Origin of the sequence: Roseovarius gaetbuli, from assembly GCF_900172365.1 — a bacterium.
Taxonomy (GTDB): Bacteria; Pseudomonadota; Alphaproteobacteria; order Rhodobacterales; family Rhodobacteraceae; genus Roseovarius; species Roseovarius gaetbuli.
This window is the reverse complement of sequence record NZ_FWFJ01000034.1, coordinates 1-41641: the sequence shown is the minus strand read 5'-3', so window position 1 is coordinate 41641 and position 41641 is coordinate 1. Positions and strand designations below refer to the sequence as shown.

Sequence of the window (41641 nt, the reverse complement as noted above, 5' to 3'; positions counted from 1 at the left end):
CCCGGTGACAACCTGAAGTTCACCGTCGAACTGATCGCCCCGATCGCCATGGAAGACGGCCTCCGCTTCGCCATCCGCGAAGGCGGCCGTACCGTCGGCGCCGGCGTCGTCTCCAAAATCATCGAGTGATCTCGCAGAGCGTGGGTTTCACCCACCCTACGCAGTCAGAGAGGGCGCCGGTGATGGCGCCCTTTTTCATTGTAAATCTGCCAGGAAATCCTCGCTGGCATCGTCGAGCGGGACCATGAATTCGATTTCAAGCCCATCGAGGCGCACGTCCTGAAGCGTGGCGAGCTGACCCACGAAGGGCGTCATTCGCAACATCGGGCCGGCCGACGGGCCGATTTCGAGGGCCGTGAACACCGGCGCCTGATGCTGCCCGGTGATCAGAGCGGGGATGTGGTCGAATATCCCCTCCTGCCGCGCCCTGGCAAACGCAGCAGCAATCGCCGGGTCACGCCCGGCCGCGCTTTGCAGGCGGAAATAGAGGCCAAGGCTTGCCTCCTGCCAATTGTGAATGCGCGCCCGGAACGCCGGGGACAGGATCACGGTCAACAGGCTTGGCGCGGCATTCGAGACATCAAAGCCGAAACTGGCGAACAGGCGTGCCGCACGCGGGTTCATCCGAAGAACCGTCCAGTCGCGATCAAGCGCAAAGGCGGGAAAGGGCCAGTTTTGCAGGATTCGCCGCTCGATCATGTCGAGCGCCTCGGTGATCTCGGTCGAAGAGAGCGAGCGTTGCGAATAGGGATTGCGCAGCCCGGACGCCTCGAACAAGGCACTGCGCTGCGCCGCGCTCAGGTTCAGTTCTGAACACAGGCGGCGCAAAAACCCGACCGTGGGCTTTGAGCGGCCGGTTTCCAGAAACGAAAGGTGGCGCTGTGTGCTTGAGAGTTGCGCGGCAAGCGCAAGTTGGCTGATCCCGAGGGTGCGGCGCAGGGTCTTGAGGGCGCTGCCGAAAGAAAGGCCGGATTGCATGGCGAATATTCCTTGCAAGGGAATTGAGAGTATTCCCTTTGGCTTTTACCTCAGGAGACGTCACAGCAAAAGGAATGGAAGATGGTTTTCTGGATACTGGCAGGCCTTGGCGCCTATCTCTTTACGGTCTATTTGCCCGCAATGATCTTGTTCGCGCAGATCGGCATGCGCGCCTACACCGGCCCGCGCGACAGCCTGCCGGAACCCGGTGTGTGGCGCGCGCGGGCCCTCAGGGCGGCCGGTAATTTTCAAGAGCATATGCCGGCGTTTCTTGGCCTTGGTTTTTTGGCGATACTCGTGCCGGGCGCTGATGTGGCGCAGGCGTCTCTTGGAGCCGAGATATTCGTGCTCTCGCGGCTCGTCTATGTGGCGATCTACGTGAGCGGGCTGCCGATGGTGCGCTCGGTTGTGTTTGCGATCGGATTTGTCGGTCTTGTGATGATGGCGCTCTCCTTGATCTAGGCTGACCCATGCTCACGGAACGCCGGTTGGGGCTGCCGGGACGGCGGCCCCATTTTCGTTGAAGGTGCCGCTGTGCGACCCGGCTGACCGCATAATGGGGCAATCTGCCGCGCCTTTCCGTTTCGTGGAAACCCGTTTTCATTCGCAGCACATCGCGACGCCAAGGCCCGTCAAGGCAGCGGGTTTCCCGTGAGAAATCAAGGCCGGGGCGGGGTTTCTGCATTTGCACAGTAGGCATTGCATACATCGGTATTCATCTAAGGTATTGAAATATGGACTTTTTTCTCGCTTCCGGCAGGCTTGTTTGATCACGCAGGGAGGCGAGACATGGACAAGCTTAATGTAGCAGGCTGGGAAGGCCGCACCGAAACGCAGCAAGGCTGTATTTCCCGCGAGCAGGCGGCGCAGATCCATGCCACCCTTGGAGAGCCCCACAGGGCGCCGCCCGAAACGGGCGCGGTCTTGCCGCCGCTCTGGCACTGGTGCGCCTTTGCACCGACTGTGCCGCTGACCGAACTGGCGCGCGATGGTCATCCGATGTTGGGGGATTTCCTGCCTCCGGTGCAGCTTCGGCGCCGCATGTGGGCCAGTGGCAGCCTGCGCTTTGCCACGCCGTTGCGGGTGGGCGAGGTGATCAAGCGTCGCTCGTCTATCCGCCGCGTCACCGAAAAGACAGGCGGCACCGGGCCAATGGTTGTGGTCTCGGTCGGGCATCAGATTTTCGGCGAGCGCGGGCTTGCGGTGGAAGAGGTGCAGGATATCGTTTACCTCGACATCCCCGATACCTTTTGCCCGCCGCGTGCCAAGCCGATGCCGGGCGCGCCGACCCTCGGGGAGCAGAAAACTGCCTCTGAGGCATTGTTGTTTCGCTATTCGGCGCTGACCTTCAACGCGCATCGCATTCACTATGATCTGCCTTATGCGCAGGACGTCGAGCAGTATCCCGGCCTTGTGGTGCATGGCCCGCTTCAGGCCACATGGTTGATGCAGGCGGCGTGCCGGGCGCGCGGCCAGAGACCGAGTTATTTCGATTTTCGCGGCGTGCATCCGATGCTTTTGACCCCTGGCGAAAGCCCCGTGGTCGACATCATGGCAACCGAGGACGAGTGTGGCGCGCTGTCGCTTGTGACCGGGCAGGGCGGGCATCAATGCATGCAGGCCACTGCCCAATGGGAGGGCACGCTATGAGCGGTATTCTCAAGGGGATGCGCGTCGTCGAGGGTTCGGCCTTTGTGGCGGTGCCGTTGGCGGGGATGACATTGGCGCAGATGGGCGCCGAGGTGATCCGCTTTGACCGGATCGGCAAATCGGGCAATGCGCTTTATGGCGCCTATGGGCAGGATTTCACCTGTGCCTGCGGCACGCGCGTGATGGTCATCGGTCTGACGCGGCGGCAGCGGAAGGGGTTGCTCAAGGTCACTGGCACCGGCGCGCAGATGCAGGCGCTGGCCAAGGCAAAGGGGCGCGATTTGAACGATGAGGGCGTGCGGTGGGAGCTGCGCCACGAGATCACCGATATCCTGCGGCCGTGGTTTGCGGCGCGCAGGGTGGCGGATTTCGCGGCGGAATTCGACCGGGGCGGTCTGACGTGGTCGGTGTTTCGCACGGTGCGCGAGGCGCTTGCGCAGGACGCGGACCTGAGCGAGGACAACCCGATGTTTCGCACGCTGACACAACCCGGCCTTGGCCGCTTTGAGTTGCCGGGCCACCCGGCCCGTTTTTCGGCGCATGCCCGGCAAGACCCGCAGGCCGCCCCGGCCCTTGGGGCGCAGACCGAAGAGGTGCTTGGCGATGTTGTCGGGCTGAGTGATACCGAAATCAGCCAGCTTTTCGACCGTGGCGTGGTGCAAAGCCCGCGCTTTTCCGTGCGCCCGGCGGCCTGAGCGGCAACCCGCGTTGCAGGGGCGTGGAAAAATTTCTGATTTAGCGCGGGGAAATAGGCCAACAGCGCTTGATTCCCGTTCAAAGGTGGCTTAACCCGGCGCAGTGATAGGGGTATAGCTCAGTTGGTAGAGCGACGGTCTCCAAAACCGTAGGTCCCGGGTTCGAGTCCCTGTGCCCCTGCCATTTCCACCAGACAACCAAGACCGATCCACCCGCCATGCGGGGGTGGTTCCCCTGTATTTCAGGGGCTTGCCGGGCAAGCGAGCGCCGGGCACAAAGTGGTTGTTGCCTTTGCGTCAAGCTTTTAGGGTCGCGCGGGCAGAATATTAAGGGTTTGAGCGGATGAAGAAATTGTTGAAACGGGCCATTCCCGCATCTCTCAGGCGTCGGGTTCACGAAGGTAAACGAAGCCACATGCGCGCGGCGATGCGCCGGGTGTCGGCGCGTGGCCTTTCGATTGGCACGGTGATTGACGTGGGCGCGTCCGACGGGCGCTGGTCCAAGCAGACAATGGATTACTTTCCGGGGGCCGATTATCTTTTGGTTGAGGCCAACCCGTATCATAAGCCCGCGCTTGAGGTCTTTTGCGCGGCGCATCCCAAGACCCGCTTTGTTTTGGCTGCGGCCAGTGACAAGAGTGGCAGGGTGCGTTTCAACGCCGATGATCCGTTTGGCGGCAAGGCCGACCCCGGCGAGGGGGCGACCGCGATCGAGGTGGACGCGATGCGCCTTGACGATGCAATCGGGCCGGATGCGCGCGGGCCATACCTTTTGAAGCTTGATACCCACGGGTATGAGTTGCCGATTCTCGAAGGCGCGAGCGAGGTGCTTGCCAATGCAGCGTTGGTGAGTATCGAAGTTTACAACTTCAAGATCGCGCCGGAGGCTTTGCTGTTTGACCAGATGGTCGCCTTTATGCGCGACAAGGGCTTTGGCGTTGTCGATATGTCTGATCCGCTCTGGCGGCCCGGTGATCGCTGTTTCTGGCAGATGGATCTGTATTTTCAGCCGCTGACGTGCCCGGAGCTTGGCGATACATCCTATAGCTAACGTCAGAACGGGTCGGTGCCGCGAGGGGCCGCGCCGATCCGGAAAATTTTAACAAAAAAGTGATAAAAATTGTTCTACCCCGGTTCTGCCGCAGCCCTGCCATTTTTTTGCCCCATTCGTGCCGCATCTTCACCTTTAATCGACTCGTGGTCTTTCTGGGGAAAGTACGGTCGGTCCGCGTGGGGGCGTGGGAGAGTGAGAGAGTAGTTGCTATGACAGCGCAATCGCCGCGCGGCGTTAACCCGCAATCGTATTTACCGCATGTTGAATCCGAACTTGAAGGCCATGCGCCTGCTGATGCTTCGTCTACGGATGAGGCGGTCGAAAATGCCATGGCGACGATCCGCGACATCCTGACTGAAGAACGCCGCACCACAAGCCGCCGGAGCCTGCCTGATCTGGCACCTGGGGCCTTGGCCTCGCATCTTGTGGCGCGCCCGAAACGTGGCCCCCAAAAAGCCAAAAAGGCGGCGGGGAAATTAACCAAGACTTTCAAGCTTGGTGGGATGTTCAAGTCCGGCGATCCGATGGCCCGACTCAAGGCGACACGGATCAAGCCGCGCCATGCCCTCTGGGTCTTGCCCTTTGGCGTGGTGATGGTTTGGCCGACGTTTGTGCTGGCAACACTCTTTGTCGGGTTTTGGCTGGTGGTGCTTGGCGCCGCAGTCTTTGGGATCGAGGGGATGAAAGACCTGCGTGCCAAGGCGCTTGCGGTGCTTCCTGATTCCTGGGCGATGCCGCGTGACTGGCCGCCGCTGACCCTGCGCCGCGAGGTCGAGCCGGACCCGTTCGAGCACCGCCCTGACCCGTTCGAGCGGATCAGCCTCGAACCGCAGTAGGCCCTCATCTTGCAGACCTGTGCAAAGGGCAGGGGGGCAATGGCCCTTCTGCCCTTGAATTCATGCGCCAGCCCGCGTATGTCGCGCCTAACAGGTATATCAGAGAAGACAGCGCAGATGGCACGCACGAATCCGCTTCAGTTTATTCAGCAGGTCCGCTCGGAAGTGACCAAGGTGGTTTGGCCCACCCGCCGAGAGGTCGTGTTGACCACGGTCATGGTGTTTATCATGGCAACGCTCACGGCGATCTTTTTTGCGCTGGTTGATCTGACCATCCGTGGTGGTCTGCAGGCCGTGCTGAACATGTTTGGCTAGGTCGGCATAAAATCGCGGACGGACCCTTGAAATTACGGACAATCAAAGGTAGTTGACGGCACACTTCTGGAGATGGCGCGCGGCGATTCGGGTTGCGCGCCGATTTTTGTTCCGGAAAGTGCAGGTCAAGCGCCTGAAAGAATACGGACTTCCGGCGAAATGCCGGTCAGAATAAAAGGCATAGGTCGAAGATGGCAAAGCGGTGGTACTCGGTCAGTGTTCTTTCGAATTTCGAAAAGAAGATCGCCGAGCAGATCAGACTATCTGTCATCGAGAATGGTCTTGAGGATGAGATCGAAGAAGTTCTTGTGCCCACCGAAGAGGTGATCGAGATCCGCCGTGGCAAGAAAGTGACCGCCGAGCGTCGCTTTATGCCGGGTTACGTTCTTGTGCGCATGGAAATGTCTGACCGCGGCTATCACCTGATCAACTCGATCAACCGCGTGACCGGTTTCCTTGGCCCGCAGGGGCGCCCGATGCCGATGCGCGATGCCGAGGTGAACGCGATCCTCAACCGCGTGCAAGAGGGCGAAGACAGCCCGCGCACCCTGATCCACTTTGAGATCGGCGAGAAGGTCAAGGTCAACGACGGCCCGTTCGAGGACTTCGACGGCATGGTCGAGGAAGTCGATGAAGACAACCAGCGCCTCAAGGTGTCGGTGTCGATCTTTGGCCGGGAAACCCCGGTCGAACTGGAATTCACACAGGTCACGAAACAGTCCTGATCTTGTGAGACGTGGGAGGCGAGGGTGCCGCGGCATCCGGACCAGACCACACAACGAAGAACCCGAGGGGCGCGCCCTGACGGTGTTGGAAACAAAGGAGAGGCCAGATGGCCAAGAAACTCGTTGGTAAGATGAAGCTGCAGGTGAAAGCCGGGCAAGCTAACCCCAGCCCGCCCGTGGGCCCCGCGCTCGGTCAGCGCGGCATCAACATCATGGAATTCTGCAAGGCGTTCAACGCCAAGACCGCAGACCTTGAGCCCGGTGCCCCCTGTCCGACAGTGATTTCCTACTATCAGGACAAATCGTTCGAGATGGACATCAAGACGCCGCCCGCGTCCTACTATCTGAAAAAAGCTGCCAAGCTGCCTTCGGGGTCCAAAACCCCCGGCCGCACCACAGCTGGTTATGTCTCGACCAAGCAGGTCAAGGAAATCGCTGAAGCGAAGTGGAAAGACCTGAACGCAAACGACGTCGAAGCGGCGATGAAAATCATCCTCGGCTCTGCACGTTCCATGGGCATCGAGGTGAAGTAAGATGGCAAAACTTGGAAAACGTACCCGCGCCGTTCGTGAAGCTTTCGCTGGCCAGGAAAACCTGAGCGTTGAAGACGCCATCGCTCTTGTCAAAGGCAATGCCACTGCGAAATTCGACGAAACTGTTGAGATTTCGATGAACCTTGGTGTTGATCCGCGTCACGCTGACCAGATGGTTCGCGGTGTTGTCGGTCTACCCAATGGCACCGGCAAAGACGTTCGCGTCGCCGTGTTCGCCCGTGGCCCCAAGGCCGAAGAGGCGCAGGCCGCCGGTGCCGACATCGTTGGCGCAGAAGACCTGATGGAAATCGTGCAAAGCGGCAAGATCGACTTTGACCGCTGCATCGCCACCCCCGACATGATGCCCGTCGTCGGTCGTCTTGGTAAGGTGCTTGGTCCGCGCAACCTGATGCCGAACCCCAAAGTGGGCACGGTCACCATGGATGTGGCGCAGGCCGTCAAGAACGCCAAAGGCGGCGAAGTGCAGTTCAAGGCCGAAAAAGCCGGTGTTGTGCATGCCGGTATTGGCAAGGCCTCGTTTGACGCAGGCAAGCTTGCCGAGAACGTCCGCGCGTTTGTTGTCGCCGTGCAAAAGGCCCGTCCGGCCGGCGCCAAAGGCACCTATGTGAAGAAGATCTCGATTTCTTCGACCATGGGCGCCGGTGTGTCGATCGACGTTACCAGCGCGGTTGTCGAATAAGAATTTGCACCCGGGTCACTGATCCGGGGGCGAATGGCAGGGCCTTACCTTGGCCCTGTCCTGTCCGAGACGGAGGGTTGCCGCAGCCGCGGTTCATAATTCCTTCCTGAGATGGGGAACGAGATAAGATTTCAAACGAGGGCAGCCGCCTTCGGGTGATTTTGGCCTCGGGACCCTGAAATTGGACCCGAACGCTGCCCCTCGGGGTGGCAAAAATGAGCCGGGGGGAGACCCCCAAATTTGGAGTGAAACTGTGGATAGAGCCCAGAAAGAGAAAGTGGTCGAGGAACTCGGCCAGATCTTTGAAAGCTCTGGCGTTGTAGTGGTTGCCCACTACACGGGTCTTACAGTTGCCGAAATGCAGGATCTGCGTGCCCGCGCCCGTGCGGCAGAGGCATCAGTTCGTGTAGCCAAGAACAGGCTCGCCAAAATCGCCCTTGAGGGCAAGCCGTGCGAAAGCATTGCTGATTACCTCTCGGGTATGACCGTTCTTACCTATTCCGAGGACCCCGTGGCAGCAGCCAAGGTGGCCGAGGACTTCGCCAAAGATAACAAAAAGTTTGAGATCCTTGGCGGGGCAATGGGCGAGACCGCTCTGGACCGTGCTGGTGTTGAAGCCACGTCGAAACTGCCGTCGCGCGATGAACTTATCGCGACAATCGTTGGCATGATCGGCGCACCTGCTTCGAACATCGCGGGGGCCATTGGCGCACCTGCTTCGAATATCGCGGGCATTCTTTCGACCATCGAAGAGAAGGCCGAAGCCGCGTAAGGTAACTGTATTATCCGCGTAGGGGGTTGATTACCCAACGTTGGAACACATCTAGAAAAACGGAAAGAGTCACAAATGGCTGATCTGAAAAAACTTGCAGAAGAGATCGTTGGTCTGACGCTTCTCGAAGCACAAGAACTGAAAACCATCCTCAAAGACGAGTATGGCATCGAGCCCGCCGCCGGTGGCGCGGTCATGATGGCTGGCCCGGCTGGCGACGCTGGTGCTGCTGCTGAAGAGCAAACCGAATTTGACGTGATCCTGAAATCGGCCGGTGCGTCGAAGATCAACGTCATCAAAGAGGTTCGCGCGATCACTGGTCTTGGTCTGAAAGAAGCCAAAGATCTGGTGGAAGCAGGCGGCAAAGCCGTGAAAGAGCAAGTCTCGAAAGACGAAGCAGAAGAGATCAAGGGCAAGCTGGAAGCAGCTGGCGCCGAAGTCGAACTGAAGTAATCTTCGCCGGGGCAACCCGGAGCGTTATAAAGGCTGGGTCCGGGTTTCCGGGCCCGGCCAAACCTGTCTCAGAGAGGCCCTGCGATGCTCGGGGCTTTTCTAAGGCACGGTTTATATGATCGGGAGGCCGTATTTGGGACGATGGCCGTGAATGGATCAAACCAGGCCCTCTCGTATGGCCGCGGCGCTGGAGCCCGACAGCGCGCGCGACCGGTGAGAAATGAAAGGTGACTTCGACCATGGCTCAGACCTACCTCGGCCAGAAACGTTTGCGCAAATATTACGGCAAGATCCGTGAAGTGCTTGAAATGCCGAACCTCATTGAGGTTCAGAAATCCTCGTATGATCTGTTTTTGAAATCAGGCGATGAGCCCCAGCCGATGGACGGCGAGGGGATTAAAGGCGTTTTCCAATCGGTATTCCCGATCAAGGACTTCAACGAAACCAGCGTGCTGGAATTCGTAAGCTACGATCTTGAAAAGCCGAAATATGACGTTGAGGAATGCATGCAGCGTGACATGACCTACAGCGCCCCGCTGAAGGTCAAGCTGCGGCTGATCGTGTTTGATGTCGACGAAGATACCGGCGCGAAATCCGTCAAGGATATCAAGGAACAAGACGTATTCATGGGCGATATGCCCCTGATGACGCCGAACGGCACCTTTGTCGTGAACGGCACCGAGCGCGTGATCGTCTCCCAGATGCACCGCAGCCCGGGCGTGTTCTTTGACCATGACAAGGGCAAGACCCATTCGTCGGGCAAATTGCTCTTCACCTGCCGGATCATCCCCTATCGCGGCTCCTGGCTCGACTTTGAATTCGACGCCAAGGATATCGTCTTTTCGCGCATCGACCGTCGCCGCAAACTGCCGGTGACGACGCTTCTTTACGCGCTTGGTCTCGACCAAGAGGCGATCATGGATGCGTATTACGATACGGTTAATTTCAAGCTGAAGAAGAAAACGGGCTGGGTCACCAAGTTCTTCCCCGAGCGCGTGCGCGGCACCCGTCCGACCTATGATCTTGTCGATGCCAAGACCGGTGAAGTGATCGCCGAGGCGAACAAGAAAATCACCCCGCGCGCGGTCAAGAAACTGATCGACGAAGGCAATGTGACCGATCTTTTGGTGCCGTTTGACCATATCGTCGGCAAGTTCGTGGCGCGTGACATCATCAACGAAGAAACCGGCGCGATCTATGTCGAGGCGGGCGACGAGCTGACGCTTGAGTTCGACAAAGAAGGCAACGTGACCGGCGGCAGCCTGCAAGAGCTGCTGGATGCGGGCGTGACCGATATCCCGGTGCTGGATATCGACAACATCAACGTTGGCCCCTACATCCGCAACACCATGGCGGCGGACAAGAACATGAACCGCGGCAGCGCGCTCATGGATATCTATCGCGTGATGCGTCCGGGCGAGCCGCCCACCGAAGAGGCATCGGCGGCGCTTTTCGAGACGCTGTTCTTTGACTCCGAGCGCTATGACCTTTCGGCCGTTGGTCGCGTCAAGATGAACATGCGTCTTGCCCTCGACAAGCCCGACACACAGCGCACGCTGGACCGCGACGATATCGTGGCCTGCATCAAGGCGCTGGTCGAACTGCGCGACGGGCGCGGCGACATCGACGACATCGACCACCTTGGCAACCGCCGGGTGCGCTCGGTTGGCGAATTGATGGAGAACCAGTATCGCGTCGGCCTTCTGCGGATGGAACGCGCGATCAAGGAGCGGATGTCGTCGGTCGAGATCGACACGGTGATGCCGCAGGATCTTATCAACGCCAAGCCGGCCGCGGCCGCAGTGCGTGAATTCTTCGGCTCTTCGCAGCTGTCGCAGTTCATGGACCAGACCAACCCGCTTTCGGAAGTCACCCACAAACGCCGTCTTTCGGCGCTTGGGCCGGGTGGTCTTACACGCGAACGCGCGGGCTTTGAGGTGCGCGACGTGCACCCGACCCACTATGGCCGGATGTGTCCGATTGAAACGCCGGAAGGCCCGAACATCGGTCTGATCAACAGCCTCGCCACCTTTGCGCGGGTCAACAAATACGGCTTTATCGAAACGCCTTATCGCAAGGTGGTTGACGGTCAGGTGACGGATGACGTGCAATACATGTCCGCCACCGAGGAAATGCGTCACACCGTGGCGCAGGCCAACGCAAACCTCGACGCCGACGGCAAGTTCGTCAACGATCTGGTCAGCACGCGTCAATCGGGCGAATACATGCTCGCGCCGCGCGAAAGCGTTGATCTTATCGACGTTAGCCCGAAACAGCTGGTCTCGGTTGCCGCCTCGCTTATTCCGTTCCTGGAAAACGACGACGCCAACCGCGCCTTGATGGGCTCGAACATGCAACGTCAGGCGGTTCCGACCCTGCGTGCCGAGGCCCCGCTTGTGGGCACCGGTATCGAAGGTGTCGTGGCGCGCGATTCAGGCGCGGCCATCATGGCGCGTCGCGGCGGTGTCATCGACCAGGTCGATGCACAGCGGATCGTGATCCGGGCGACCTCTGATCTTGAGATCGGGGATCCGGGCGTTGATATCTACCGGATGCGCAAATTCCAGCGCTCGAACCAGAACTCCTGTATCAACCAGCAACCGCTGGTGAAGGTGGGCGATCTGGTGACCAAGGGCGAAGTGATCGCCGATGGTCCCTGCACCGATATGGGCGAGCTGGCGCTTGGCAAGAACGTGATCACGGCCTTCATGCCGTGGAACGGTTACAACTACGAAGACTCGATCCTGATCTCGGAACGCATCGTGCGCGATGACGTGTTCACCTCGATCCATATCGAAGAATTCGAAGTGGCCGCACGTGACACCAAGCTTGGGCCGGAAGAAATCACCCGCGACATTCCCAATGTCGGTGAAGAAGCGCTGCGCAACCTCGACGAGGCCGGCATCGTTTACATCGGCGCCGATGTGGAGCCGGGCGATATCCTTGTGGGCAAGATCACCCCCAAGGGCGAAAGCCCGATGACACCGGAAGAAAAGCTGCTGCGGGCGATCTTTGGCGAAAAGGCCTCGGACGTGCGCGACACAAGCCTTCGGGTCAAACCGGGCGATTTCGGCACGGTCGTCGAAGTGCGCGTCTTTAACCGCCATGGTGTGGAAAAAGACGAACGCGCGCTTCAGATCGAGCGTGAAGAAGTCGAACGTCTGGCGCGTGACCGCGATGACGAGCTGGCGATCCTGGATCGCAACATCTATGCCCGTCTCAAGACGCTTGTGCTTGGCAAGGTTGCCGTCAAAGGCCCCAAGGGCGTCAAGGCGAACTCGGAGATCACCGAGGATCTTCTGGCGACGCTGACCAAAGGTCAGTGGTGGCAGCTGGCGCTGAAAGACGAGGGCGATGCCCAGATCGTCGAGGCGCTGCACGAACAGTACGAGGCGCAAAAGCGCACGCTGGACGCGCGGTTCGAGGACAAGGTCGAGAAAGTGCGCCGGGGCGACGATCTTCCGCCGGGTGTGATGAAAATGGTCAAAGTCTTCATCGCCGTGAAGCGCAAGCTTCAGCCGGGCGACAAGATGGCCGGTCGGCACGGCAACAAGGGTGTTGTGTCCAAGGTGATCCCGATCGAGGACATGCCCTTCCTTGCCGATGGGACCACGGTTGATATCTGTCTTAACCCGCTCGGCGTTCCCAGCCGGATGAACGTTGGTCAGATCCTCGAGTGTCACATGGGCTGGGCGGCACGTTCGCTTGGTATCAAGATCGATGAATCGCTTCAGGAATATCGCCGTTCCGGCGACATGACTCCGGTGCGCGAAGCGATGCGTATTGCCTATGGCGACGATGTCTATGAAGAAGGCATCGCCGACATGGACGAAAAGACCCTGGTCGATGCGGCCGGTACCGTGACACGCGGTGTGCCGATTGCAACGCCGGTGTTTGACGGCGCCAAAGAGCATGACGTGAACGATGCGCTGAAACGCGCGGGCTTTGACGAAAGTGGTCAGTCAGTGTTGTTTGACGGCCGATCGGGCGAGCAGTTCGCGCGTCCGGTGACCGTGGGCATCAAGTATCTGCTCAAGCTGCATCACTTGGTCGATGACAAGATCCACGCGCGTTCGACCGGGCCCTACAGCCTTGTCACCCAACAGCCGTTGGGCGGTAAAGCGCAGTTCGGTGGCCAGCGTTTCGGGGAAATGGAGGTCTGGGCTCTGGAAGCTTATGGCGCTGCTTATACCCTGCAGGAAATGCTGACTGTGAAGTCAGACGACGTGGCAGGCCGTACCAAGGTCTATGAGAGCATCGTCAAGGGCGAGGACAATTTCGAGGCCGGTATTCCGGAATCGTTCAACGTTCTCGTCAAAGAGGTCCGGGGCCTTGGCCTCAACATGGAACTCCTGGATGCGGAGGACGAAGAGTAAGGGCAAAATTTTCTGAGAAAATTTTGAAGCCAAGATTTTTCGGCGAAAAATCTTGGCGCCCCCTCACGGCCTCTGCCCGAATTCAAGGATTTGAAAATGAACCAGGAACTGACAAACAACCCGTTCAACCCGGTGGCCCCCACCAAGGTGTTCGATGAAATCAAGGTCAGCCTTGCCAGCCCCGAGCGTATTCTGAGCTGGTCATACGGCGAGATCAAAAAGCCGGAAACCATCAACTATCGGACGTTCAAGCCCGAGCGCGATGGTCTGTTTTGTGCGCGTATCTTTGGCCCGATCAAGGATTACGAATGCCTCTGCGGCAAATACAAGCGGATGAAGTATCGCGGCGTTGTTTGCGAGAAATGCGGCGTTGAAGTCACCCTTCAAAAGGTCCGCCGCGAGCGTATGGGCCACATCGAGCTGGCCGCGCCCTGCGCCCACATCTGGTTTCTGAAGTCGCTGCCGTCACGCATCGGTCTCATGCTGGACATGACCCTGCGCGATCTTGAGCGTGTGCTTTACTTTGAAAACTATGTCGTCATCGAGCCTGGCCTGACCGACCTCACCTATGGTCAGATGCTGAGCGAAGAAGAGTTCATGGATGCTCAGGATGCCTATGGCATGGATGCTTTCACCGCCAATATCGGCGCTGAGGCGATCCGCGAAATGCTTCAGAACATCGATCTTGAGGCCGAGGCTGAGCGTCTGCGCGCGGACCTCAAGGAGGCCACTGGCGAGCTCAAGCCGAAGAAGATCATCAAGCGTCTGAAAGTCGTGGAATCCTTCCTTGATTCCGGCAACCGTCCGGAATGGATGGTGATGACGGTCATTCCGGTCATCCCGCCAGAGCTTCGCCCGTTGGTGCCGCTGGATGGGGGCCGTTTTGCCACCTCTGACCTTAACGACCTTTATCGTCGCGTGATCAACCGCAACAACCGCCTCAAGCGGCTTATCGAGCTGCGTGCGCCCGATATCATCGTGCGCAACGAAAAGCGGATGTTGCAGGAATCGGTCGATGCGCTGTTTGATAACGGTCGTCGTGGCCGCGTGATCACCGGCGCCAACAAGCGCCCGCTGAAATCGCTGTCGGACATGCTCAAGGGCAAGCAGGGCCGTTTCCGCCAGAACCTTTTGGGCAAGCGTGTCGACTTTTCCGGTCGTTCGGTCATTGTGACCGGTCCCGAGCTCAAGCTGCATCAATGCGGCCTGCCCAAGAAGATGGCGCTCGAACTGTTCAAGCCGTTCATCTATTCGCGTCTTGAGGCCAAGGGCCTCAGCTCGACCGTGAAGCAGGCGAAAAAGCTGGTTGAAAAGGAACGTCCCGAGGTTTGGGATATTCTGGATGAGGTGATCCGCGAACATCCCGTGATGCTGAACCGGGCGCCGACCCTGCACCGTCTTGGCATTCAGGCGTTCGAGCCGGTCTTGATCGAGGGCAAGGCGATCCAGCTTCACCCGCTGGTCTGTGCCGCCTTCAACGCCGACTTTGACGGTGACCAGATGGCTGTTCACGTGCCGCTCTCGCTGGAAGCCCAGCTTGAAGCGCGCGTCTTGATGATGTCGACCAACAACGTTCTGTCGCCCGCAAACGGCGCGCCGATCATCGTTCCGTCGCAGGACATGATCCTTGGCCTCTATTATGTCACGCTGATGCGCGAAGGCATGAAGGGCGAGGGCATGGTGTTCTCGTCGATCGAAGAGGTTCAGCATGCGCTGGATTCCGGCGAGGTGCATCTGCACTCGCGCGTTACCGCACGGGTGCCGCAGATTGATGCCGAGGGCAACGAGGTGATCATCCGCGTGGAAACCACGCCGGGCCGGGTCCGTCTTGGGGCGCTTTTGCCGCAAAACGCCAAGGCACCGTTCAGCCTTGTGAACCGTCTGTTGCGCAAGAAAGAAGTGCAGCAGGTCATCGACACCGTCTATCGCTATTGCGGTCAGAAAGAGAGCGTCATCTTCTGTGACCAGATCATGACACTCGGCTTCCGCGAGGCCTTCAAGGCAGGGATTTCCTTCGGCAAGGACGACATGGTGATCCCCGATACCAAATGGACCATCGTCGAGGAAACCCGTGGTCAGGTGAAGGGTTTCGAGCAACAGTACATGGACGGTCTGATCACTCAGGGCGAAAAGTACAACAAGGTCGTGGATGCCTGGTCGAAGTGTAACGATCAGGTCACCGATGCGATGATGGGCACCATCTCGGCCGAGCGTAAAGACGAAAACGGCGCCGTGATGGAGCCGAACTCGGTCTACATGATGGCCCACTCCGGCGCGCGTGGCTCGGTCACCCAGATGAAACAGCTGGGCGGGATGCGCGGCCTGATGGCCAAGCCGAACGGCGACATCATCGAGACACCGATCATCTCGAACTTTAAGGAAGGTCTGACCGTTCTTGAATACTTCAACTCGACCCACGGCGCCCGGAAAGGTCTGTCTGATACGGCTCTGAAAACGGCCAACTCGGGCTACCTGACACGTCGTCTTGTGGACGTCGCGCAAGACTGTATCGTGCGTCAGCATGATTGCGGAACCGAGCGTGCGGTGACGGTTGAAGCGGCTGTCAATGACGGTGAGATCGTGGCCTCGCTGGCCGAACGTGTTCTGGGCCGTGTCGTGGCCGAGGATATCGTTAATCCGGTCAGCGATGCGGTTCTGATCGCCACCGGTCAGCTTATCGACGAACGTATGGCCGATATGCTTGAAGAGGCCGCGGTGCAAACCGTGCGTCTGCGCTCGCCGCTGACCTGTGAGGCCGAGGATGGCGTTTGCGCCATGTGCTATGGTCGTGACCTTGCGCGCGGTACGATGGTCAACATCGGCGAGGCCGTGGGCATCATCGCGGCACAGTCGATCGGCGAACCGGGCACACAGCTTACGATGCGGACGTTCCACATCGGCGGCGTTGCACAGGGTGGCCAACAGTCGTTCCTTGAAGCGAGCCAAGAGGGCACGATCACCTATGATCAGCCTCAGACGCTGGTCAATTCCAACGGTGAAACCCTCGTGATGGGCCGGAACATGAAGTTGCGGATCATCGGCGACAAGGGCGTTGAACTTGCCAGCCACAAGGTCGGCTACGGCACGCGTCTGTTCGTTGAAGAGGGCGGCAAGGTTGTGCGCGGTCAGAAACTGTTCGAATGGGATCCCTATACCCTGCCGATCCTGGCCGAGAAATCCGGTACTGCGAAATTCGTCGACCTCGTCAGCGGCGTTGCCGTGCGTGACGTGACCGATGATGCCACCGGCATGACCCAGAAGATCGTGACCGACTGGCGCGCGGCCCCCAAGGGCAACGAGCTTAAGCCCGAGGTGTTCATCGTGGGCGCCGATGGCGAGCCGATGCGCAACGATGCGGGCAACCCGGTGACCTATCCGATGTCGGTCGATGCCATTCTCGCGGTCGAAGAAGGCCAGGAGGTGCATGCCGGTGACGTGATCGCGCGGATCCCGCGCGAAGGTGGCAAGACCAAGGACATTACCGGTGGTCTGCCGCGTGTGGCCGAACTCTTTGAGGCACGTCGCCCCAAGGATCACGCCATCATCGCGGAAATCGACGGCTATGTTCGCTATGGTCGCGACTACAAGAACAAGCGTCGCATCACCATCGAGCCGGCCGACGAGACGCTGGAGCCCGTTGAATACATGGTGCCCAAGGGCAAGCACATTCCGGTTCAGGAAGGTGATTTTGTCCAGAAGGGTGATTACATCATGGACGGCAACCCCGCGCCGCATGACATCCTCGGGATCATGGGTGTCGAGGCGCTGGCGAACTATATGATTGACGAGGTGCAAGAGGTCTATCGTCTGCAAGGCGTGAAGATCAACGACAAGCACATCGAAGTCATCGTGCGCCAGATGTTGCAGAAGTGGGAAATCCAGGACAGCGGCGATACCACGCTTCTCAAGGGCGAGCATGTCGACAAGGCCGAGTTTGACGAAGCCAACGACAAGGCGATCTCGAAGGGCGGGCGCCCGGCACAGGGCGAGCCGATCCTTCTCGGGATCACCAAGGCCAGCCTGCAAACCCGCAGCTTTATCTCGGCGGCGTCGTTCCAGGAAACCACCCGCGTGCTGACCGAGGCATCGGTTCAGGGCAAGCGCGACAAGCTGGTCGGTCTCAAGGAGAACGTCATCGTGGGTCGCCTTATCCCGGCGGGCACCGGTGGCGCCACCCAAGAGATGCGCCGCATCGCAACCGCGCGTGACAGCGTCGTGATCGAGGCCCGTCAGGAAGAGGCCGCCGCTGCGGCCGCTCTTGCCGCGCCTGTGGTCGAGGATGATGTTGTGGGCGGGGACGAGTTCGACAATCTGGTGGACACACCGGAGAGCCGCGACGAGTAAGCGCGACGCATGGAAACAGAAAAGGGGCCCTGCCAGGTGATGGCGGGGCCCTTTTTTATTGTGGCGTGTGTAGGCAAAGTTGGAGTTTGAGTATTTTTGCCAAGAAGAAGCCCATGGCCCGTGTCATACAGGATCGGGTTTGCTCAGGTCTTGAAGGGGAATGTGACAGCGGATGGCGTGGCCGTCCGTTGCCTCTTGCCAAGGCGGCGTATCGGTGTCGCAGAGGCGCCCGATCTTGACCGGGCACCGGTGCTTAAACGGGCAGCCGCAGGCCGGTGGCGAGAGTTCCGTGGCGTCCTCGGTCAGCAAGTGCGGGACGTGATCGGGATCGGGTTCAAGCACCGCATTGAGCAGCACCTTGGTATAGGGGTGCGACGGTGCGCCATAGACTGCCGCCGCCGGGCCGATTTCGCACAGGCGCCCCTGATAGAGAACGGCGACGCGATCCGACAGGGCGCGCACCACGGTCAGGTCATGGCTAACGAAGACAAATGTCGACTGGTGGCGCGCCTTGAGGTCATTGAGCAGCTCAAGCACCGCCGCCTGAACCGAAACATCAAGCGCCGAGGTGATTTCGTCGCAAAGCACGATCTCGGGGGTGGCGGCAAAGGCGCGGGCAATGGCGACGCGTTGCTTCTCGCCGCCCGAGAGTTGCCCGGGGCGGCGATCAAGGTAATGCGCGCCAAGGCGCACAGTTTCGAGCAGTTCGGCGGCGCGCGCGCGCAATTCGCGGCCCTTTAGCCCAAAGTAGAGCCGCAGCGGCTGGCCAAGGATATTGGCAACGGATTGACGCGGGTTGAGGCTTTCGTCGGGGTTTTGAAACACCATCTGAATGCGGCGCAACTGATCCGGGCGGCGCTGTTCCACGCGCGGCGTGAGGGCGGTTCCGTCGCCAAGGGTGAGTGTGCCCTCGGCCGGGGGTAAGAGGCCCGCGATGGTCTTGAGGATGGTGGATTTTCCGCTGCCGGATTCCCCGACCAGGCCAAGCGTTTCGCCCAGGGTCAGGCTCAGGGTGATGTCGTCGACCGTGGCCGGAGGGCGGGAGCGGGCAGGCATGAAACGGGCAAGGGCGCCGGGGCGGTCATAACGGATCGCCACCCCGTTGAGAGAGAGCGCAAGGGGGCTGTTTTCGGCGCAGCAACTCAGCGGCGCGCCGCTGCCTGTCATGTCGATCTCAGAGGTTTGCTCGGGGTAGAAACAGCGGGTCGCTTGCCCGGCCTCGCCCGTGATAATCGGGGGGTGCAAGGTCTGGCAATGATCCGTCGCAAGCGCACAGCGCGGCGCAAAGACACAGCCGGTCCTGTCGGCGCCGGGGGCGGGCGGGCGCCCGTCGAGAGCGCGCGGCAGGCTGCGGTCGCCAAGTCGCGGGATCGAGGCCAGAAGGCCGCGTGCATAAGGATGATCTGGGCTTTTCAGGACCGCGCGCACCGGCCCCTCCAGCACGGTTTCGCCTGCATAAAGCACCTGCACGCGGTCACAGACCCGCGCGATAACGCCCAAATCGTGGCTCACGTAAACCATCGCCATATTGCGTGCGCGTGCCAATTCGCGAAGCAAATCAAGGATATGCGCCTGTGTGGTGACATCAAGACCGGTGGTCGGCTCGTCGAGCAACAAAGCGTCAGGTTCGCCCGCAAGCGCCATGGCGATGGCCACGCGTTGCTGTTGCCCGCCCGACAACTCGTGCGGATATCGGCGCAGGATTGCCGCCGGATCAGGCAGGCGCACCTGGGTCAAAAGGTCGATGGCGCGGTCCGAATGTGCGCCCTCGGGCAAAGAGCAATGCAGGCGCAATGCCTCGTCAAGCTGGCGGCCAATGCGCATCGTCGGGGTCAGCGCCTGACCGGAATTTTGCGGGATAAGGCCAAGTTGCCCGCCGCGTATTTTGGCAAGCTCGCTGGGGCTGCGCGCGAACATATCGGCGCCGTCATAGATCACCTCGCCCGAGATTTTTTGCAGGCCATGCTTGAGATATCCCATCGCCGCAAGCGCCAGCGTGCTTTTGCCCGACCCGCTTTCGCCGACAATGCCGATGCTTTCGCCGCGACAGACCTGAAGGTCGATGCCATGCAGAACGGGCAGCATCGCGCCAGAGCGACCGCGAAACCCGACGCAGAGGCCGCGTATGTCGATCAAGGGCGGGTTTGCCATCTCAGACCACCGCCTTTCGACCCTGATCAAGCCCGAGGGTCTTGGCCAGGGCATCGGCGCTCAGGTTGATCCCGATGATCAGGGAAGAAAGCGCAATCATCGGCCCCAGAACCCCCCAGGGCGCCAGCGACATGTAAACCCGCGCATCCGAAATCATCAGCCCCCAGTCGGCCATCGGTGGGGCCACGCCAAACCCAAGAAACGACAGGGCGGAAAAGCCAAGCAGCATCCAGGACCACCGCATTGCGCCCTCGACCAGAAGGGTGTCGGTGACATTGGGCAAAATCTCGTGGCGCACGATGGAAAGCGGGCTGTGGCCGCGCGCGCGCGCCGCCGAGATGAAATCGCGGGCGACGACCTCGTGTGCGGCGGCGCGGGCGACGCGGATCACCGGGATGCCGAAAAAGAAGGCAAGCGTGGGGGTGAGAACCTCGTTGCCACTTCCGAAAACGGTGATCAGCACCAAGAGTGGCAGGATACCGGGCAGCGCCAGAAAGGCATCGACCAGGCGCATCATCGCCTCGTCGATCCAGCCGCCGCGCAGGCCCAGCAGAACCCCGAGCATCCCGCCCCAGAGCATGGCAATCGGCGTGGCGATTCCGGTGACGAGAAACGCCTCGCGCCCGCCCAACAGGACACGGGTAAAGACATCGCGGCCAAGGTGATCGGTGCCAAGCAAATGCTCGGCCGAGGGGCCGCCAAGGATCAGGGCCGAGTTCATTTCCTTGTAATCAAACGGTGCGATCCAGGGGCTCATGAGGGCCATCACCAGATGCAGCGTCACAAGCGTAAGGCCAATCGCCCCCGAAGGCCGCGCCGCCATATCGCGCAGCGTGTTAAGCGCGCGCGAGCGTCGGGGCGTTGTGGTGGCGGCGCTCATCCGCGCCTCATGTGATGGCTGCGCAGGCGCGGGTTTAGGACAAGGCCAAGGATATCGGCCACAAGATTGACGCCGACATAGGTGGCGGCGACGATCATCGTGATCGCCTGCACCACCGGCAAATCACGATCCGAAATCGCATCAATCAACAGCCGCCCGAGGCCGGGATAGTTGAACACCACCTCAACCACGACCACGCCGCCCAAAAGCCAGGCCACCGTCAAAGCGATCACATTGATCGCGGGCAAAAGGGCGTTGGGAAGGGCGTGGCGGAAGACGATCTGCCAATAGGGCACGCCCTTGAGGGTGGCCATCTGGACGTAATCGCTGGCCATCACCTCGATCACCGAAGAGCGCACCATGCGCATGATATGGGCGATCATGATCATGGTCAGAACCACAGCCGCCAGCACGAATTCGGGGAAAAATTCCAAGGGCGGCGCGTCGGCGGGGGTCAAAACGATGGCCGGTACCCAGCCAAGCCAGATCGCGAAAATCAGGATCAGGATGGTCGCGGCGACAAATTCGGGGATGGTCATGGCAAAGATCGCGCCGGTGGAAAACAGGATATCAACCCAGGTATCGCGCCAAAGGCCGGCCATGGCGCCCAGGAGAATAGACAATGGAATTCCCACGCTTAGCGCGCCTGCCGCGAGCAAAAGGGAGTTGCGGACGCGATAGCCGACGATCTCGGTGATGCTGTCCTGCCCATTGGCCGACACGCCGAAATCGCCCTGAATTGCGCCACCGGCCCAATCGACATAACGCGCGAGGGCAGGGGCATTGAGGCCCATATCGGCGCGACATTTCGCAAGCGCCTCGCCATGGGCGTCGCGTTCCAGAACGGCGGTGCAGGCATCGCCGGGCAGGGCCTCGACCCCGAGAAAGATGATCACCGAGACAAGCCAGACCGTGACAAAGCCAAGCGCCAGACGGCGGAGAAGCAGTTGGATCATAGGGGTCGGGTCCGCCTTGCAAGGATAATGGTGTCCGACTCAGAGCCTAGCGCATGCATGCGCCCCGCGTCGAGAGGGGTTCTCGCGCGTGGCTCACTCGCCTGACAGGCGGGCCTTGATCTGGTCGCGGAGGGCGGTGGCAGTTCCGTGATCATAGGGCATGTGCTCGGGGTCAAAGACGGTCAGCGCGGCCTCGACATACTCCAGCGCTGCGCGCAGATGCGGGGTGGGATCGGCCGTGGTGTCATGATCGGCGCGGGCCACCTCGCAGATCGCCAGATTTTCCTGCGTCATGGCCCAGTGCACCGGGTGATCTTGCCGGGTAAAGACGGTGAGGGCGCCGCGATAGGCGGTGACGGCCTCGGCCAAAAGGGCAGTGCCCGCGGCGCCCTCGGTTCGAGCGGCTTGGGTGCTGAGGGCAGCGGCGAGGTTGTTCTGAGCGTGCGCCCAGAGGTCGGGGGCGGTGGATTTATCGAGATGGGTCAGCGCATCGCGGATCATTTGGGCGGAGAGGGTCATGCCGGGGTCACCAAAGCGCAGGCCGTGATTGTAGAGTTGGATTGCGTAAGTCACCCGACGACGGGCGGGTTCCAGCGGGTTGATGCTGGCGAAGCTGTCGGCGGCGGCGGAGAGGATTTTGAAGGCGTCGTTGACCCGGCCTTGGATCAAATCAATCTCGGCGGTTTTCTCCAGCAATGTCGCATTCACCTCAAGCGGTTTGCGCAGCACTTCTTTCTGCACTTCACGGGCACTATCCAAAATCTCGCGGGCCTCAGCCAGATTTCGCTTTTGGACCGCTTCGGCAGCCGCGCCAACAATGTTGTCAATCCGGTCAGACAGACCGCGCATTGCTTCTATCTCGGCAACCAAGCGCGTCATGTCATCGGCCTTGGATTGCAAGAAGGCGATGATTTCAGAGGCGGTTTTATAGGCATCCCCCCGAAAGAGCGCGCGATGGTCTTGAGGTCGTCCAAGGTGACGCCGGTATTTGTGGCACCAGCCGGGAGAATGCCTTGCGCTATCAGGGCGTCGACCACCTGCTGCGGGATATCTTTGACAGCCGTCTCGATCCGGTCAAGCGTGATCGCAATGCCGTCGGTCTTGCGGGCGATGTCGATCAGGGTTTCTTCGCTCAGTTGCGCGCGAAATTCCTTGTGTTCATAGCAGGCGCGCATCGCGGCGGTCAGGGCGCGGCGGATCAGGGTTTTGACCTCATCGGTGTCGCCGTCAAACGGGATGGTGCTGTGAAGGAGGGTGACCAGAGCAGTGATCCGCTCTTGCGCCGTCTCTTTCTTGTAGGCCACGATCAGGCTTTGATGTTCTTGGCGGTCCTGCAACAGGGTTTCGACGCGGATGAGACTGACCTCGGCAAATTCCGGCGTATCGCGGTGAGGGTCGCCTTGGCAGCCGCGTCACAGGCGCGCTTGGCGCAGGTTTTGCGAAGAGTGACGCCGATAGCGGCCAGTCCGGCCATGCCCGTGGCGGCAAGGGTTCCGCCCGACGGATCGCCCAGGGCGAAGGCCAATGCGCCGACACAGATGGTGCCGCTTTTGTCGGCGATGTCTGCAAATGTACTCATACGCGCAACGCTCCCGGTCAACTCCGAGAAGGGTGACCGAACCGGGGATTGAAGGCAAGCGGCGCGCGGGGCGCCACCCTACGTCTTGCGGCGGATGCCGATCTTGTGGCCGATGCCTTCGGGGCGCGGCAGGGTGGCGTGGGTTTTGGCCATGGCGGCGACGCGGGTCAGGATGTCGTCGGGCATCGGTGCGACGCGGGGGCCAGACAAATCTACGTGCAGGGTCATGCCCTCGCCGGTGGCGGCAAGCCAGCCGTCCTGATGGTACAACTCCTGAAAGCTGTGAAAGCGTTTTTCGTCGTGATCGAGCAGGTGAAAGGTGCTGCGCACCCGGTCGCCAAGCTTGATCTCGCGCAGGTAGCGGATGTGGAATTCGGCGGAAAAGGTGCTGTGGCCGCGTGTTTTGACGTAGTCCGGGCCAAAGCCCATTTCGGCAAAGGCCTCGTCCGCGCAGCGGTCAAACAGCACGGTGTAATAGCCCATGTTCATGTGACCGTTGAAGTCGATCCAGCCCTCTTCGACGCTGTGAAAAGAGGACAGGAAGGGGGATGCATCGGACATGGGGGCGCTCTTTTCGTTGCAGATCGCGCCTTGTTTACGGGAAATCCGGGTTGGCATGCAATGGTGTGCGGATCAATCGGCGCGTTATCCCCAAGGACCGGCCACGCCTTGTGTTTGCTCCCCTGCCATTTCGCGCAGGGCGCGGATGCGGTTGGCCGGATCAGGGTGGGTCGAAAACAGCCGGTCGCGGGCATGGGCATGCAGTGGATTGACGATGAACATATGCGCCGTCGCCGGGTTGCGCTCGGCGCTGTCGTTGTCGATCCGCGCGGCGAGCCCCGATATCCGTTCAAGCGCCGAAGCGAGCCAGAGCGGGTTGCCGCAAATCTCGGCCCCGATGCGGTCGGCCTCGTATTCGCGGCTGCGGCTGATCGCCATCTGCACAAGGCCGGCCGCCAGCGGGGCCAACACCATCAGCGCCAGCGTGCCGATCAGGCCGAGCGAATTGTTGCGGTTGTTGCCGAAGAACATCGCGAAATTCGCCAGCATGGTGATCGCCCCGGCGAAGGTCGCGGTGATGGTCATGATGGTGGTGTCGTGGTTGCGGATATGGGCCAGCTCATGGGCCATGACGGCGGCGATTTCGGCCTCGCTCAGCCGGGTCAAAAGGCCGGTGGTTGCGGCCACGGCGGCATTTTCCGGATTGCGCCCGGTGGCAAAGGCGTTGGGCTGAGCATTTTGCAGGATATAGACCTTTGGGCGCGGCATGTCGGCGCGATCGGCCATGTCATGCACCAGCCGTTCAAGCGCTTTGCCCTCGGGGCCGGTCGGGGCGCGCGCGTCGTGCATCCGCAACACCGCGCGATCCGAATTCCACCAGGTGTAGGCGTTCATCGCCAGGGCGATCACAAGCGCGATCATCGCGCCGCCGGTGCCGCCCAACAGCGCGCCGATCCCAAGAAAAAGCGCGGTCATCGCCGCCATCAAGACGGCGGTACGCAGATATCCCATCATGATTTTACCCCCGGTTTTCCATCCCCGCTATATGGGGGCTTTTCGCCGCCTGACAAGCGGGTAGGGTGGGGGCATGATCATCTCATCCGGGCGCGGTTTCATCTTTGTGCATATCCCCAAGACCGGTGGCACCTCTATGGCGCTGGCGCTTGAGGGGCGCGCGATGGCCGATGATATCCTGATTGGCGATACCCCCAAGGCGAAGCGGCGCGCCAAGCGACTAAAGGGGGCAGAGGCGGCCGGGCGCTTGTGGAAACACGCGACATTGGCGGATATCGAGGGGCTTGTGCCGTTAACCACGATCCGCGAGGCGTTTACCTTTACCCTCGTGCGCAATCCGTGGGATCGCATGGTCAGCTATTATCACTGGCTGTGCGGCCAGACATTTGAGCATCCTGCGGTGCACCTTGCCCAGAGGGTTGATTTCAGCGGATTTCTGAACGCAGCGCTGACGCAAAAGGCCTGGGTCGCAAGCCCGGCGCGGGTCTATATGACCGCCTCGGATGGGGCGGAGTATTGCACCCGCTATATCCGGCTTGAGCATCTTGACGAGGATACCGCCCCGCTTTGGGAGCATCTTGGCTTCAGGCTCGATTTGCCACAGGCCAACCGCTCTTCGCGCGAAATCAGCGATTACCGGAGCTATTACAGCGATTCTGACGCCGCCCTTTTGGCGAGGATCTCGGCCGAGGATATTGCCCGCTTCGGCTATGCTTTTTAGCGCGTTTTCGTGAGATTGGACGGGATTTGTTAACCAATCGTAAATGCGTCAGGATGCTGTCGCCGCAGAGGCAACGATGCCATAATTCTGCCTTTTTCCGGGCCAAACCGGGTCACGATAATGCAACGTTAATAAGTTGACGCAATGGTGGACCTGCCTGCTGCTACGGGCGCTGCTGAAATTTACATGGGACGGATGATGCTGGGTTGGATTGGGGCAAAGACCGGAAGACCGATTTGGGGGGCGGCGCCGACGGGGACGGCGCAAGACCCCGATGGTGTGATGACCGGGTTGGTGTCGGGCACACGGGTGGCGACGGCCACTGGTTGGCGCCGGGTTGAGGCGCTGACGGCCGGGGATCGCGTTCTGACCTTTGACAACGGGCTTCAGCCGCTGAGTGGTGTGATCCGTCAACCGCTCTGGACCGGAAGCTATGCCTGTCCGCAACAGTTCTGGCCACTTGAACTTGCCTGCGGGGCCTTGGGCAACCGTGGTCGGCTGACCATCATGCCACATCAGGCGGTCATGCTTGAAAGCGATATGGCCGAGACGATCTGGGGCGATCCATTTGCCCTTTTGCCTGCGGCGGCACTTGATGGTGCCGAAGGTGTGTCGCGCGTGCCGCCCGCCCCGGATGCCGAGGTGACGGTCTTGCATTTTGGCGAAGAACAGGTTGTCTTTGCCGAGCATGGCCTCATGTTCCTGTGCCCGTCCTCGCGGGATCTGCTGGATTATGCCCTGGGGCCCGAGGAAGAGCCGCAATATTCCGTGCTGCCTCTCAGCGAGGCGCGCCGTCTGACGATGGCGCTTGAGGCGGGGGCGGTTTTTTCGCCCAGTGATGCGTTGTTCGCCTCGGCCTGAGGCGCGGATTTTTCACGCCCGCCATTTAGCACCTTTCAGGGTCAGCCTGCCGACAGCTTGTCGCGCTCTTGCGTCTGCGCTGCGCAGATGTTTGCTACATTTCTTTTTGATCAAATTGTATTTTAGCACTGGTCAATCGCCACGTCCCGTCACAATGTCAGCTTTATTGACCTGTCACGTCGGAGGGCCCCATGCCACGCAAACCCATTCGCATTGCGATCAACGGCTTTGGCCGGATTGGCCGCACTCTTTTGCGCATCCTCATGCGCGACGCGGCGGATATCGAGCTTGTGCTGATCAACGAGATCGAGCCCCTGGCGACCTGCGCCTATCTGTTTCAATACGATAGCGTTTTTGGCCCCTGGCCGGGGCAGGTGGGCATGGCGGAAAAGGCCCTTATCGTGGATGGCCGCAGCATTCCTTTCCACGGTGAAGCCGATCTGCGGTCGCTTGATTTAACGGGGGTCGATCTTGTGCTGGAGTGCACCGGTATGGGCGGCAAGCGGGCCATAGCCGAACGCGGCCTTGCCGCCGGCGCCGACGCGGTTCTGGTCTCGGGGCCCTCGGCCGAGGCCGATGTCACGCTGGTGATGGGGGCCAATGAAGAGGCGCTTGGCGATCACCGGATCATTTCCAACGCGTCCTGCACCACCAACGCGCTTGCGCCCCTGCTCAAGATCCTCGACCAGAATTTCGGCGTGATCAGCGGCCAGATGACCACCGTGCATTGCTATACCGGAAGCCAGCCGACCGTGGACAAGCCGCGCGCCGCCCCCGAGCGAAGCCGTGCCGCCGCCCTGTCGATGGTGCCCACCACCACCAGTGCGCAGCATCAGACCGACCTTGTTCTGCCCGCGATGAAGGGCCGGATCGAGGCGCGCGCCATCCGCGTGCCAACCGCCAGCGTGTCCTGCATCGACCTGACCGTTCAAACCCGCGCCGAGGTGACCGAAGAGATGGTCAACGCCCGCCTGCAAGAGGCGGCCAAAGCGCATGGCTATCTTGGCTGGACCGAACAGCCGCTGGTGTCATCTGACCTGCGCGGGCGCCCGGAATCGATCATCCTGAGCGGGCCGCAAACCGCGGTTTCGGTGGGCGGATTGCTTCGGGTATTCGGCTGGTATGACAATGAATGGGGGTTTTCGTGCCGGATGCTTGATATGGCCCGGCTGATCGGGCGGCGGGATTAGACCCGCCGCGCCCTCTTATCACTTGCGCAACACCACGTTGCCAAAGCCCATGCCACGCAATTTGCTGACGCTCGCGTCAAGCTGTGCCTGGGTCTTGAACGGCCCGGCAAGCACGACTGTGAGAGCCCTGCCATCCCGGTTGAGAGTGCCGCGTCGCGCAGAAAGCCCGGCGCGCGCGATCTTTTGTGCGGCGGCCTTGCCCTGGGTCGGATCGGCGAAAATACCGGCTTGTGCATAGCGATGGCTTGCCGCGCCTGCGGATTTGGCGGAGGCAGAGCGAGTCGAGACCGTGGCGCGCGGTGCCTTTGCCGCCACTGGTTTGACCCGCGTGCTGCGCCGCACCGTGATCGGATCGGGCACAAAGCGGCCTTGGGTCGAGACGGTCACACCGGCGGCGCGTTGCTGTGCAAAACTGGTGTAGGGCGGCGTGAGGCCGGGGAAATTGTGGCTTACTTCACGCCCCGAGCGGCGATTGATCAGGCGGCGCGGCACGGTGTTGGTCCACATGACCTCCATCTGGTCCATGCCGGCATAGGTCTGATGGGCGCGCTTGAGGTTCAGGCGATCATCCTCCCACACGGGTTTATATCCCTCGGGAACATAGACACCCTCGGCGCTATTTTTCTGGCGCGCATAGACGCGGGCGGGGGCGACGCGGGTGGCGCGACCGGCATGTCCGGTGCTGCGCGCGGCGCTCTCGCGGGTCACGAGTCTGGGCTGGGCTGCGGGCGACGTCACGCGCTTGCCATAGGTCACATGCCGGGTCGCTTGCGGGCCACAGCGGACCGGCGATCCTTTGTGCTGCACCATGTAGGCGGCCGACAGGCTGCTCATCCCGGCACAGGCGGTGCGTGATGGATCGGGCGGGGCGATGATCGTGCCGCGCTGCGTGACTTTCGGCGCGGCGGCCTTGCGCACAGGTGTTGGGGATGCGGGGGCTTTACGCACAGGCGCCACGGCAACGGCCGGGGCGGTTTTGACCGTGCGGCGCACTGTTTTAGGGGGCGCGGCGGCGGCACGTCCTGCCGGTTTCGGCGGCGTGGCTTTCGCGGCGGGCGCGCTCACGGCGCGTGTCGGCTTGGCCGGGGCGGGGGCAATGGCCGCAACCTCTGCCGGTGCCGGTTTGGCGGCAGGAGCCGCCGCCGGTGCCGCCTTGGCAACGCTCGGCTGGAAGCCACAGAGCGCCTTGCGGTCGCGCGTGATACGCGGCACCCACGTCACATTGGCGCCAACACCGGCACGAATGAACACACAGCCCCGGCTATCCACATATTGCCGACCCTGATAGGAACTGGCCGGAAATTCAGCGGGCGTTGGCGCGTCGCGCAGCGATTGCGCGTTGCCTTGCATCGCCCCAAACAGGGCGGCTGCGATGGCGATAATGGGTAGTCTCGACAGGTTCATTTTGCCCTCGGATACAGTTGAGGGCAGATTGCCTTATTTGCGCCATATAGTAAACAGTTTATAGCTTATCTTGTGCCAAACATGCGGTCGCCCGCATCCCCTAGTCCCGGCAGGATATACCCCTTTTCGTTCAGCCGCGTGTCGACAGAGGCGGTTACGATGGGTACATCGGGGTGGGCCTCTTTCATGCGGGCGACGCCTTCGGGGGCGGCAAGCAGGCACAGGAACCGGATATTCGTGGCGCCGGCATCCTTGAGCATCTGCACCGCGGCCGCCGAGGAATTGCCGGTGGCAAGCATCGGGTCAACCACGATCACAAGGCGCTCGGCCAGGTTGTCGGGCACTTTGAAGTAGTATTTGACCGGCTGAAGGGTTTTTTCATCGCGGTAAAGCCCGACAAACCCAACCCGCGCCGAGGGAATGAGTTCGAGCATGCCATCAAGCAGCCCGTTTCCGGCCCGCAGGATCGAGATCAGCGCAAGCTTGCGCCCGGCAAGAACCGGGGCATCCATTTTCTCAAGCGGGGTTTCGATCTCTTGCGTGGTCATCGGAAGCTCGCGGGTGATCTCATAGGCCAAAAGCTGGCTGATCTCGCGCAGAAGTTGGCGGAAAACGGCGGTCGAGGTATCCTTTTCCCGCATCAGGGTAAGCTTGTGTTGCACGAGGGGGTGATTGACGATGGTCAGATGCTGGGTCATGTGCGGTCCTTTTGGGCTGTGCGGCCAGTGGGTTTGATCTGTCATTCCAGAAAACGGCCTTAAGGGCAACGTCGGGCGAGTGGTCGGGCGCGCGCAGGTTCGAGCGTGGTGATGATCATTGCGCAGGACGCGCTACACGTGCAAGCTGAGACTTGAAAAGTTGGCGCGGCATGATATGAGCGTGTCGAAAGGGTAGTTTAATATTAAACTACTTGATTTGAGGGGAGGGTTTCATGACCGACAGCCACAAGGATACCGCACGCCAGGCCGCTCTGGATTATCACGAATTCCCTCGGCCTGGTAAGCTTGAGATACGCGCGACCAAGCCGATGGCCAACGGGCGCGACCTTGCGCGGGCCTATTCCCCCGGTGTCGCCGAGGCCTGTCTTGAGATCAAGGCCGAGCCGGCAACCGCAAGCCGCTATACCGCGCGCGGCAATCTTGTCGGGGTGGTGACCAACGGCACGGCGGTGCTTGGGCTTGGAAGTATTGGCGCTTTGGCGTCAAAGCCGGTGATGGAGGGTAAGGCCGTCCTGTTCAAGAAGTTCGCCAATATCGACTGTTTCGATATCGAGGTGAACGAAAGCGACCCTGAAAAGCTTGCCGAAATCGTCTGCGCGCTTGAGCCGACCTTTGGTGCGATCAACCTTGAGGACATCAAGGCGCCCGATTGTTTCATCGTTGAACGAATTTGCCGCGAGCGCATGAACATCCCGGTATTTCACGACGATCAGCACGGCACCGCCATCGTGGTCGGCGCCGCCGCGACCAACGCGCTTTTCGTGGCGAAGAAGAAATTCGACGAGATCAAGGTGGTCTCGACCGGCGGCGGGGCGGCGGGCATTGCCTGTCTCAACATGCTGCTCAAGCTTGGCGTCAAGCGCGAAAATGTCTGGCTTTGCGACATTAACGGGTTGGTTTACGAGGGCCGCGAGGTCGAAATGAACCCCGAGAAGGCTGCCTTTGCCCAGAAAAGCGATCTGCGCACACTGGACGAGGTGATTGACGGGGCGGATTTGTTCCTTGGTCTGTCGGGGCCCAATATCCTCAAGCCCGAGATGGTCAAGAAGATGTCGAGCCAGCCGATTGTCTTTGCGCTGGCCAATCCCAACCCCGAGATCATGCCCGATCTTGCCCGCGAGGCGGTGCCGGGTGCGATCATCGCGACCGGGCGCAGCGACTTTCCCAACCAGGTCAACAACGTGCTGTGTTTTCCGTTCATCTTTCGCGGCGCGCTTGATGTGGGCGCGACCGAGATCAACGACGCCATGCAGGTCGCCTGTGTTCAGGGCATCGCCGATCTGGCCCGCGCCAGCACAAGCGCCGAGGCGGCCGCTGCCTATCAGGGCGAGCAGATGACCTTTGGCCCTGACTACCTGATCCCGAAACCGTTTGACCCGCGCCTGTCGGGGATCGTGTCGTCGGCAGTGGCGCGCGCGGCGATGGAAACCGGTGTCGCGACCAAGCCGATTGCCGATCTCAAATCCTATAAGGAAAAGCTTGACGCGAGCGTGTTCAAATCCGCCTTGCTCATGCGTCCGGTGTTCGAGGCCGCGGCGACCGCGTCGCGCAAGATCGTCTTTACCGAGGGCGAAGATGAGCGCGTGCTGCGTGCCGCGCAGGCCATTTTGGAAGAGACCACCGAACAGCCCATTTTGATCGGTCGCCCCTCGGTGATCGAACAGCGCTGCGAGCGGATGGGCCTTGATATCCGGCCCGGTCGCGATTTCAACATCGTCAACCCCGAGGATGATCCGCGCTATCGCGATTATTGGGGGAGCTATCACGAGCTGATGCAGCGGCGCGGGGTCACTCCTGATCTGGCCAAGGCGATCATGCGCACCAATACCACCGCCATCGGCGCGGTGATGGTGCATCGCGGCGAGGCCGACAGCATGATTTGCGGCACGTTCGGCGAATATCGCTGGCATCTGAATTACGTGACACAGGTGCTTGGCAGTGCGCAATATACCCCGCATGGCGCGCTTTCGATGATGATCCTCGAAGATGGGCCGTTGTTTATCGCGGATACCCACGTGCGGGTGTCGCCGACGCCCGAGAACCTTGCCGAGACCGCCATCGGTGCCGCGCGCCACGTGCGCCGCTTTGGGATCGAGCCGAAGGTGGCGTTCTGTTCGCAATCGCAATTCGGCAATCAGGGTAGTGATTCCGGCAAGCGATTGCGCGCGGCGATTGCGCTTTTGGATCAGTCCCCCCGCGACTTTAGTTACGAGGGCGAGATGAATGTCGATGCGGCCCTTGATGCCGACCTGCGCGAGCGGCTTTTGCCGGGTAACCGGATGCAGGGGGCGGCCAACGTGTTGATCTTCTCGAATTCGGATTCGGCCTCTGGGGTGCGCAATATCCTCAAGATGAAGGCCGGCGGGCTTGAGGTTGGGCCGATCCTGATGGGCATGGGCAACCGGGTTCATATCGTGACGCCGTCGATCACCGCGCGCGGTCTTTTGAACATGGCCGCCATTGCGGGCACGCCGGTGGCGCATTACGGATAGGGAATCATCGGGTTTGCACGATATTTCTTTGCAGATTTGCAAAGTTGATCGGGTGGGCCGCTGATCCGCATAAAAGTGAAGGGTTTGCAAAAATTTGCAGACCTTTTTTGCGTATTTCTGCAAAGTTTATGCGGTAATCTGCCACGCTGCTGCGCAAGAAGCTTGCCGCAGGGGCAGGCGGTCCCTAACACATATTTAACGGATTGGAGGAGGATACCATGGGATACAAAGAGCTTTACGACGGCTGGAAGCAAGACCCTGACGCGTTCTGGATGAAGGCGGCCGAGGCGATTGACTGGGTCGAGAAACCAAGCAAGGCGCTTTTCGACGACAACGCCCCTTTGTACGAGTGGTTCAAGGATGCGCAGGTCAACACCTGTTACAACGCCGTCGACCGCCACGTCGAAGCAGGCAATGGCGCGCGCACCGCGATCATCTATGACAGCCCGATCACCGACACCAAGCACAAGATCAGCTACGCCGAACTGCAAACACGCGTCGCGAGTCTGGCCGGGGCGCTGCGCGCCAAGGGCGTTGAGAAGGGTGACCGGGTCATCATTTACATGCCGATGGTGCCCGAGGCGCTTGAGGCGATGCTGGCCTGTTCGCGCCTTGGTGCGATCCACTCGGTCGTGTTCGGCGGCTTTGCCGCGCACGAGCTTGCGGTGCGGATCGACGATGCGACGCCCAAGGCGATCATCGCGGCCTCTTGCGGGCTCGAGCCGGGGCGCGTGGTACACTACAAGCCGCTTCTGGACGGCGCGATTGAACAGGCGACGCACAAGCCCGATTTCACCGTGATCTTTCAGCGCGAACAGGAAGTCGCGGCGCTTATCCCGGATCGCGATTTTGATTGGCACGGGTTTCAGGCCGGTGTCGAGCCGGCCGAATGTGTGCCGGTGTCGGGCGATCACCCGGCCTATATCCTTTACACCTCCGGCACCACTGGCGCGCCCAAGGGCGTCGTGCGCCCGACGGCGGGGCATCTGGTTGCGCTGAACTGGACCATGAAGAACATTTATGACGTCGATCCAGGCGATGTGTTCTGGGCGGCCTCTGATGTGGGTTGGGTCGTGGGGCATTCCTATATCTGCTATGGCCCGCTTATCAGCGGCAACACCACGATCGTGTTCGAGGGCAAGCCGATTGGCACGCCGGATGCCGGCACTTTCTGGCGGGTGATTTCCGAGCATAACGTGCGCAGCTTTTTCACGGCGCCGACCGCCCTGCGGGCGATCAAGCGCGAAGACCCCAAGGGCTTGCTGATCAAGGATTACGACATCTCCTGTCTGCGCGCGCTTTATCTGGCGGGCGAGCGGGCCGATCCCGACACCATCGAATGGGCACAGCGCGAAATGGGCGTGCCGGTTTATGATCACTGGTGGCAGACCGAAAGCGGTTGGGCCATCGCGGGCAACCCCGCAGGGATCGAGGCGCTTCCGGTCAAGATCGGCTCGCCCACCGTGGCGATGCCCGGCTATGACGTGCAGATCCTCGACGAGGGCGGCCACCCGATGAAGCCCGGCGAACTTGGCGCGATTGCGGTCAAGCTGCCGTTGCCGCCGGGCACTTTGCCGACGCTCTGGAATGCCGAAGAGCGGTTCCGCAAATCCTATCTCACCACCTTTCCGGGCTATTACGAGACCGGCGATGCGGGGATGATCGACGAAGACGGTTACCTTTATATCATGGCGCGCACCGATGACGTGATCAACGTGGCCGGGCACCGCCTGTCTACGGGCGCCATGGAAGAGGTTCTGGCCGGGCATCCGGATGTCGCCGAATGCGCCGTGATCGGGGTCAGTGATGCCCTCAAGGGGCAGGCGCCGGTCGGTTTCCTCTGTCTCAACAGTGGCGCCGATCGTGACGAGGCCGAGGTGGTCAAGGAAATCGTCAAGCGCGTGCGCGATCAGATCGGGCCGGTCGCGGCCTTCAAGCTTGCGGTGGTGGTGGATCGTCTGCCCAAGACACGCTCGGGCAAGATCCTGCGCGGGATCATGGTCAAAATCGCCGATGGTGCCGAATACAAGATGCCCGCGACGATTGATGATCCGGCCATTCTTGATGAAATCAAGGTTGCGCTTCAAACGATTGGTCTGGCCAAGTAAGCGTTTGCCCTGAAAGATAAAAATCAGGCCCCGGTGTTAGCGACCGGGGCCTTCTTTGATACTCAAAAACTTGCTGAAAAAGTACTGTCTGGCGCGACGTACTCACAAACGCCGGGCCAGACAGCTTTACCGATTTGAGGCCCCCGTCGGGAAGAACGATTAGAACCTCGTGTCACCGGTGCGTCCCGGCATCAGCGGGCAAAGTTTGGGATGATAAAAAGGGCTTGGGACACCCAGATGCATAAGACGCAAAACAACTGTTGCAGGTTCGGGCGCGCTGCGCTGTGATACACCTCACAAAGTCGTGAGAAAAACGGGATTTTTTAAGTATGCCTTTATCGCTGACGACTGACCTGACCGAAGATACAGGGTTTCGGACCCTGCTTGAACGTCATGGCCGCGCCGTCGAATTCGCCTCGGGCCAAACCATCTATGGCACTGGCGACGAGGACAGCACCATGATGCTGATCACCAAGGGGCGGGTCGAGATAAGCCGCACCTCAAGCGATGGCCGCCGCTCGATCCTGACCCATCTTGGCGCGGGCGACATGGTGGGCGAACTGGCCGCGTTTGATGGCATGCCGCGCAGCGCCGACGTGGTTGCGGCGACGCGGGTGCACGGGCTGGTGTTGACGCGGCCACAGATTTCCGGGCTGCTCAAGGACAACCCGGAGGCCGCCCTTGGAGTGATCGAGACGCTGTGCCGTCGCCTGCGCGAGACCTCGGCGATGTATACCGCGCATGTGCTTGCCGACGGGCAGGCGCGCTTGGCGCGGCTCTTGCTGCATCTGGCCGAAAAATGGGGCGAACCGTTGCCCGATGGCCGCCGCCAACTGTCAGAGAGGTTCTCGCAATCCGATCTTGGCGATCTGGTGGGGCTGACACGTGAAAGCGTCAATCGCCAGATTCGCGAATGGGAACAGGACGGCATCGTCGCGCGCCAGGGCCGGGGGCTTGTGCTGTGCAATCCGACGGCGCTTTTGGATGTCGCGGGCGGTACGGAATAGGCCAGAGAGGTGTATTTGCACGCGCCTGCGCTCAATTGGCAAGGGTGCCGGGCAAGCGCCAGCCCGCCGGAACGGGCCGTCGCTGGCCCGGCGGCGCAAGCGCCTTTATTCCGGGCTGGTTAACAAGTTTCGACGGTGGTCGGGTCCACAGGGCCGCTGTTTGCAATGCCAGCCCGCCAATGCCCGGGTGTCTAGGTGAACTGTTCGCGCAACAGGCGCTCTTCCAGGCCGTGGCCGGCATCAAACAGGATGCGGTGCGAAATGCTGGCGTCGGATTTGATCTCGACCCAGAGCACGTCTTCGACCCAACGGCTATCGGCGTCGGCCATGACCGGGCGTTTGTCGGGCTCGATCACGTCAAAGCGCACCAAGGCGGTCTTGGGCAGAAGTGCGCCACGCCAGCGACGCGGGCGAAACGCTGCCACCGCCGTCAGCGCCAGAACATCCGACCCAATCGGCAGGATCGGGCCATGCGCACTATTGTTATAGGCGGTTGATCCGGCCGGGGTGGCGACAAGCGCGCCGTCGCAGACAAGTTCCGGCATGCGCAGGCGCCCGTCGATGCTGATGCGCAGCTTGGCCGCTTGTGGCCCGGCGCGCAGCAACGAGACCTCGTTGATCGCAAGCGCGGTGTGGATTTTGCCATCGCGCGATTCCGCGCGCATCGACAGCGGGTTGATCACCTCTTCGACAGCGTCCTCAAGACGTTCCGGCAGGTCATCCTCGCCATATTCGTTCATCAAGAACCCGACCGTGCCACGGTTCATGCCGTACACCGGAATGTCGAGGTTTTGGGTGCGGTGCAGCGTGTGCAGCATGAAGCCATCGCCGCCAAGGGCCACAATCACATCGGCCTCGGCCTCGGGCACCTGACCAAAGCGCTGGGTCAACGCCGCAAGCGCGGTCTGTGCGGTGGGCGCATCGCTGGCAACAAAGGCGATCTTGCGGGTCATGCGGCGGTTGTCCTGTTTCCAAAGGGCGAAGGTCTGGCGCGGATCGAACCATAAATTCACCCCATAGACCAGCCATGCCGGTCTGTCGCCGGGTTTTGTCGCTTTACATTCTTTCAAAGCGATCGGGTTTCCTATAGGAAATCCATGAAATTCACCCCTGCCGGAGTTGTCACAATGCCCCATGATGGAAACCAGCCTGTTGCGGATCAAGGCTTTTTCACCGAATCCCTGTCGTCGCGCGACCCTGAGCTTTTTGGCGCGATCACATCCGAGCTTGGCCGTCAGCGCGATGAGATCGAGCTGATTGCCTCTGAAAACATCGTCTCTGCCGCCGTGATGGAAGCGCAGGGCAGTGTGATGACCAACAAATACGCCGAAGGCTATCCCGGACGGCGCTATTATGGCGGTTGCCAATACGTCGATGTCGCCGAGAATCTGGCGATCGAGCGGGCCTGCAAGCTGTTTGATTGCGCGTTCGTCAACGTTCAGCCGAATTCCGGCAGCCAGGCCAACCAGGGCGTGTTCCAGGCCCTTCTTCAGCCCGGCGATACCATTCTCGGCATGAGCCTTGATGCCGGCGGTCACCTGACCCACGGCGCGGCGCCCAATCAGTCGGGCAAATGGTTCAACGCCATTCAATACGGTGTGCGCCGCGAGGATAACCTGATTGATTACGACCAGGTTCAAGCCTTGGCGACAGAGCATAAACCCAAGATGATCATCGCCGGTGGCTCTGCCATCCCGCGCCAGATCGACTTTGCCAAGATGCGCGAAATTGCCGACAGCGTTGGCGCCTATCTGCATGTGGACATGGCGCATTTCGCCGGCCTCGTGGCGGCGGGCGAACACCCGAGTCCCTTCCCGCATGCGCATGTGGCGACCACCACCACGCATAAAACCCTGCGCGGTCCGCGTGGCGGCATGATCCTCACCAATGACGAGGCGCTGGCCAAGAAGTTCAACTCGGCGATCTTCCCCGGCATTCAGGGCGGCCCCCTGATGCATGTGATCGCGGCCAAGGCGGTTGCCTTTGGCGAGGCGCTGCGCCCCGAATTCAAGACCTACATCCAGCAGGTGATCACCAACGCACAGGCGCTGTCCGATCAGCTGATCAAGGGCGGTCTTGATACGGTCACCCATGGTACCGACACCCATGTTGTGCTGGTTGATCTGCGCCCCAAAGGCGTGACCGGCAATATCGTGGACAAGGCCCTGGGCCGCGCGCATATCACCTGCAACAAGAACGGCGTGCCGTTTGATCCCGAAAAGCCGACCGTGACCAGCGGTATCCGTCTTGGCTCGCCCGCGGGCACGACCCGTGGTTTCGGCGAGGCCGAGTTCCGCCAGATCGCCGATTGGATCATCGAGGTCGTCGATGGTCTGGCCGCCAATGGCGAAGAGGGCAACGGCGCGGTCGAGGCCAAGGTAAAAGGCGAAGTCGCGGCACTCTGCGCCCGCTTCCCGCTTTACCCGAACCTCTGATTTCACTCGTTTAAAAACCAAAACCCCGCGTGGCCCCTGCCGCGCGGGATTTTTTATGGGGTCACCACGATTTGCCTGGGGCGTTCAGCGGCAGATGCCGCTCACGTATCAAGCAGGGCGGCAAGGGCGCGTCGCGAGCGTGTCACATCGGCTAGCGTATAGCGGTCAAGCGTTGCAAAGAACGCCTCCTGGGCCTGTGCCAAAGGCTCGCGCAGCCCACAGGCGGGCAGAATTAGACAGGATTTGTCTGTCCCGAAACATTCCACCACCGGATCATTGCGCTTCATGGCGCGCACGACATCGCCGATGCGGATCTGATCCGCCGGACGCGCCAGAGTAAGCCCGCCTTTGCGGCCTCTTTCCGAGGCGGCAAAACCCTCGTTGGCAAGCTGGGTCGCGACCTTCGACAGGTGGTGTTCGGACAACCCGTGAAGGGTGGCGATCTCTGATGTGGGCACCCGTGCAGGCGCACGTACTGCTAGCGTCATTAATACCCGCAGGGCGTAATCCGTGAATTTGTCCAATCGCATGTCATCTTATTTAGCATTTACAATACGCAATTAAAAGCCGTATATAATGCGCAACATAAATACCTATTAAGGAGTTGACCCAATGACCCTGTCTGAAGCATTTCTATGGCCCGGAACCAAAGCCTGCGAACGTCTTGGGGTTGACCCGGAAGGCGAGGCGGGCCTGATCCGCTGGATGGTGAACACACTTGTCTATCTTGTGCTAAGCCTGCTTGTCGTCTGGGTCGTCGTGGTTTGATGATGCCTCCGCGCATCCCTGTCACAGAGGCGCAGATCGACCGGGTCGTGTTGCAATTTTATGCGCGTGTACGGGCGCATCCCGCGCTTGGGCCAATCTTTGCAGCGCATATAACAGACTGGCCGACGCATGAAGAAAAGATCGGGCGGTTCTGGCGTAACGCCTTGTTGCTGCAACGCTGTTATGATGGCAACCCGATGCAGGCCCACATGGCGGCGGGGAACGTCAAGACCCAGCACTTTCCTGTCTGGCTGTCGCTGTTCGACGCGGTGCTGGAGCAAGAGTTGTCACCGCCCTTGGCACAGGCCTGGTCGGCGCTTGTCCACCGGATCGGGCGCGGATTGAGCTATGGGTTGCCGCAGCAAGACGGCAAGGCCCAAATGCCCTATTTGGGCGAGGCATGGACCAAGAAAGCCCCTGTTCCGGCGCAGTCGGGAGAGTGAAAGCCGCATTGCAGGCTGCTGTCCGAACGTCTGGTGTTTCCGTCATTTCGCTGTTTTCAAGACAACATAGGCGCCCATCAGCGCTTACATGGCGCCTTGCCACCTCATCACCAGAACCAGCAGAACCACCAGCAAGGCAAGGTTCAGCACCATGCCGCCCAACAGCCGCAGGATCGCGGTCTTGCGGTCTTCCTTGGGGTCGATGCCGTCGAGATGGGCGTGCAGGTCGGCAAAGGCATTGTTGACCTGTGAGATGTCGAGCACCCGCGCAAGCTTGGGGTGGGCCATCCAGTCCTGTGCGCCAAGAATGATCGCGCCGGCCCGGCGTTGTCGTTTCGGCAGGCGTCGCCCGGCACGGCGCAGCTGCGCCTCAAGCGTGCGCCCGCGCAGGCGCATCCGCTCGCGCAGGGCGGTTTGCAGGCGCTTAAGCCGGGTGTTGAAATCCTCGGTGTCGATCACTTGGGCGTTCTCCTTGGTGTAACCCTAGCGGCTCTGTGTCATGCGCTCAATAGGGCTGGTCCTTGGCGGATTGGGGCGATATTCAGGGGGCATGTTGAACATGATCGAACATGGGGTGCGCACCGAGGCCCCCGGATTGCTTATCGCGCATGGCCTTTATGGCTCGGGGCGCAATTGGGGGGTGATTGCCAAGCGGCTGTCCGATACCCGTCACGTGGTCGCGGTGGATATGCGCAACCACGGCGCAAGTGACTGGCAGGATACGCATTCCTATCGCGATATGGCCGGGGACCTTGCCGAGGTTCTTGAGACGCTTGAGGGGCCCTACGACGTGCTTGGCCACTCGATGGGTGGCAAGGCGGCGATGGTGCTTGCGCTGACGCGGCCCGAGCTTGTGAACCGCCTTGTCGTGGCCGATATCGCGCCGGTGGCCTATGCGCATACGCAAATCCATTACATCAAGGCGATGCAGGCGGTGGATCTGAGCGGGATCGCCAAGCGCTCGGATGCGGCGGATCAATTGCTGCCGCTGGTCGATAATCCCGATCTTGTGCCGTTCTTTCTTCAGGCGCTTGACGTCAAGAACAAGCGCTGGCTTTTGAACCTCGATGTGCTGGAAAAGGACATGGCGCACATCCTTGGCTTTCCAGATATTTCAACGGCTTACGAGGGCAAGACCCTGTTCCTGTCGGGGGCCTTGTCGGACTATGTCAAACGCGAGGACCGCGCGCAGATCAAGGCGCTTTTCCCGGCGGCGCATTTCGCCAAGATTCCCGGCGCGGGCCATTGGCTCCATGCCGAAAAACCGCGCGAATTCGAGGCGGCCGTGCGCACCTGGCTTGGCTGATCAGCGGGGCTCGTAGAGCATCTTGGTCACCATCCAGGTGGCGGGTATGGCCATCAAGAACCCAAGGACGGCCGCAATCAGGATTGGCGTGAGCGTGCCATGCCCCATCACGAGCGCGACAATAATGGCAGACCCCGACAGGGTGGAGCCGATGAAAAGATGCAATATCAGACCAAGGCGTAACATGGTGCTCTCCCAAGGATAATCGCGCGTCGCCAGAGGGTATGGCAAAGCTTTGCGCATCCTGCCTTGATCCATGTCACACCCCGCTCGCATCCCTTCTGCGAGAGGGGTATAGAGAGCACACCATTCTGATTGGAGAGACAGACATGCGTATGATTGCACTCGGCCTGATCGCCGTTTTGGGCCTTGCGGGCTGTGAAACCATTCAAGGGGCTGGCCGCGATATTCAGAATGCCGGGCAGACGCTTGAAAAGGCCGTCAACTAAGCGCGCCTAGCGCTTCTTGACGAACTCGGTCAGGATCACGATCCGCTGGCCTTCAACCCGGCCCTCGATATGGGCGGGGTTGTCATGCACAAGCGAAATGCGGTGCACGGCGGTGCCGCGCTTGGCGGTGAAATTGGCGCCCTTGACCACCAGGTCCTTGATCAGAACCACGGTGTCGCCCTGCGCGAGGGGCACGCCGTTGCTGTCCTTGTGGTCGCTGCCTTGGGGTACGTTATCGGCCCAGGCACGGGTGTCGTCGTCAAGCCAGAGCTGATCGGCAAGATCGCGGGCCCAGTCCTGATCCGTCAGGCGGGCCAGCATGCGCGCGGCCATTACCTGGGTTGCGGGGTCTTCGGACCACATGGTCGAGGCAAGCGCGCGCCAATGGTCCGGCTCGGGCGTGCCGTTGATCTGCGCCTCGCAGGTTTCGCAAATCTCGACGCTGGCGCCGTCGGGGCCGCCGGTGACGTCAAAAGAGGTGAGCGGGGCATCGGCAGAGCACAGGGCGCAGGGCATAACGGTCAATCCAGGTTTTGTTGTTTTGATGCGGTATAGGCCCAATGCCGCGCGGGTGAAACCCACACATTTCAGGCGCGCATGGGTGATGTAAGGCACGGCGCAGGTGCCGTCGTGGCCGTCGACAAGGCGAGTGAGGATAAACAGGGCGGTGACGGGATTTTTTAGGGGTGAAGGCCGACTTGGAAACTGTCCGGGGGACAGTTTCAGGCCTGAACGGGCGGAGCCCCGGGGGCAGACAAGGTTAAGCGATGCGTTCGTTAAATACGCCGCGCCCGAACCGAGGGGTGGGCGAGAAGCGCCCGCCCCGTGGGGGCGGTTCAGGCGCTGCCCAATCGGAGATTGGGCATTTGGTTGGCAAATTACTGAAATTTGATTATTCGTTTTCTTGATAAAATTTCATTGCAAATTTGAGATCGCCACCCGAAAAGCCCATCGCAATCGGACCCTTTATGAATTTTACGCCAAAATTTGCGATTTTTGAAGTTTTCTCACAACTACAAAACTTCGCCTTCAGTTCCCGAAGATATCTTTGTTCAGTATCCACGCCGTGGAGCAAACCCTCCGACTTCCAGTCGGACCTGCTTCAGCGTGAAAGAATCGCTTTATGATCGTACCCTCAGAAAAATGAGCCGCAGCCGGGTCGGAGGCTCATTTTTCTGAGGGTACGATCATGCAATATGACACCGGCAAACACTGCGTTTTCTATC

General features: G+C 60.6%; 41 protein-coding genes and 1 tRNA gene. 26 read left to right on the top strand and 16 right to left on the bottom strand.

From position 1 onward, the window contains the following. A partial coding sequence (locus tag ROG8370_RS14685) for an EF-Tu C-terminal domain-related protein (RefSeq protein ID WP_503128342.1) occupies positions 1-129 on the top strand: 129 nt, incomplete at its 5' end. 66 nt (positions 130-195) lie between these two features. On the opposite strand, the gene ROG8370_RS14680 is transcribed toward ROG8370_RS14685, so the two are convergent. Next, positions 196-978, bottom strand: coding sequence for a helix-turn-helix domain-containing protein (locus tag ROG8370_RS14680; protein WP_085827929.1), 783 nt, complete (start codon positions 976-978; stop codon positions 196-198). An 81-nt stretch (positions 979-1059) separates the two neighbouring features. Here ROG8370_RS14680 and ROG8370_RS14675 point away from each other — a divergent pair, with 81 nt between their 5' ends. The 14 genes from ROG8370_RS14675 (at position 1060) to rpoC (ending at position 17431) form a co-directional block, all read left to right on the top strand. After that, positions 1060-1440 (top strand): MAPEG family protein, encoded by a 381-nt coding sequence (locus tag ROG8370_RS14675; RefSeq protein ID WP_085827928.1) that lies wholly within the window; start codon positions 1060-1062, stop codon positions 1438-1440. A 327-nt stretch (positions 1441-1767) separates the two neighbouring features. Then, positions 1768-2628, top strand: a complete 861-nt coding sequence (locus ROG8370_RS14670) for an HTD2 family dehydratase (protein ID WP_085827927.1) — start codon at positions 1768-1770, stop codon at positions 2626-2628. Then, a complete protein-coding gene (locus ROG8370_RS14665) occupies positions 2625-3323 on the top strand; it encodes a CoA transferase (protein WP_085827926.1) in 699 nt (232 codons plus the stop codon). Before ROG8370_RS14670 ends, ROG8370_RS14665 begins: the two co-directional genes overlap by 4 nt. Positions 3324-3431: 108 nt before the next feature. Beyond that, a tRNA-Trp gene (locus ROG8370_RS14660) sits at positions 3432-3507 on the top strand. Positions 3508-3666: 159 nt separating this feature from the next. After that, positions 3667-4374 (top strand): FkbM family methyltransferase, encoded by a 708-nt coding sequence (locus tag ROG8370_RS14655; protein ID WP_085827925.1) that lies wholly within the window; start codon positions 3667-3669, stop codon positions 4372-4374. A gap of 212 nt (positions 4375-4586) precedes the next feature. Continuing rightward, positions 4587-5213 (top strand): hypothetical protein, encoded by a 627-nt coding sequence (locus ROG8370_RS14650; RefSeq protein ID WP_085827924.1) that lies wholly within the window; start codon positions 4587-4589, stop codon positions 5211-5213. 117 nt (positions 5214-5330) lie between these two features. Further along, on the top strand, positions 5331-5528 hold the full coding sequence (gene secE, locus ROG8370_RS14645; RefSeq protein ID WP_085827923.1) for a preprotein translocase subunit SecE: 198 nt from the start codon (positions 5331-5333) through the stop codon (positions 5526-5528). 191 nt (positions 5529-5719) lie between these two features. Further along, on the top strand, positions 5720-6253 hold the full coding sequence (gene nusG, locus ROG8370_RS14640; RefSeq protein WP_073199766.1) for a transcription termination/antitermination protein NusG: 534 nt from the start codon (positions 5720-5722) through the stop codon (positions 6251-6253). Between the two features lie 107 nt (positions 6254-6360). Continuing rightward, positions 6361-6786 carry a 50S ribosomal protein L11 gene (gene rplK / locus ROG8370_RS14635; protein ID WP_085827922.1) on the top strand — a complete coding sequence of 142 codons (426 nt, stop codon included), beginning with the start codon at positions 6361-6363 and terminating at the stop codon, positions 6784-6786. Position 6787: 1 nt separating this feature from the next. Beyond that, positions 6788-7486, top strand: coding sequence for a 50S ribosomal protein L1 (gene rplA, locus ROG8370_RS14630; RefSeq protein ID WP_085827921.1), 699 nt, complete (start codon positions 6788-6790; stop codon positions 7484-7486). Positions 7487-7739: 253 nt separating this feature from the next. Then, complete coding sequence (gene rplJ / locus ROG8370_RS14625; RefSeq protein WP_085827920.1) at positions 7740-8258, top strand: 50S ribosomal protein L10; 519 nt, start codon at positions 7740-7742, stop codon at positions 8256-8258. Between the two features lie 75 nt (positions 8259-8333). Next, complete coding sequence (gene rplL, locus ROG8370_RS14620; RefSeq protein ID WP_073199773.1) at positions 8334-8711, top strand: 50S ribosomal protein L7/L12; 378 nt, start codon at positions 8334-8336, stop codon at positions 8709-8711. 239 nt (positions 8712-8950) lie between these two features. Beyond that, positions 8951-13087 (top strand): DNA-directed RNA polymerase subunit beta, encoded by a 4137-nt coding sequence (gene rpoB / locus ROG8370_RS14615; protein ID WP_085827919.1) that lies wholly within the window; start codon positions 8951-8953, stop codon positions 13085-13087. Between the two features lie 96 nt (positions 13088-13183). Further along, positions 13184-17431 carry a DNA-directed RNA polymerase subunit beta' gene (rpoC, locus tag ROG8370_RS14610; RefSeq protein WP_085827918.1) on the top strand — a complete coding sequence of 1416 codons (4248 nt, stop codon included), beginning with the start codon at positions 13184-13186 and terminating at the stop codon, positions 17429-17431. 123 nt (positions 17432-17554) lie between these two features. Here rpoC and ROG8370_RS14605 read toward each other — a convergent pair whose 3' ends face one another. From ROG8370_RS14605 to htpX, 8 genes are all read right to left on the bottom strand, one after another. Further along, positions 17555-19582: an ABC transporter ATP-binding protein gene (locus ROG8370_RS14605; RefSeq protein ID WP_085827917.1), complete on the bottom strand. Its 2028-nt coding sequence runs from the start codon at positions 19580-19582 to the stop codon at positions 17555-17557. 1 nt (position 19583) lies between these two features. Then, positions 19584-20462 (bottom strand): ABC transporter permease, encoded by an 879-nt coding sequence (locus ROG8370_RS14600; protein WP_085827916.1) that lies wholly within the window; start codon positions 20460-20462, stop codon positions 19584-19586. After that, positions 20459-21418 (bottom strand): ABC transporter permease, encoded by a 960-nt coding sequence (locus tag ROG8370_RS14595; protein ID WP_085827915.1) that lies wholly within the window; start codon positions 21416-21418, stop codon positions 20459-20461. The genes ROG8370_RS14600 and ROG8370_RS14595 overlap by 4 nt, the downstream gene beginning before the upstream one ends. Before the next feature lie 93 nt (positions 21419-21511). Then, positions 21512-22297 (bottom strand): hypothetical protein, encoded by a 786-nt coding sequence (locus ROG8370_RS14590; RefSeq protein WP_085827914.1) that lies wholly within the window; start codon positions 22295-22297, stop codon positions 21512-21514. Next, positions 22294-22722 carry a hypothetical protein gene (locus ROG8370_RS14585; protein ID WP_139838170.1) on the bottom strand — a complete coding sequence of 143 codons (429 nt, stop codon included), beginning with the start codon at positions 22720-22722 and terminating at the stop codon, positions 22294-22296. The genes ROG8370_RS14590 and ROG8370_RS14585 overlap by 4 nt, the downstream gene beginning before the upstream one ends. A 2-nt stretch (positions 22723-22724) precedes the next feature. Further along, positions 22725-22997, bottom strand: coding sequence for a hypothetical protein (locus ROG8370_RS14580; RefSeq protein WP_085827912.1), 273 nt, complete (start codon positions 22995-22997; stop codon positions 22725-22727). 78 nt (positions 22998-23075) lie between these two features. After that, positions 23076-23558 carry a thioesterase family protein gene (locus tag ROG8370_RS14575; RefSeq protein WP_085827932.1) on the bottom strand — a complete coding sequence of 161 codons (483 nt, stop codon included), beginning with the start codon at positions 23556-23558 and terminating at the stop codon, positions 23076-23078. A gap of 84 nt (positions 23559-23642) precedes the next feature. Beyond that, entirely contained in the window at positions 23643-24509 is an 867-nt protein-coding gene (gene htpX / locus ROG8370_RS14570) for a zinc metalloprotease HtpX (protein WP_085827911.1), read from the bottom strand. 76 nt (positions 24510-24585) lie between these two features. Here htpX and ROG8370_RS14565 point away from each other — a divergent pair, with 76 nt between their 5' ends. The 3 genes from ROG8370_RS14565 (at position 24586) to ROG8370_RS14555 (ending at position 27284) form a co-directional block, all read left to right on the top strand. Beyond that, positions 24586-25233: a sulfotransferase family 2 domain-containing protein gene (locus ROG8370_RS14565; protein WP_085827910.1), complete on the top strand. Its 648-nt coding sequence runs from the start codon at positions 24586-24588 to the stop codon at positions 25231-25233. Positions 25234-25431: 198 nt separating this feature from the next. Beyond that, positions 25432-26094 carry a Hint domain-containing protein gene (locus ROG8370_RS14560; protein ID WP_085827931.1) on the top strand — a complete coding sequence of 221 codons (663 nt, stop codon included), beginning with the start codon at positions 25432-25434 and terminating at the stop codon, positions 26092-26094. A gap of 191 nt (positions 26095-26285) precedes the next feature. Then, positions 26286-27284, top strand: coding sequence for a type I glyceraldehyde-3-phosphate dehydrogenase (locus ROG8370_RS14555; RefSeq protein ID WP_085827909.1), 999 nt, complete (start codon positions 26286-26288; stop codon positions 27282-27284). Positions 27285-27302: 18 nt separating this feature from the next. Here the strand turns inward: ROG8370_RS14555 and ROG8370_RS14550 are convergent, their stop codons facing one another. Both ROG8370_RS14550 and upp read right to left on the bottom strand, forming a co-directional pair. Then, positions 27303-28688, bottom strand: coding sequence for an SPOR domain-containing protein (locus tag ROG8370_RS14550; RefSeq protein ID WP_085827908.1), 1386 nt, complete (start codon positions 28686-28688; stop codon positions 27303-27305). Positions 28689-28753: 65 nt separating this feature from the next. After that, complete coding sequence (gene upp, locus ROG8370_RS14545) at positions 28754-29386, bottom strand: uracil phosphoribosyltransferase (protein ID WP_085827907.1); 633 nt, start codon at positions 29384-29386, stop codon at positions 28754-28756. Positions 29387-29619: 233 nt separating this feature from the next. On the opposite strand from upp, the gene ROG8370_RS14540 reads away from it, so the two are divergent. From ROG8370_RS14540 to ROG8370_RS14530, 3 genes are all read left to right on the top strand, one after another. Next, positions 29620-31899: an NADP-dependent malic enzyme gene (locus tag ROG8370_RS14540; protein ID WP_085827906.1), complete on the top strand. Its 2280-nt coding sequence runs from the start codon at positions 29620-29622 to the stop codon at positions 31897-31899. A gap of 218 nt (positions 31900-32117) precedes the next feature. Continuing rightward, a complete protein-coding gene (gene prpE / locus ROG8370_RS14535) occupies positions 32118-34007 on the top strand; it encodes a propionate-CoA ligase PrpE (RefSeq protein WP_085827905.1) in 1890 nt (629 codons plus the stop codon). 329 nt (positions 34008-34336) lie between these two features. After that, on the top strand, positions 34337-35014 hold the full coding sequence (locus ROG8370_RS14530) for a Crp/Fnr family transcriptional regulator (protein ID WP_085827904.1): 678 nt from the start codon (positions 34337-34339) through the stop codon (positions 35012-35014). Between the two features lie 191 nt (positions 35015-35205). Here the strand turns inward: ROG8370_RS14530 and ROG8370_RS14525 are convergent, their stop codons facing one another. Then, positions 35206-35967, bottom strand: coding sequence for an NAD kinase (locus ROG8370_RS14525; RefSeq protein ID WP_085827930.1), 762 nt, complete (start codon positions 35965-35967; stop codon positions 35206-35208). A 174-nt stretch (positions 35968-36141) separates the two neighbouring features. On the opposite strand from ROG8370_RS14525, the gene glyA reads away from it, so the two are divergent. Then, positions 36142-37449 (top strand): serine hydroxymethyltransferase, encoded by a 1308-nt coding sequence (glyA, locus tag ROG8370_RS14520; RefSeq protein ID WP_085827903.1) that lies wholly within the window; start codon positions 36142-36144, stop codon positions 37447-37449. Between the two features lie 101 nt (positions 37450-37550). Here the strand turns inward: glyA and ROG8370_RS14515 are convergent, their stop codons facing one another. Further along, positions 37551-37979, bottom strand: coding sequence for an RrF2 family transcriptional regulator (locus tag ROG8370_RS14515; protein ID WP_085827902.1), 429 nt, complete (start codon positions 37977-37979; stop codon positions 37551-37553). An 82-nt stretch (positions 37980-38061) separates the two neighbouring features. Between ROG8370_RS14515 and ROG8370_RS20620 the strand changes: the two genes are divergently transcribed. Together ROG8370_RS20620 and ROG8370_RS14510 are read left to right on the top strand one after the other, a co-directional pair. Further along, positions 38062-38217 (top strand): hypothetical protein, encoded by a 156-nt coding sequence (locus tag ROG8370_RS20620; protein WP_170925257.1) that lies wholly within the window; start codon positions 38062-38064, stop codon positions 38215-38217. Beyond that, positions 38217-38660 (top strand): group III truncated hemoglobin, encoded by a 444-nt coding sequence (locus ROG8370_RS14510; RefSeq protein ID WP_085827901.1) that lies wholly within the window; start codon positions 38217-38219, stop codon positions 38658-38660. The genes ROG8370_RS20620 and ROG8370_RS14510 overlap by 1 nt, the downstream gene beginning before the upstream one ends. A gap of 84 nt (positions 38661-38744) precedes the next feature. On the opposite strand, the gene ROG8370_RS14505 is transcribed toward ROG8370_RS14510, so the two are convergent. Beyond that, the gene (locus ROG8370_RS14505; protein ID WP_085827900.1) at positions 38745-39119 is read right to left on the bottom strand and encodes a hypothetical protein; all 375 of its coding nucleotides are present in this window, start codon (positions 39117-39119) and stop codon (positions 38745-38747) included. A 91-nt stretch (positions 39120-39210) separates the two neighbouring features. Here ROG8370_RS14505 and ROG8370_RS14500 point away from each other — a divergent pair, with 91 nt between their 5' ends. After that, on the top strand, positions 39211-39966 hold the full coding sequence (locus ROG8370_RS14500) for an alpha/beta fold hydrolase (protein WP_085827899.1): 756 nt from the start codon (positions 39211-39213) through the stop codon (positions 39964-39966). Here the strand turns inward: ROG8370_RS14500 and ROG8370_RS14495 are convergent, their stop codons facing one another. Further along, positions 39967-40152 carry a CTP synthetase gene (locus ROG8370_RS14495; protein ID WP_085827898.1) on the bottom strand — a complete coding sequence of 62 codons (186 nt, stop codon included), beginning with the start codon at positions 40150-40152 and terminating at the stop codon, positions 39967-39969. Positions 40153-40295: 143 nt separating this feature from the next. Between ROG8370_RS14495 and ROG8370_RS20250 the strand changes: the two genes are divergently transcribed. Further along, the gene (locus ROG8370_RS20250) at positions 40296-40415 is read left to right on the top strand and encodes an entericidin A/B family lipoprotein (RefSeq protein WP_139838169.1); all 120 of its coding nucleotides are present in this window, start codon (positions 40296-40298) and stop codon (positions 40413-40415) included. A 6-nt stretch (positions 40416-40421) separates the two neighbouring features. Here the strand turns inward: ROG8370_RS20250 and ROG8370_RS14485 are convergent, their stop codons facing one another. Continuing rightward, positions 40422-40931 (bottom strand): PhnA domain-containing protein, encoded by a 510-nt coding sequence (locus ROG8370_RS14485; RefSeq protein ID WP_085827896.1) that lies wholly within the window; start codon positions 40929-40931, stop codon positions 40422-40424. Between the last annotated feature and the right edge of the window lie 710 nt (positions 40932-41641).

Coding starts and splice junctions, on each gene's coding strand:
- ROG8370_RS14680 (WP_085827929.1), bottom strand. CDS start 978: ATGCAATCCGGCCTTTCTTTCGGCAGCGCCCTCAAGACCCTGCGCCGC.
- ROG8370_RS14675 (WP_085827928.1), top strand. CDS start 1,060: ATGGTTTTCTGGATACTGGCAGGCCTTGGCGCCTATCTCTTTACGGTC.
- ROG8370_RS14670 (WP_085827927.1), top strand. CDS start 1,768: ATGGACAAGCTTAATGTAGCAGGCTGGGAAGGCCGCACCGAAACGCAG.
- ROG8370_RS14665 (WP_085827926.1), top strand. CDS start 2,625: ATGAGCGGTATTCTCAAGGGGATGCGCGTCGTCGAGGGTTCGGCCTTT.
- ROG8370_RS14655 (WP_085827925.1), top strand. CDS start 3,667: ATGAAGAAATTGTTGAAACGGGCCATTCCCGCATCTCTCAGGCGTCGG.
- ROG8370_RS14650 (WP_085827924.1), top strand. CDS start 4,587: ATGACAGCGCAATCGCCGCGCGGCGTTAACCCGCAATCGTATTTACCG.
- secE (WP_085827923.1), top strand. CDS start 5,331: ATGGCACGCACGAATCCGCTTCAGTTTATTCAGCAGGTCCGCTCGGAA.
- nusG (WP_073199766.1), top strand. CDS start 5,720: ATGGCAAAGCGGTGGTACTCGGTCAGTGTTCTTTCGAATTTCGAAAAG.
- rplK (WP_085827922.1), top strand. CDS start 6,361: ATGGCCAAGAAACTCGTTGGTAAGATGAAGCTGCAGGTGAAAGCCGGG.
- rplA (WP_085827921.1), top strand. CDS start 6,788: ATGGCAAAACTTGGAAAACGTACCCGCGCCGTTCGTGAAGCTTTCGCT.
- rplL (WP_073199773.1), top strand. CDS start 8,334: ATGGCTGATCTGAAAAAACTTGCAGAAGAGATCGTTGGTCTGACGCTT.
- rpoB (WP_085827919.1), top strand. CDS start 8,951: ATGGCTCAGACCTACCTCGGCCAGAAACGTTTGCGCAAATATTACGGC.
- rpoC (WP_085827918.1), top strand. CDS start 13,184: ATGAACCAGGAACTGACAAACAACCCGTTCAACCCGGTGGCCCCCACC.
- ROG8370_RS14605 (WP_085827917.1), bottom strand. CDS start 19,582: ATGGCAAACCCGCCCTTGATCGACATACGCGGCCTCTGCGTCGGGTTT.
- ROG8370_RS14600 (WP_085827916.1), bottom strand. CDS start 20,462: ATGAGCGCCGCCACCACAACGCCCCGACGCTCGCGCGCGCTTAACACG.
- ROG8370_RS14595 (WP_085827915.1), bottom strand. CDS start 21,418: ATGATCCAACTGCTTCTCCGCCGTCTGGCGCTTGGCTTTGTCACGGTC.
- ROG8370_RS14590 (WP_085827914.1), bottom strand. CDS start 22,297: ATGACGCGCTTGGTTGCCGAGATAGAAGCAATGCGCGGTCTGTCTGAC.
- ROG8370_RS14580 (WP_085827912.1), bottom strand. CDS start 22,997: ATGAGTACATTTGCAGACATCGCCGACAAAAGCGGCACCATCTGTGTC.
- ROG8370_RS14575 (WP_085827932.1), bottom strand. CDS start 23,558: ATGTCCGATGCATCCCCCTTCCTGTCCTCTTTTCACAGCGTCGAAGAG.
- htpX (WP_085827911.1), bottom strand. CDS start 24,509: ATGGGATATCTGCGTACCGCCGTCTTGATGGCGGCGATGACCGCGCTT.
- ROG8370_RS14565 (WP_085827910.1), top strand. CDS start 24,586: ATGATCATCTCATCCGGGCGCGGTTTCATCTTTGTGCATATCCCCAAG.
- ROG8370_RS14560 (WP_085827931.1), top strand. CDS start 25,432: ATGCTGGGTTGGATTGGGGCAAAGACCGGAAGACCGATTTGGGGGGCG.
- ROG8370_RS14555 (WP_085827909.1), top strand. CDS start 26,286: ATGCCACGCAAACCCATTCGCATTGCGATCAACGGCTTTGGCCGGATT.
- ROG8370_RS14550 (WP_085827908.1), bottom strand. CDS start 28,688: ATGAACCTGTCGAGACTACCCATTATCGCCATCGCAGCCGCCCTGTTT.
- upp (WP_085827907.1), bottom strand. CDS start 29,386: ATGACCCAGCATCTGACCATCGTCAATCACCCCCTCGTGCAACACAAG.
- ROG8370_RS14540 (WP_085827906.1), top strand. CDS start 29,620: ATGACCGACAGCCACAAGGATACCGCACGCCAGGCCGCTCTGGATTAT.
- prpE (WP_085827905.1), top strand. CDS start 32,118: ATGGGATACAAAGAGCTTTACGACGGCTGGAAGCAAGACCCTGACGCG.
- ROG8370_RS14530 (WP_085827904.1), top strand. CDS start 34,337: ATGCCTTTATCGCTGACGACTGACCTGACCGAAGATACAGGGTTTCGG.
- ROG8370_RS14525 (WP_085827930.1), bottom strand. CDS start 35,967: ATGACCCGCAAGATCGCCTTTGTTGCCAGCGATGCGCCCACCGCACAG.
- glyA (WP_085827903.1), top strand. CDS start 36,142: ATGCCCCATGATGGAAACCAGCCTGTTGCGGATCAAGGCTTTTTCACC.
- ROG8370_RS14515 (WP_085827902.1), bottom strand. CDS start 37,979: ATGCGATTGGACAAATTCACGGATTACGCCCTGCGGGTATTAATGACG.
- ROG8370_RS20620 (WP_170925257.1), top strand. CDS start 38,062: ATGACCCTGTCTGAAGCATTTCTATGGCCCGGAACCAAAGCCTGCGAA.
- ROG8370_RS14510 (WP_085827901.1), top strand. CDS start 38,217: ATGATGCCTCCGCGCATCCCTGTCACAGAGGCGCAGATCGACCGGGTC.
- ROG8370_RS14500 (WP_085827899.1), top strand. CDS start 39,211: ATGTTGAACATGATCGAACATGGGGTGCGCACCGAGGCCCCCGGATTG.
- ROG8370_RS14495 (WP_085827898.1), bottom strand. CDS start 40,152: ATGTTACGCCTTGGTCTGATATTGCATCTTTTCATCGGCTCCACCCTG.
- ROG8370_RS20250 (WP_139838169.1), top strand. CDS start 40,296: ATGCGTATGATTGCACTCGGCCTGATCGCCGTTTTGGGCCTTGCGGGC.
- ROG8370_RS14485 (WP_085827896.1), bottom strand. CDS start 40,931: ATGCCCTGCGCCCTGTGCTCTGCCGATGCCCCGCTCACCTCTTTTGAC.